This window comes from Photorhabdus sp. RM322S, assembly GCF_042879395.1.
Classification (GTDB): Bacteria; Pseudomonadota; Gammaproteobacteria; order Enterobacterales; family Enterobacteriaceae; genus Photorhabdus; species Photorhabdus khanii.
In genome coordinates, this window is sequence record NZ_JBHFKW010000035.1 from 1 (window position 1) to 52,330 (window position 52,330).

The following is a 52,330-nucleotide window of genomic DNA, read 5'->3' on the forward strand; positions in this document are numbered from 1 at the left end:
AGGGTATGCCAGCCAGATGCGTGAACGTGCGCTGAAGGAACAGGGCTATCGGGTCCATATTCAGAGAAAAGCGTCACGCAACAAGCCCTTATCAGACTGCCAGAAAGGACGAAATAAGAAAATAGCGAAACCCCGGGCACGGGTAGAACATATCTTTGGCTCATTCTCTCAGATGGGTGAAAAATTCATCCGAACGATAGGCCAGCTGCGAGCCAATTTTGCGATGACGCTGAAGGCCACCTGCTATGATTTGCACCGTTTGGTTTATTTTAGAAAATCAGGTATTCATGCTTTTTAATCTCGGCATGTGATGAAAAAGCCATTAAGTTATATTTTCCGCTGAAAAAGCAAGAAAAAGCCACACACAATAAGGTCAATTTTACGGCGAATGAGGGCAAAATTGACCTTATTTTTTGTATTGGGAGTTTTTAGAGGTTCCCTATTGATATGATGTGAACAAGATTAGAAGAATTTGTGAATGATAATCGCTCTAAATTAATGACTAACATATTGTCTAATATGAAAAGAATCCCACGATTAAATCAGCCTCGAATCAGCTAGATGTGATGTGTTTTGAATGCGGATACATCACCATAGAAAGCATTCTATGGTAAATCAATAATCAATAGAGACTGTTTACCATGAAAGAAAAACATTGGTCAAAAGCTCAACTTTTACATGAAGTTGTAACCAATCAAAATATTATCATCAAAGGAACCCATAGCTACTATAGTGATTGCTGGAGTGGTAGTTTTGAAGAATCTGTCGTTCGCTATTTGTATGGCGATAAGGTCAGCCTTCAATGGGAGTCTAAGTGGCCAATTGATAAATTGTATATTGGCGATTATGTTTGCATAGCCGCTGAAACCATCATTCTTATGGGTGGAAATAATACGCATAGAGCAGATTGGTTCTGTTTGTATCCATTTATGGAATATATCGAAGAGGCCTATGTAGGTAAAGGCGACACGAATATTCATGATGGTGTGTGGCTTGGTATGCGTTCAATGATTATGCCAGGTGTCACCATTGGTGAAGGCGCTATAATCGCTGCTAATAGCGTCGTCACTAAAGATGTTGCGCCATACAGTATTGTGGCTGGATCGCCTGCGAAATTAGTTAAATACCGGTTTGAACCGCACATCATAAATGAGCTGCTTGGATTAAAAATATATGATTGGTCAGAAGAGAAATTTAATGCTTTAAAGCCCTATCTCTGTTCTTCAGATATTAAGGCGTTGAAATCTGCTGTAAAATTATATTCAGAAAAATAGTTAATCAGTATTATTAGGTTGTGTCCCGCAATTCATTTGGACTGGCTGAAGGTGAAGAGAAAACGTCAATTCCGTTCATTTTTTGAACCATTAATCTACATTTTTGCTATCAATCACCGAGAAAACTGCATGGTTTTTCACTGTGCAGACAGTTGAGGGACACAGCCTAGTGTATCGACTATCTATCTGTTAGTAAAATCTGCCGTAAACTTTCGCAGTGCAGTCTCTTAGTCAGATCTCCTGATTAAGAGACTGGATAAGGCGATAGTCTTCAACCATGTCCTATCACTTAAACCAACTTGTCTTTTTAATCGGCTAGATTAAACAGCAAGATGATATACCCTATAGATTTCAAGATGCCTCGCGACGGCAAGGGAGCGAATCCCCGGGAGCATAGATAACTATGTGACCGGGGTGAGCGAGTGCAGCCAACAAAGAGGCAACTTGAAAGATAACGGGTATATTTATTTACAGAGAAAGCTTAATACAGTTACGGGCAGAAAAAGATAAAATTATTATATCGTTACAGGATTATGTTACACAAACTATTATTTGTGCCATGGTGAATGGGGCCATTATTCAGTATTAGAACCGGTTGCTATTGAAATTTTAGTTGAAGTTATATTATTGAAATGCTCCGACAAGAACGTTTATTCAAAAAATCGAACTTAATATATCAGGAAATACTCGACATTATATAATATAGCTGTCAATATTTACCGACCTATAAGTGATGGCAATGGGGTGAAAAGCTTTATCATGTGACTTTCAATTTGTTGATCTGAGAGGATGAATCACTTTATGGCAAAGTAATGGTTGTTAAGGGTTAATGATAATAAAATATTATTTAAGGGTTAATGTTGATGATCTCTGATTTAGTTAAATCCAATCGGTTAAAAATTATTTTCAATAGTATTATTGGTGCTTTTAGTGCTTTCTTTAGTATTTGGTTAATCTCCTTGATTACTGATGATGCATTGGTGCAGATTAATACTGACTTGGTATTATGGGCAGTTAAGTTTTTAGCTGGATTAGTTTGTTTATTCATTGTGAGTTCTTTTGCCAACTACCTAATGACAAAATTAAGCGTCAAAATTATTTTTGAAGTTCGCAACACTTTGGTGAGGCGTATTTTGAATACGCCATATGCCATTTTGGATAGAATTGGAGGGCATAGAGTTCAGGCCAGTTTAACATCTGATGTTAATGATATTTCCTGGGCTATTTCTATCATGCCGCAGTTTATTTATCATGTAATTACAGTGGTTGCATGTTTAGGCTTTCTGGCATTTAGATCGATTGAGCTATTTATGGTAATTCTGGTAATTTTTCCATTTGGGATTTTGGTTTCGCGTTACTTCATTAATAAAGCTGAAGCTTATGATAAGATATATCGCGATGATTATGATGATCTTCATAAACAATTCAAAAGTCTGGTAGATGGAGTTAAAGAGCTTAATAACAATAACAAGCGTAAGCGTTCGTTTTTTAATCGTGGTGTTCTGCCAGCATTAAGAAAGATTAATGAATCTGATCTTAAATCAGAAATTTTTTGGAGGTTGAATGAAAACTGGGGGCAAATATTATTATTTCTGGTACTTGGTTCTATTTTATTTTCTCATGCTATGTGGGGAATAGGGGAAAGTAGCGATATTCTTACCTTTATATTTATTATGACTTTTTTACTGGGGCCTGTTGATTTCATTTTGTCCTCACAGGAGATCATAGTAAAAGCTTTCATCTCTCTGCGTAAGGTTGATAGTTTGCAGTTTTCCGAAAATTTATCAATGGAGCCAATTTTAACAAACACAGAAAAACAAGAGGAATGGTCTCAACTTTCACTGAATTCTATAAGTTTTAAATATGTTGGTGAAGAGAGTTGTTTTACGGTTGGTCCGATTAATCTGGATATTCAGCGTGGTGAAATTATCATTATTAAAGGTGGTAATGGCAGTGGTAAATCAACTTTTGCTAAGTTATTGATTGGCCTGTTGAATAAAACTGAAGGTGATATTTTAATAGATGGTAAAGAGATTAATAAAGATAATCTAGAGAATTATCTGAATATGTACAGTGTTATTCACTCGGATTTTTATCTGTTTGATACTGTGATTAATCGCAAAGGTGAATCGGCAGATGATGAGCTGACTCGTCAATATCTGGAAAAATTGAATTTGGCAGAAAAAGTAACGGTTAAAGATGGCAAATTGTCGACCACTAAGCTTTCTCATGGTCAACGTAAACGCCTGGCTCTTGTGATCTCTTATATGGAAGATGCTCCTATTTGTCTGTTTGATGAGTGGGCGGCGGATCAAGATCCTCATTATAGAAATTTTTTCTATCGTGAATTACTGCCCGAGATGAAGCGCAATGGAAAAACGATCATAGTTATTAGTCATGACGATAAATACTTTGATGCTGCCGACAGAATTATCACTATGGATAATGGTTTGGTGGATAATATTGAAGTCAACACATACCCCAATAAAGTAGAAAATGTTGCTTTAGATCCGGCACTTTCTACTATTGAATCATAATAGAAGTTATATTAGGAGGTTATGATGTTTTAAATTTTTTAAAATCAACTAGATAAGATTCGGGAAAAGTATGGTAGTGATTTTTTACAGGGTCTTGTCTTTAGGACGATATAAATTACAGGCTTGATTTTTTTAATTCTGTTTATTAGAAATGTCAGGCCGAAATATAAAATCATTTCGTATTCCTTTACCAATTGTTAGTTAAAAGACGCAATGTAGTTCGTTGTTTTTCCCAATATTGCGTTAATAACTATATTTGGCATTATTTTCAATGTATGAAGTTCTGTTATTGGCACCCAAATTAACGCTCTTCTTATTCCGTGCTCTAAATAAAATGAAATGTCTTTTTCAACATTAGTTTTAAATATGAAATTTATTTCATGAATAGGGATGCCGTTATTTTCATAAAAATTTTCTATTACTTGATGAAATTCAAGCTGTTCTATTTTCATATCGAGCCCAAGCTCTTCTTTTAACTCCCTGGATGCAGCTTCAATACATGACTCACCATCTTCTACTCCGCCACCAGGTAAAATCCAGTAATCATCATCATTTTCACACACAAAAAGAACCTTTTGTTCAGTATCTGTTAAACAAACGGATGCTCTTAAATATCTTTTCATAATATCATTCCAAATGTGTAGTTATTCACAAAATTTAAATTGTTCATACTCTGATGGAGCACCAAAAAATTGTATGTTTCCCGAATCAATTTGATGATAACGAATATGATAGTTTTGTAAAATAGAATTTTCTGAGTGCCACGACAAATAAATTGGGCATGCTGTAGCTGATTTGTTTAGTGATTTCTGTAGTTGGGGTAGGATTAATTTAGTTCTTTTCCTGCCAGAAGAAATTGTGAAACAAACGTAAGCAAGTTAACGTTCTATTTTTCTAGAGGAGTAAAATATGCAGAAACCAATGATTTGGGAAAAACAATCGTATTGGATTTCAACTGATAATCAGTTACTTGATATTACTGCGATTCACCCGCGTTGATTTTATCACAACATGGATTTAACAATCTTGGTATGGTTCTAGTTGCCCCGATAACACAGGGTGGAAACTACTCTCGATATAACGGTTTTACTGTAACTCTATCGGGAACTGGTTCAAAAACTAAAGGAGTAATCTTAATGAATCAAGTCAAAATGGTTGATCTTGAAAGTCGTAATGGCAAATTTATAGAATCTGCAAATCCTATTGTTGTTGAAGATGCACTAGCTAAACTAATGGCTATTATTGAGTAAAAAAGACCATTATTAAGTGATTTTATTCAAATATTATGATAAATAGCGTTTTGATAAAAATGTTGAACTCTCGTTTTACATCACCATTAATTCCCGGCCATTTCCTGTTTCAATCGTCGCCACAACGTAGTACGGCTGATCCCCAGATGTTCCGCAGCCGCATGGCGATTGCCGGAAAATCGTTTCAGGGTTTCATGAGCTGAAGGTGGGGTAACAAATGAAGATTGCAGCGCCAGAGAGGGCCTTGTACTTTTTTCTATCAGCCTGAGTACAGGTTGGCGCTCCGGTGAAAGAGCCAATATTAATTCAGGTGTCAATGTATGCTCAGTATGGGCGCTGAGGTATAACGCGATTCGCTCCATGAGATTACGCAATTCCCGGACATTACCGGGCCAATGATAGGATTGCAATGCCTCCTGACAGGCAGAAAGCTCTTGTACTCTTGACTGCGATACCGGCAAATTCAATGCGGCAAACGCCCGTCGCAGATATTCCAGCGCCAATGTACCAATATCGTTGCCCCTTTCTCGGAGAGCGGGAATATTGATCCGCAATACACTCAGGCGATAGAACAGATCTGTCCGAAAACGTCTTTCTTGAACCCAGGTATCCAAATCGCAATGTGTGGCGCAAATGATCCGAACATCAACGGCAATGGGGCGGTGTCCTCCCACTCTGACGACAGATTTTTCTTCCAGCACTCTCAATAACCGTGTTTGAAGAGGCAGTGGCATTTCACCAATTTCATCCAGAAATAGTGTGCCCCGATGGGCAACTTCAAAAAGACCTGCTCGCCCTCCACGCTGTGAGCCGGTGAAAGCCCCTTCCTCATAACCAAATAATTCAGCTTCCAGCAGGGATTCAGCAATGGCACCACAGTTAACGGCAACAAACGGGCGCTGATGTTTGCCTGCAACCTGACCATACCGGAGGGCATATTCATGGTGAATGGTTTGTGCCACCAGTTCCTTCCCTGTACCGCTTTCCCCTTGTATCAGAACCGTGGCAGGCGAGCGGGCATATAACATGATGGTGTTGCGCACATGCTCAATCACGGCTGAACTTCCCCGGATATCATTGAGGGTGTGGCGGGTGCGCAAGGTCTCCTGTATTGGATAGGCAGAAATTGAAGCCTGGCTAAACTTGGTCATTCTGGCGATATCCAATGCATCATGGAATGCCCGACGAATAGAATCCGCAGAATAGACAAAAACACCGACAAGTTCAGCTTCATAGGCAAGATCGGTAATCAGCCCGGCACCGACAATGACTTTAATGCCGATGGCTTTTAATGCATTAATCTGAGCTCGGGCATTTTCTTCCGTGATGTAGCTACGTTGTTCAATACGTAAGTTGAACCGTTGCTGAAATTCTTCCAGCGCAGGCAATGTATTCTGATAGGCGATAACGCCAATGCGGGAGCTGATTTGCCGTGCACGGGCCAGTGCCTGCATAAAATCAAATCCGCTGGCCTCTGCAATGATAACAGGCACTGACAAACGGCTTTTCAGATAGGCGCCATTAGAGCCGGCACAGATCACTGCATCACAACGTTCGATTGTCAGCCGTTTACGAATATGCTGAACCGCATTTTCAAAACCAAGTTGGATGGGCGTGATATTCGCCTGATGATCGAACTCCGGCGTGATGTCACGGAATAGATCAAAAAGGCGGGAAATGGATACCGTCCAAATGATCGGTTTGTCGCTGTTATCACGCCCTGTTGATGGTGCTTCTGCCATTCCGTTCTCCTAATATTGTGTGCTGTTTTGTTTTTCCCACCAGAACAATTCTATGTTTCAAAAGTGTTTCAATTATGTTTTTTGAAACGAAATTAATCCATTATGAAACAAGGACGCTTTTGTATCAATGATGCTTTCCTACAAGATTAGTCAATGCGTTAGATATTTTTTTATTTTAAAAACAACATATTAATTTCCATTCCATCTTTATTTTTAAGTTTATTAGCCATTGTTTACTTTGTTGGCACACACATTGCTTTATAACAAATATATTTCATCCTAATAACAATGAGGTTATGTATGCCGCTTTCCTCTGCTGGTTTGGCATTTCGTCAGGCTATAGAAGTTGAATCTCCATTACAGATAGTTGGCACCATCAATGCCAACCATGCATTGCTGGCGAAACGGGCGGGCTATAAAGCTATTTATCTTTCTGGTGGCGGTGTATCGGCGGGTTCATTAGGTATGCCTGATCTGGGAATTTCAACGCTGGACGATGTGCTGACAGATATCCGCCGTATCACGGACGTCTGTGATTTGCCATTGCTCGTGGATGCTGATATTGGTTTTGGTTCTTCTGCCTTTAATGTGGCTCGCACCGTGCGCTCAATGATTAAAGCTGGCGCTGCGGGGTTGCATATTGAGGATCAGGTCGGTGCGAAGCGTTGCGGTCATCGCCCGAATAAAGAGATTGTGTCCAAAGAGGAAATGGTTGATCGCATTAAGGCCGCAGTCGATGCCCGTATTGATAAGCATTTCGTCATTATGGCACGTACTGATGCTTTGGCTGTTGAAGGCTTGGCAGCGGCTCTTGACAGGGCTAAAGCCTATATCGAAGCTGGGGCAGACATGCTGTTTCCTGAGGCGATCACGGAATTGCATATGTATAAAACATTTGCGTCAACAACCGGGGTTCCAATACTCGCCAACATCACTGAATTTGGTGCGACGCCACTGTTCACTACCGAAGAGTTAAAAAATGTGGATGTATCCATTGCGCTTTACCCGCTTTCTGCTTTCCGGGCAATGAATAAGGCCGCCGAGCAGGTTTACACCACACTCCGCCGCGAAGGGACACAGAAGAATGTGATCAGCATGATGCAGACTCGCAACGAGTTATACGAAAGCATCAACTACTACGATTTTGAACAAAAACTGGATGCGCTTTTCTCCCAGAAAAAATCTCAATGACGGACAGCTTCATCACTTTATGTGGCATAAAAAACAGTCGAGGTGAGACCAATGAGCGAACAGAACACAATTACTGAGTCAACTACTTTCAAGCCTAAAAAATCTGTTGCCCTTTCGGGAGTCAGTGCGGGTAACACAGCACTCTGTACAGTTGGGAAAACCGGCAACGATCTGCATTACCGTGGCTACGATATTCTTGATCTTGCAACCCAGTGTGAATTTGAAGAAGTTGCGCACCTGTTGATCCACGAAAAATTACCTTCCCGCGCTGAACTGGCCGCCTATAAAACGAAACTAAAAGCACTGCGAGGTTTGCCGGGTAGCGTCAAGGCAGCATTGGAAACATTACCTGCTGCCGCTCATCCCATGGATGTCATGCGTACAGGTGTCTCCGTTCTTGGCTGCACATTGCCTGAAAAAGACGATCACAATCTTGCAGGTGCGCGTGATATTGCTGACAAATTACTGGCCTCTCTTAGCTCCATGTTGCTCTACTGGTATCACTATAGTCACAACGGACGCCGTATTGAGGTAGAAACCGATGATGAGTCGATAGGCGGGCATTTTCTTCACCTCCTGCATGGTAAAAAACCCAGTGAATCATGGGAAGAAACTATGCATATATCCCTGATCCTTTATGCCGAACATGAGTTTAACGCCTCGACATTTACCAGCCGGGTTATCGCAGGAACCGGCACGGATATCTATTCCGCCATCATCGGGGCGATTGGTGCACTGAGAGGGCCAAAACACGGTGGAGCAAACGAAGTCTCTTTTGAAATTCAACAGCGCTATGAAAATCCTGACGAAGCAGAGGCAGATATCCTGGCGCGTCTGGCAAGAAAAGAGGTCATTATCGGCTTTGGTCATCCGGTTTACACCATTTCAGATCCCCGTCACAAAGTGATTAAAAATGTGGCTCTGCAACTTTCCAAAGAGGCAGGAACAACCAAAATGTTTGATATCGCGGATCGGCTGGAATCTGTGATGTGGGCTAACAAAAAGATGTTCCCGAACCTTGATTGGTTCTCTGCGGTTTCCTATCACATGATGGGTGTACCGACGGCGATGTTTACACCGTTGTTTGTGATTGCCCGCACATCGGGATGGGCTGCTCACATCATTGAACAACGTATTGATAACAAAATTATCCGCCCTTCGGCCAATTATACCGGGCCGGAAAATCGGGTATTTACGCCAATTGGTGAGCGTGGATAACGTTATTTTTGGTGTGGTGTTTCCTGTATTCATGTTTTTTTAACAAGGAATTATTATGTCTACCTCTGTTGTAAACAACCGTCCTGAATATGATCAGGTGATTGTGGATATCGTGGATTATGTTATGGAATACCCGATCACATCATCCATTGCCCATGAAACGGCCTATTACTGTTTTCTGGATACGTTAGGCTGTGGGCTAGAGGCGTTGGAATACCCGGCCTGCAAGAAACTGCTGGGGCCTATTGTGCCGGGTACGGTTGTGCCTAATGGTGTGCGTGTGCCGGGAACACAATTCCAGCTCGATCCCGTACAGGCGGCGTTTAACATTGGTACGATAATCCGGTGGCTGGATTTTAATGACACATGGCTGGCGGCTGAATGGGGACATCCGTCCGATAACCTTGGTGGCATACTGGCGGTGGCTGACTGGCTATCAAGAAATGCCGTTGCTTGTGGCAAAAAGCCGCTCACCATCAAAGCCGTTTTAATGGGCATGATCAAAGCACATGAAATTCAGGGATGTCTTGCACTGGAGAATGCGTTCAATAAAGTCGGGTTGGATCACGTCGTTCTGGTAAAAGTGGCTTCGACCGCCGTTGTTGCTGAAATGTTGGGGTTGAACCGGGAAGAGATCCTGAGTGCGGTATCGCTCGCCTGGGTTGATGGGCAGTCGCTGAGAACTTACCGTCATGCTCCTAATACCGGTTCACGTAAATCCTGGGCGGCGGGTGATGCGACATCCCGTGCTGTTCGTCTGGCTTTCATGGCACAAAAGGGTGAGATGGGGTATCCCTCGGTATTAACTGCAAAAACCTGGGGATTTTATGATGTCTTGTTCAATGGACAGCCTTTCAAATTCCAGCGTGCCTATGGTGCTTATGTGATGGAAAACGTATTGTTTAAGATAGCTTTCCCGGCAGAATTTCATGCACAAACTGCGGTGGAAGCGGCAATGAGTCTGCATCAGCAACTGAAAGACACCGGCAAGGCTATCAATGACATCACAAAAATCACTATTCGTACCCATGAGGCCTGTATTCGGATTATCGATAAGCAAGGTCCGTTAAACAACCCGGCGGACAGAGATCATTGTATTCAGTATATGGTTGCGGTTCCTTTGATCTTTGGCCGTCTCACCGCTGCGGATTATGAAGATAGTGTTGCGGCAGATCCCCGTATTGATGCACTGCGGGAAAAAATGGTGTGTGTTGAAGATGTTGATTTTACCTGTGATTACCACGATCCGGGAAAACGCTCTATTGCTAACGCATTAACCGTTACATTTGCAGATGGCAGCCAGCTTGATGAAGTTAAAGTCGAGTTCCCTATCGGCCATGCTCATCGTCGCCGAGAAGGCATTCCATTATTGCTGAAAAAATTCAGAACCAATCTGGCACGTCAGTTTCCTGAAACACAACAGAGGAAAATTCTGTCTGTTTCCCTTGACCGTCAGTTACTGGAAAACATGCCGGTAAACGAATATCTTGATTTGTACGTTATCTAATCTGAAATGCCGTCGGCGGTTGCTCTCCTTGAGTACTGCTCTATCATTTTACGCAGTACCAGGAGAGATTATGTTATTCAAAACTTTTTACCAGCAATCCATTGATGATCCCCACTCTTTCTGGGCTGATCAGGCTAAACGCATTTTCTGGCAACAACCTTTTGAACAGGTTCTGGATCACAACAATCCTCCCTTTGCCCGCTGGTTTTGCGGGGGAAAAACCAACCTATGTTACAACGCACTGGATCGCTGGCTGGAAAGCCAGCCTGACGCCAAAGCGCTCATCATGATTTCAACAGAAACGAATAGTGAAAAAGTATTCACTTTCAGGGAATTACATCGGGAAGTGAACAGAACGGCGGCTATGATGCTTTCTCTGGGCGTTAAAAAAGGCGACAGGGTTTTGGTATATATGCCGATGATTGCCGAAGCGCTGTTTGTTTTGCTCGCTTGTGCCCGTATCGGCGCCGTTCACTCGGTTGTTTTTGGTGGTTTTGCTGCCCAGAGCCTTGCTACACGGTTGGATAATGCCGAGCCTGTGCTGGTGGTGTCTGCGGATGCGGGATCTCGTGGTGGAAAAGTCATTCCTTACAAATCGTTGCTGGATGAAGCTATCGAACTGGCGAACCACAAACCCCGCCATGTGTTGATGGTAAATCGCAGGATGGCTGACATGGTTTGGCTGCCGGAAAGAGATGTTGATTTCGCAACATTGCGGCAAGAATACCTTGATTCTGACGTTCCCGTGACCTGGCTTGAATCAAATGAAACCTCCTGCGTACTTTATACCTCCGGCACGACGGGCACCCCAAAAGGTGTTCAGCGTGATGTCGGAGGTTATGCTGTCGCACTGGCAACATCTATGGATATCATTTTTGGTGGTAAAGCGGGTGAAGTGTTTTTTTGTACGTCAGATATTGGTTGGGTCGTGGGGCATTCGTATATTGCCTATGCGCCTTTGATCGCGGGAATGGCGACGATTATGTATGAAGGGCTGCCGATACGGCCGGATGCTGGAATTTGGTGGCAGATAGTGGAGAAATATCAGGTAACACGCATGTTTTCAGCGCCTACGGCGATGCGTGTACTGAAAAAATATCCGGTTGAATCTATTGCACAATACGATATTTCATCACTTAAATCGTTGTACTTGGCGGGAGAACCGCTTGATGAGCATACAGCCCGCTGGATTGCTGAGGCTATTAACACCCCTGTTATTGATAACTACTGGCAGACGGAGACAGGCTGGCCGATTATGGCCATCGCCCGCGCTCTGGATGACAGGCAGAGCCGATTTGGTAGTACTGGCTTCCCGATGTATGGCTTTCATGTCAAGCTCATCAATGAACTGACTGGCGAGGAGTGTGGCGATAACGAAAAAGGTTTGCTCGTTGTTGAAGGGCCTTTACCCCCAGGTTGCATTCAAACTATCTATGGTGATGATACACGTTTCATCAATACCTATTGGCGTCATTTTGACCAGCCTGTTTATTCCACATTCGATTGGGGTATCCGTGACAGTGATGGCTATTATTTTATTTTGGGACGTTCGGATGATGTGATTAATGTTGCGGGACACCGATTGGGAACGCGGGAGATAGAAGAGTGTATTGCTGGTCATGAAGACGTTGCCGAAGTAGCCGTTATTGGCATCAAGGATGCCATCAAGGGGCAAGCCGTAGTTGCCTTTGCTGTTCTCAAGGATGGAAGGGAAATCCAGAATGCTGAACATTTTTCCTCTCTGGAAAAGGCCTTGATGGGCTTGGTGAACAAACAAATTGGCAGTGTGGGCCGTTCGGCACGGGTGTATTTCGTATCCCAGCTTCCCAAGACCCGTTCAGGAAAAATGTTGCGCCGAACTATGCAGGCAATATGTGAAGGGCGTGAGCCGGGTGATATTTCTCTAATTGAAAACCCTGCTTCGCTGGAGGTTATTTGGGAAGCTGTTTTTCGGTGAATAGTTTTCCATGATACTGGGACGCTTTTATTTTTTCCTTGTTGATTTCTTGGAATAAGGAAGTTGTTGTGGCCCACTCTATTTTCCGATTTGGGAGGTGGTTTTGGAAGTGGAGACAAAGTAACGGGATTCCATTGCCATCTTTGATGTTTTTATGACAGGAGAAGACATTATTTCTGGTTGGATAACTTATGTCGGATCAATACGAACGACGATTATGGCAACGTGTTTAAATTAGCGTCCTGAATTACTTGATCGTTACAATCCGACTTTATTCTCATTTGGATAAAATTACTTATCTAGGATAGCACCTAAGAAAAGATATAATAAAATACATTATACCTGCCTCGTCAGTGGGTAGACGGCTAGCTTTAGTGATTGAGATCCAGAGTCGTATTGAAATGGCGACATCAAATTGTCAGCGTATGGTCGTGAACGCTCCAATGTTGTGTCTACGACCATGATGTAGCATCAAAACTAAGCATATCAAGTCCTTGATATGCTTAACTCGGTTAGTGAAATGGTTATTGCACCAGGTAAAGTGAGTATTTTGTTGGATAGGAATCGTATTCAGCTAACGGTACCATCTTAATAGATGATTTATTATCTCTGATTATCTTTACTCCATTTACTGGCCATTTAGCGGAATCAAGAAGAAACGCGGCTGGTTGTTCAGTTGCACCAATAACAGGAGCGCCGACTTTTAATGAAGCGCCATATGGAATGATATGGAAAATCTCAGGTGTAACTTCAACGAAGTTCTTAGTTAAGAACTGAATTGGCCGAATTGACTCAGCTTGAAAACGCGTTCCAGATACAACAAATGTTAAAGGTAAACCGGCTGCTTTAATTCCATAACCTTCGTAGATGTTCGCGACCTGACTGGGAAGCATACTTTCACAGCTCATTCCAGCACTGATGTCGATACCAATATGTGCCAAGTTTGTAGGCGACATACGAGGGAAATTACGCGCAGTCGCATTGATAACATCGATTGGTAGTATACTGCACTGCCCGGTACTTGAGACAACTGAGTGTTTATCAGGTCTTGATACAATACCGGGGCCTTCTACAGTAGAGGTACTTAATTGGACATCGTTGTAGATTTTCGTAGAGAAGTCTGGAGGATAAAAGCTTAAAGATAGCCTGGAACCATCATTGTGAGCCACGATCCATGCATTGAGTGCATCTGAGAACTGCATATCGACGCTTACCCAGTAGTTTTGACGGTATTCGGTGTGATTCTCTTCCGTTTTTGTGACGAATCCATTGGGGGCAAGTTCTTCAACTTCACTTTGAAAGGTTGGATCGGGAGATCTTAAGACATATTGTCCACCGCCGCCGTAAATTTTATCTAGGGAATTTGCTCCAGTCGTATCGGTGTACATAAGGTAAAACATGCCATTGAGATAGGACACGGATGGTTGCCCTGCTCCATAAGGATTTCCATCTAGTTTCTTGTTAGCGGGTAAGATTATCGGATTACCATTATTTGCTCGTGTCCAGTTAATTCCGTCAGGACTTGTTGCGAGGCCGATTTTTGTTATGCCGCTGGTTTCAGTGCGAATACTGTTCCATCCACCATAATACATATAATATGTACCATTAACTCGTATGACAGAGGGATCGCAGGTATGGACTTTATCGAATGCGTTCGCTTCCTTGTTAGGAGAAAAAACAATCTGGTAGGCATCTTTACCCCTACGGGCGCGGAAAGGGCCATCAAGAGATGAAGATTCGGCATAAAAAATATGATCACCGGGATGAGTGCGATCGGAACCACACCACCACATCCGATATACCCCATCCAATATCACGGAAGGTGCATAGTTGTATACTCCCCCCTTTACTACTGGACCGATAGAAGTTCGAATATCTGATGTTGTTAAAGGTATCTCTGTTTGTGCTAATGATGGCGGGGTTAATAATAATCCGCAGAGAGTAGCTAAGCTTAAGGTGACCAATAAAACATTTCGATAAATCACACGGAAAGGGCGAAATAGCAATCCGCAATAATACAAAGTGCAAACTAAAGCGTCATTTAATGTAGATCCGCGATTATTTACCAGAGCCGACATTTTAAGTGCATAGTTATTGATATTTAATTGCTTAATGATGCCCCGAATTTTGGGGGCTTTTTTGGTACACAAAATCACAATTTTCTCCAGAGTTGTAAGTTTAAGTAACAGAATAAGAAAAGTTCTTAGCAAAGCCTCCCACGAATATTCTCCTAAAAAAGATGCAATGGCTGATAACCAGCATTCTTCGAGTTAAATTCAGTCGGCGATTGGTTATTTAACCTGCTATGCAACCGTGCTTTGCTAGTATGTTGCATAAAATTAGTGTTGGTTTATTCGAACAGCTCTTGTGCTGGTCTTCTGATGTGTTTTTATGGGCATCTCCTTACCAATGTCGCTATAACAAAACGCTGTTTATCAGCGTTGATGTAGTACAGTAATCTACTGTCAACAGAAGTTACTAAAGATAAATTTTTTGTACTTTTATCCTTCTAAAATCAAACTATTGAAGTTAAATAAATCAGTATGAAAAATCTAACGGTCATTTTTTGTTTTTTTGGTGAATATCTGTTCATGACGAAAAATGTTACATAAATCACAAAAAAATATCAATTAGTTTATTTTTGAGACTATTCTTAATTGAACAATCAAAAAATTTCTTCTAGTGAGTGTTTTTGTGGAGGATAAAAAAATGCGGCTGTAATACGAAGGTCTATGAGTTATATGGTAAGCGTCAATGTGGAAACGATATTATGTAGATATGCTGAGTCAGATCTACTTTATTACACGTGGGGCAATGGTTTTTGCTCGGTGTTCATTTGGAATTCACTTAGATTGTAGGCATTGTTGCCATTGATTTAGGGGTTATGTGGCTAATCTTTTACAGTGATTTCCCAAATAGTGAGGGATGAGCAATTAGTTTCGCGATAGGTATCGTTGCCTTTATCGCTGTATTTATCTTGCTAAGAATGTCGTTATTGTGAACGGTGGGATTTTGCGTCGAATTCATGAAAAAAATCCTGCTAATTTTAGAAAAACATCAAATTTTGTCGTCAAAGCGACATTCCTGCATAAAGTGTTTTAACATTTGACTGTTAAATACGTACAATCCCCTCCCTGAATGTGTTCTCTACAGAATAGGCTTGGTTTGTCACTGATCCAGATTTACACATCGCGGAGCCGCTTGTCAGCCTGGCTTGGTATATTAGCGATATTGATGTTGTTCATTGCACCCGTGATCTCCCGGTCACTGGAACATGCGCGCATTGGTGAGTCTCATTCTGACATTGCTTCTGCATCACAGGGCACTAACCATCATGATGGTATGCAGATGGGTATGCATGCGGGTGGTGGCATGTCGATGCTGGATGATATTGCCTGTGGATACTGCGTCTTTCTTATCCATGTACCTATGCTAGATTTGGCGAATACACCGTTATTCTGGTCAACTTCGCTGACTTCACGGCCACCACCGGTTCAACCTGTAACTCTCTTCCTTGCGCATTTCATCTTTTCGGATTCGCTGCCTCGCGCTCCGCCTGAACAGATCTAATCTCATCGGTTTAAACATAATAAAACGCTTTGTCCTGCTAACTTTTTAGCCAGGAAAAGTTTGCTTATACCAAAAACTGTTTGGTTGGATTCTATAACGTATTCCGCTTTTGATAGCAATATCGCTTCGGAGCGCGGATGCACATTAAGGAAAGATGATGTTTGAAAAAAATGTTGCTTATAAAAAAAATACGCTGGCCCGTTGTATTAGCTCGGCAATGCCGCTTTTTTTGCTGGCTGCTTTTAATGGATATGCGGTTGAAATCTCACCAGATTCGCATGATCATGCGAATGACCCAAAAACCAATGACGGCGATGTGATTACCGTCACTGCGCCTTTGTATTCGCCTTTATCAATTGTCACGTCACCAAAAACGCCTCGTCAGCCAGTTCCGGCAAGTGATGGCTCTGACTATCTGAAAACCATACCCGGTTTTTCACAAATCCGTAATGGGGGCACCAATGGTGATCCAGTATTTCGGGGAATGTTTGGTTCAAGGCTTAAGATCCTGACTGATGGCGCAGAAATGCAAGGGGCCTGTCCTGGCAGGATGGATGCGCCTTCATCTTATATTTCACCGGAAAGTTATGATTTGCTGACACTGATTAAAGGGCCTCAAACCGTATTGTGGGGCCCAGGTGCTTCCGCTGGGACCATTAGGTTTGAGCGTGAACACCCTAAATTTAATGAGCCGGGGGTGAAGGTCAATGCCAGTGGGTTGACCGGTTCAAATGGTCGTTGGGATGGCAATGTTGATGCCAGTGTCGGCAATGAATTGGGATATTTACGTTTAATGGGGAATACCTCCCGTTCACATGATTATAAAGATGGTAGTGGGTATCGTGTCCCTTCACGCTGGGATAAGTGGAATAGCGATCTGGCGCTGGGGTGGACGCCGGATAAAGATACACTGCTCGAATTGACCGCCGGGAAAGGTGATGGAGAGGCCCGCTATGCGGGGCGTAATATGGATGGTTCACAATTTAAACGTGAAAGCCTCGGCGTGCGTTTTGAGAAATCTAACATCAGTGAGGTTCTTGATAAGGTTGAAGCCCAAGTTTATTACAACTATACCAACCATATCATGGACAATATAACCTTGCGTTCTCCGAACAGCCCTATGTCTATGGGATCGATGGGGAAGATGGGTATGCCTTCCGCGACCTGCAAGCATATGTGTGGTATGCATATGAATATGAACAGTGGTATGTCCATGCAACTGGATCGTCGGATTGTGGGAGGACGGGCGATGGGCACCTGGCTATGGCAAGATTTCAAGCTGGAAAGTGGTGCGGATACTCAAACTAATACCCATCGTAATAAATCAGGCAGCGTGTGGCAAAAGGATGCCCAATTCCGTAATTATGGCTTGTTTGGTGAGTTGACCTGGTATGCCACAGAGCAGAGCGAGTTGATAACCGGTGCCCGTCTTGATCGCAGTCTGGTGAAAAAATTTGCCGGCAATAGCGAGAAAGAACGAAATGATACTTTGCCAAGTGGTTTTATGCGTTTAGAGCATACTCTCACTGATGTTCCGCTGATGTTTTATGCCGGTATTGGTTATACCGAGCGCTTCCCGGACTACTGGGAGCTATTCTCGCCTAAACTCGGTCCGGCAGGCAGTGCCAGCGCTTTTGATGGCGTGAAAAGTGAAAAAACTACCCAGCTTGATATTGGGGCGCAATATACGGGAGAACGCTTTAATAGCTGGGTGTCAGCCTATGTAGGGCGGGTGAATGATTTTATTTTGTTTAGATATAGCCCAACCAATGCTCGCCTCAGCCAGGCTGATAATGTTAATGCCAATGTTATGGGCGGAGAGATGGGCTTTGGCTATCAACTGACAGATCATTGGAAAACGGATGCCAGCCTGGCTTATTCATGGGGTGAAAATACCACAGATAACAAGCCACTGCCTCAGATCCCACCTCTGGAAGCCCGTTTCGGATTGACTTATGAACGTGGTGACTGGAGCAGTACCGGTTTGTGGCGATTGGTTAGCAGCCAGCATCGGATTGCTATAGATCAGGGAAATGTTGTCGGCAAAGATTTTAAAGACAGCCCGGGTTTCGGCGTGCTTTCTGCAAACGTCGCCTATAAGATCAACAAAAATGTCAAAGTTAGCACAGGTATCGACAACATTCTGAATAAAGAATACAGCGAACACCTCAACCTTGCAGGTAATAGTACCTTTGGTTATTCAGCAAACACCTCAGTAAATGAACCCGGCCGAACAATATGGGCTAAAGTTAATGTAACATTCTAATGATAAAATGGCGTCCAGTGATTGGACGCCAATATTTTTCTTACTTGTTTAATATTCAAGGAGAATGATTATCACTGGCTAACCGTATTTATTTTTCCTACGGTCCTAATTTATTGCAGCGAATAATACAGTGTGGATTATTATTTCTGATTACCGACATACGGATAAACTTTCACATAATCAACGTCGAATGTGGCGGTTGTTTTATTTATCGGGCCGTAACCCTGAGCTGGATAACTGCGCGGTACTTCAGAGCTTAAAATAATGTATTGGTTTGCGATTGAAATAGGGACTTGTTCCAGACCAGACAAATATTGAGGAACATCATCAACATAAAATGTGTAGCCATTTGGTGTCCATGCCACCGCAAATTTATGGAATTTACCATCAGCAAGTTTACTCATAGACAATTTCTTTGACCATTGTTTATGAGCGTTGCCATAACCATTCCAGTGAATCGCATGATCATATTGATCTTGTTTAGCCTCAGCTAAGTGTTCAAATACATCAATTTCGACGCCTGATTTTTCTGGATTGGTTAGATCCTTACCCATGGTTGGTGACTGTACCCAGAATGCGACCTGATTACCTTCGGCGCGATTAAATCTGACAGCAGCTTCCCAATAGCCATATGTCTGTAGGAAACTTTTTTGTGTTGAAATCATGCCGCAATAATTTTGTAGCTTGCCGGAATAACTATCAGAATAGGTTTTTATGGTTAAATATCCATTCCGTACAATAACGGCTGATTGAGTATTAATACAATTATTTCTGACACCTAAACCACGGTAATCCCATTTTTGGCTATTGAGTGTTGTGCCATTAAAATTATCCTCAAATGATGGCGTGGAGCTGAATTCACTTGGGATTTTTGCCGAAGCATACCCACAGAACAATGAGCTTAATAACAAAGTATAGGCTAGCTGAACTTTCATCTGTTTTCCTTGTATTTTTTGACGTGAATAGTCGCCATTTGGACGTTATTACACGTTTTCGTAGGGATAGGGGGAGGCCACTTTATCGAATATTGGCGACAGGGTGACCGATTTAATTTGTTATCCCCTGCTTGTTGTTTTAGTAGGTAAAAATAAGGAAATAAAAGTCAGCGACGTTGATTAAGGGAAAATAATTAAAATAGAGACAGTAAAAGAAGCGGTTATAGCAGATAAATAGAACCCCGTTCACCAGAACGGGGTGTATGGCAGTTCTAAATTATTTCGATGCATCCAGAGCTTGGGCAAGATCGGTAATAATATCATCAATATGTTCAATGCCGATTGACAGGCGGATCATATCGTGTGGTACACCTGCTTTAATTAACTCCTCGTCATTTAATTGGCTATGAGTGGTTGAAGCTGGATGGCAGGCGAGTGATTTTGTATCACCAATATTAACCAGGCGCACAATCAGTTTTAACGCGTCAATAAAGCGGGCGCCGGATTCCTGCCCGCCTTTAATACCAAAGGAGAGAAGGGCTGATGGTTTCCCATTCATATACTGCTGTGCCAGTTCATGTTCTGGGTGGTCTGGCAATCCTGCATATTTCACCCAACTAACTTGAGGATGATTTTGCAGGTAATGGGCCACTTTCAGGGCATTTTCAGTGTGACGCTCCATTCTTAATGCCAGCGTTTCCAACCCTTGCAAAATAAGGAAAGCATTAAAAGGCGATAGCGCGGCACCCATGTTACGTAACGGTACGACACGGCAATGCCCGATAAACGCGGCTTTACCGAACTGTTCGGTATAGATGACGTTGTGATAAGAGGGATCCGGGTTATTCAGAATGGCGAATCTTTGCTTATGTTTTTCCCAAGGGAAGTTACCGGAATCAACAATGATGCCGCCAATAGTAGAACCGTGTCCTCCCATGTATTTGGTCAGAGAGTGAATAATAATATCGGCGCCGTGCTCAAAGGGCCGGCAAAGCGCAGGCGTGGCGACGGTATTGTCAACGATTAAAGGAACGCCATGACGGTGAGCCATTTCTGCGAACTTTTTCAGATCAACAATATTACCCGCTGGGTTACCAATGGATTCACAGAATACCGCTTTGGTCCGGTCATCAATCAGTGATTCCAATGCTGCAATATCATCATGGTCAGCAAAGCGTGTTTCAATACCGAACCGGGGCAATGTGTGAGTCAGCAGGTTATGGGTGCCGCCATATAACTTGGCAACAGATATAATGTTATCCCCGGCTCCGGCAATGGATTGAATAGCGCAGGTGATAGCAGCCATACCGGATGCGACCGACAATGCGGCTATTCCGCCTTCAAGTAAAGCAACCCGCTTTTCCAGTACATCATTAGTCGGGTTCATAATGCGGGAATAGATATTTCCCTCGACCTTTAAATTAAACAGATCGGCACCGTGTTGGGTACTATCAAATGCATAGGATGTTGTTTGATAAATAGGGACAGCAACGGCTTTGGTGGTTGGATCGGGAGAATATCCGCCGTGGATCGCAAGAGTTTCTGGTTTCATTTTCGGTCTCTTCTCTATATCGGTAAGATTACATGTATCTTTGATGAATAGATGTAAGCGGCTTTTATCAAAACTACAGCTCCACTTACTGCCGTTCACAAGGAATTTAACGTGTACATTTGTTTGATTGATGAACCGTCGGAGTAGGTATCTATCAGCTTAAGGGAATTTCCGGTGATAGAAAATGTGATTTTTTCGTCATTTTCATCAATTCTCCAACGACCAATGTTATCGACGTTATTGGAAGCCCATTCGACACGATCGCCCTTTAAACGACATTTAATTTTCCATAGGGAATTATCACTGGGTCGAATGTAGTGCATATACGTCACATCATCGTTATTTTGACAAAATAGGATAGATGCGGTTGCCTGACAAATTTGACTAAGATGAGGATGAATTTGTACAGTCGTTTTGACAGGTTGAGAAGTCGTTTTATCGGTTGAAATTGTGTAAAGCCCCGTCGCCAGTATCGCTAAAACAATAAAGATTTTATTATTAGACATTATATTTCCGCTAATTCTTTATTAATCAAATAAATAATTTAAAAATGTTACTAATTCAGTGATATATCGGGTGTCGCTATTTTTTAATTATGTGGACATTATCACAAAAAGCAGAAGCTACTTAAGTCGAGTAACATTAACTATTAAAATGGAAAATGAGAACAAAAGACTTAAATAAATATCTAATCTTCTAGAAAGATCACAGAATTTCTTGTGAAGTAGTTCGTTTTCGTTAGGTTGCCTGATTTATTTCTTTCTATTTCCTGAACAAAAATAGAGGATATGCCCATAATTTTAAATTTTTAAAAATTTTTCCGCATGATTTTAGTGATAATTTATTGTTAGTATGATCAACATTGGAGCTAATCAATAAATTAACGGTATTTTTATGGCTAAATTTTCAAACTGGCAGGAATTAAGACAACTGTTCTTACTTTCTTTTCCCATCATTATTGCGCAGATAGCACGTACCGCAATGGGGGTTGTTGATATAGTGATGTCTGGTCACTATGCTACTGCTGATTTAGCGGCAGTAACGTTAGGAAGTAGTATTTGGTTCCCTATATTTGTGTTGGGATACGGGACTATTATCATGCTTGCGGCAGATGTCGCAAAGCACAAAGCGCAAGGTAATGAAGAAGGGGTCAAAGAGAGCCTTAGGAATTATTTGTTTCTATCGATGATACTTTCGATACCAATAATTTTATTGTTAATGTTAATTAGCAAACTTTTTTCATTTATAGGCTTAGATGATAATATCTTAGATATTACACGGGGCTATGTTATTGCTATGGCATTTAGTGTTCCCGGGGTGATGATATTTAATGTTTTTCGTTCATTTCTGCAAGGCTTAGAAGACACGAAAGTTGCTATGTACCTATCTTCTGGTGCCTTATTACTGAATATACCGTTAAATTACATGCTTATTTACGGGAAATTTGGTTTACCGGAAATGGGCGGCGTTGGTGCGGGTATTACAACGGCAATTATTAATAATCTCAGTGCTGTATGTTTAGTTGTTTATTTTTTGCTGAAAAATGAGTATCGGCGATATCGATTTCGTTTAAAATTCCCAAAATATCAAGATTTACTGAGGACTTTTTATATTAGCATTCCTAGTGGATTGGCTTTTTTTGTTGAAATGGTTTTTCTCGATGTGGTTGCTGTATCCGTTGCGCCTTTAGGCACTCAGACTGTTGCCGCACATAATATTATGCTTAATATCGTCACTATCATTTATACCGTCATTACAGGATTTGCGACTGCGACGACGGTAAGAGTGGGCTCCTATATTGGGCAGAGAGATAGAACATCATTAATGGGTGTTATAAGAGTTTCGATTTCTTTGGTATTATCTATCTCCGTAATTTTTGGTTTTCTAATATATTTCTTCGCGGCGCCATTGATTTCACTCTATACTAACGATGACTCAGTGATAATAATCGCACTTAGCCTGGCTTTTTTATTCTGTTTCTTCCAGTTCTTCGACTCCTTTCAGGGAACTTTAGCGGGTATTTTGCGTGGTTTTCATGATACCCGATCGGTATTTTACGCGCCTTTATTTGGTTATTGGTTAGTTGGTTTACCACTAGGGTTTATTTTGGCTTTGACAGACTGGGTAACCGATAGCATGGGAATTGTAGGGTTTTGGTATGGTTTGGTTTTAGGTCTTTTTGTGAACTCTGTTTTATTGTCTATCATATTGAAGATTAGGGCGAGAATGGTCGTTTCTCAATTAACTTCTTAATTTAGTGACAAAGTATCACATCCACATCAATTCCCTGCCAAAAGGTAGGGAATTGATGAACTTATGTAAATAACTTATTCAATTCTTTCATATAAGATAAAAGTAGTATCAATATTTTTATTTGAAAATTTACTTCATAAAAAATTTTCATTGTGAATGAAAGTTTACTTTTTAAATGTGTGGTTATTAAGTCCATTTAAGAGGGAGATAATGTTGTAATTGTATTTTAATTCGTTTTGGTAATATGTCTATTTTAGTGTTTTTAGTAAATAATATATTAGTGAAAGTTTTCTGAATAATTATATATAAATTCTTTATAATAATTTATCCCTGCTTAAATAAGATAAATTATAGGCTCATCTTTATTGATTTTAGTTTTAAATTGTCAAATATTTTTTGATTAATTTAGAATCAATAATTATCATCTTATTAGTTACCATGAAAATAGTAACATATAAATTAATTACATTATTAAATAATAACTTGGCAATATATTCATGTGTATTGATTTTTTTACACTTATTGTTAGCTTTATCCACCCAAGATTATTTCCATAATTTTACTATGGTTATGGTAAATATTGATTTAATAATTAAATAGTTAGGTGTATTTATTGTCATTTTATACAAGTTCACATAATCATTTCATGATAATGATTATCATTTCATTTTTTATTAAAAGTACGTTAATATGCGCGTCAGTCTTCGGACAGTACTAAAACTATGTAATAAGCAATCTCTAACATTTAATTAGTTAACATAAGGAATATGCTATGAACAAAGTTAAAGTGTTAATTGCAGTATTAGGTACATGTGGATTAGTAACACAAGCAATAGCTACCCCTGGTTTTGGGCAAACTCAAAATTTTGATCAGAATAAACCCAGCATTAGGGTAAATGTGACTGAAAAGGGGGGGACTGGTCATGCAAGCTCTGGGGGAGAACCGGGGATTGGGGTGCAGTCTATAGCCGGAGGTAAAATTGTCAGCTTCTCGGGCCTTACCCGTTATGCCGCAGCGGATGCCAATGGTATTCATAAAATTTCTATGCCTGGATCAGGTAGCCATGGTGGTATGGGGGTCTTTAACTTTAGTAAAGTCGCTAATGCTGATGTCTACTTTGGTGAATGGTCACAAACCGGTCAGATAAACGATAAGACTCATACTGCCTATTATTCCGGTAAAGACATAACGACTAATTTACCTACTGGTGGCATAGCAACCTATACGGTTAAAGGAATTAACCAATATAGTGGCAGCAATGCTCTGCAAGGGACATTCACTGCTGATTTCGGCCAGAAAAGGCTTTCTGGTTCAATAGCAAATAGTGCATTGACTGTTGGTATTGATTCTAGAATTAGAGCAGATGGCTCGTTTGTTGGGACGGCGACAGCAGGAAATGTTGTCGGTACAAACAACGGCCACTTCTTTGGTGATAATGCGTCGAGTTTAGCTGGTGTGGCTAAATTTAATTCGGATCACAGTAAAGATACCGCCTTTGGTGGGACTAAAAATCCATAATATGAATTTGTGTTAACTGAATAAGGCAAAGTTCATATGGGCTTTGTCTTATTTTGTTTATTTATTGGTCCGACTATTAAGCAGTGATATTCCGATGTTAAATGCCCCCATTATCCGTTTTACCATACTGCTCAACTGTTTGTTTTTTTACCCTTCTTTGGCTCTGGCAGATGAAGATACCGGCAGAAGATTGTGGCATAACGTACAGCGAAATTTGCAGGAACAAGAAAAAGAGATCATCACTGATGAAACTGTGAATGAGAATACTGATCATTTATCGATAGTCCTTAATGGTCAGACTTTCAGTGTTGAGAATAATGTGAATGAGGTTGGTCAGGCGCTGTATTTATCTATTAATCATCAACAAGTTAAGGACGTAGAGCGCTTTTTATTGATGTATCAGAAGTTACCTGGGCATGATATGCAATTGGTACATTTTGCTCAGGCGAATCTTGCACGTTCGCAGGGTAATTTAGTGGCGGCAGAACAGCATTATCAGGCTATTTTGCACCAGCAACCTGATTTTACCCGGGCTAAATTGGAGTTAGCCCGGGTCTATTATGAGAACCAGAAAAATAAAGAGGCAGGTTTACTGTTTAATGAGATTTCTGCGGCGAATCACGATAACGAAAATAAATTACCACCAGCAGTCATTAAGAATATAACCAGCTATCAGGATGCGATTGAATTGCGTAATGCCTGGCGTGGGTCTTTTGCCGTAGGATATATTTTTAACGACAATACTAATATGTCACCAAATAAGCCTCCTGTTTGCCAGAAATATGCTGAAAATGGCAGTTGTATAGCTGAACGTGAGTTGCCTTTGGCAAAGAAGGCAAATGGTATCAGTTATGATGCTACGTTACGTAAGATATACCAGCTAAGTGGTCACCACGGTATATCCTTGCGTTCAATGACTTATGGTGAAAGTTATCGTCATCATAGTGAGGAAAATGAAAATACCACTTCCGCTTATTTGGGATATAATTATAAGGCACAGAAAAATGATTTTCTGATAGGTCCAATTATTGAGTTTAATCATGTTGGTAACCATTCCCGTTATCGCACCACAGGAGTGAAAACTGAATGGATGAATATTCTATCAAAAAATCTGGCATTGAATCTTGAAGGTGAATATAAACAGTTTCGTTATCATAAACTTTATAATCATAATGACGGTAATATGACTTCTGTTTATGCCACCTTATCTTATTATTTAACTGATCAGACAATTACCTTTACTGGTGGTGATTGGGTTAATAAAACCAGTGTTGAGAAAGCGGATGATTATCAACAGAAAGGCATACGAGCGGGTATTTCTACCCAGTTGTATCCGGGAATTAATGCTGTGGTATTTACCGCATTACGACAGAGGCAGTTTGGAGATTACAGTATGCCATTAAGTGCACGCCGTAAAGACAATGAACAACTCTATTCGGCAATTCTCAGTATGCCTAAATTTGATGTTTTTGGCTTAACGCCGGTCATCACTTATCGGTATAGAAAAAACAATAGTAATGTCGATTGGCTATACTCATATAGCAAAAACGAAGTGTTAATTAAGTTTGAAAAATATTTTTGATATTGATTGAAGTAATAGGTTATTTAAATCCGTACTATGGCAGATAATCACTATGCATAAATTAAATAATAAATACAGTAAAATAACATTGGTGGTGGTATTAACTTACAGCCTGATACCTTACCGTGTTGATGCAGATACACCAATACCCCCTGTTCAATCAGTGAAACAGCCTGCTGGAGATAAGGCCGACTTAGGCAAAATTAACGTTTCAGCAACCAGTGAAAAAGATCAGGCAGGCTATGACGCGGTGTATGATAAAGATATTACCAATATTTACCTGGGTAAGGATTTGGTAGAACGCTATAAGGGTGCTTCACCTGCGGATGTTTTAAAAAGTGCAGTTGGCGTATTCAGTGGTGATTCCAGAAATAGTGGCGCATTAGATCCTAATATCCGCGGCATTCAGGGACAGGGGCGGGTTCCTGTTACCATTGATGGTACTGAACAGGCCATTACGACCTGGCGTGGTTATAACGGTGCTAATAACCGTAATTATATTGATCCTAATCTGATCAGCAGCATTGAAATAGAAAAAGGTCCGTCACTAACTCGGGGGGTAAAAGGTTCCATCGGTGGGGCCGTAATGATTAAAACCTTGGGCATAGATGATGTGGTACCGGCAGATGAGAGTTTCGGAATTAATCTGAAATTGGAGACCAGCAGCAATGCGGTGAAGGAACGTGTACCGAGTCTGCAATGGGGGCAAGATTATCGTGATATTCCTGGTTTTACTAAGGGATTTAACTATGTTGATCCTGCGTTAGAAATTACCCCAAAAAATTCAAAAGATAATAAATTATTTGGTCTGAAAGATAATGCAATACGTCTGGCGATAGGTACTCGGCAGGAATACTTTGATCTCATGGCAGCCTATAGCTATCGTAGTAAGGGAAATTATTTTGCTGGTAAGGGGGGAGCCCATCGCTATGACGCTCCGATCAGTGATAAGGATAAAGTTATACTTGATGGTGGTACCCGGCCGTATGATCCTTATTTACCTTTCGCGGCACGTATATATCGCCCCGGCAATGAAGTGCCGAATACTTCCAGTGAAATGGAATCTTGGTTACTTAAAAATACTTGGCATCTGGCTAATCAACAGACTATCGAGTTTGGTATCCGCGATACCAAGACGACTTACGGTGAAATTATGCCTTCGCGCATTAGTTGGGTTCGAGCTGAGGAGAATATTGTATCGCAATGGCCTTTGGCTAATGTACATCAGCAGGCATTTAATGTGGACTATAAATGGAAGCCTGATGGGAACAAGTGGGTTGATTTTGATATGAAGTTCTGGGTTACCCGTACTATTAGTAATACTAATACAGCTGGGGGGTATCCTCGTGAGCCGCGGGAAAGGGATGAGGTCTGGGATGTGAATGGTAAGGAAAGAGATCCGAATAAAGATGGTAGCTTGGTAGAGACTGCTTCCACTAATGCGCATAATAACCGCTGGGGTGTTGATCTTTCTAATGCTTTCGCGCTGACTGCGGATTTGGATTTAACATTGTCGGCTAATCTGCAACGGGAACGTTTGGGCTCGCATGATGATTATGAAGCAAAGAGTTTCTCCAATTTTCGTGCATTACCAAGAAAAGGGCGTCGTCAGGAAAATAATATTGCCTTTAATTTCGACTGGCGCCCTACTTCATGGCTGGCATTAAGCGCTGGGGCTAAACGGGTGAGCTATTGGTCTAAGGATGATTTTTTAAATGAGCGTTTAGCGGCGCGTGATCATCGTTATAGTAAGGACAAAAAACTGGTTGGTCGGGGGCTGCAATATAAGAGAACACTTACTGAACGTGAAGCTGAATTATTTAAAAAATTTAATGATTGCTCATGGTGTTTGACTGATGATGAATTTGATAAATATTTTGAAAAGAATTTCTCGGAATCAGAAGAGAGAGATTCAATTCTTCGCCCTATGGTACCGGTAGATGTGCTTTGGCAATATCGTGACGATGGTAAGTTATATAAACAAGATAACCCCTATTTCAATGGCGAGCTTGATATGAATGAGCGTGTTATTGATCCTGTCACTAACAAAGAAGTATATAAATATGAATACAGTGATACCCAAGATAATAGCCGTTATAGTGATAGTTCAGGAGAAATATTGAGTAATAGTGATGGAGGTTTAGTTTATAAAGAAAAAAGTGAACAGGAGCGTTGGGCTAAACAACCTAAACGTAAAGATTATGCTTGGGCACCGGTATTTTCCGCAACAGCTTATGTGAGTGATAATGCACGTATCTATGCACGTTATGCCGAAGCGGTACGTATGCCGAGTATTTTTGAAGATACCGTCGGCTTTTCCTCTGGTTTGACTGATAAACCGGCCCGCTCTTTTAAACCTGAACGTAGCAAAACAGTTGAAGTGGGTTATGTTCATGATTTAAGTCAGTTGTTGGGGGCGGAGCATAATGCGGATATTAAATTCGCTTATTACAATACGGTCATAGAGAATGTTTTTGACCGTGATAGTAACTTTAAATTTACTCAATTAGATAAACAGAAATTATCGGGTTTAGAAGTACAAGGGCGTTATGACAACGGGGGATTCTTTACCCAATTTGGTTTGTCTTACAATCTTAAAAATAAAGTTTGTGATAAAACCTCCGCGGGTATACTAGATCCGACTAATCGATTTGGTGTTCCAGAATGTATTGATGGCGGTTTTCCCGGTGGTTTTTTAAGAACGACTATTCCTCCCCGTTATTCTCTTAATCTGAATATTGGTGGCCGGTTATTAGATGAAGATTTAGAAATAGGGAGCCGGGTGTTGTATCACAGCAGTGTGGAGAATAAGGATGAAAAATGGTTGATGAAAAAAATGCCGGGCACTTATAAAGGGATAAATAATAACCCGATGCGCTGGAATCCGGTAATGACCGTAGATGCTTATATTAATTATAAGGTTACGCCAAATGTTGTTGTTGAATTATCCGGCACTAACTTAACCGATCGCTATTATCTGGACCCGTTAACCCGCTCCATGATGCCGGCGCCCGGACGGACGTTTAAGCTTAGTGTCACCAGTCAGTTCTGACTCTTGACGGGAGATTAACCTGCCTGTAAGAAGGTTAATCTCCGCAGATAACGAGCGGAAAGGTGGCTTGAATTATGATGAAAAATCGTCTTTATATTGGCTTGTTTGCTTCTTTGCTGCTACATGCAAGTGTCATTGTGATTATGGCATCTCATTTATTACGTGATGACAGCGCAAATAATCAATCAGTGAATTCGCCAATAATCAGTATCTCAATAGAAATGGTTGCTTCAGCGGCACCTGCTGGGCAGGAGCAGCCTACGAAGCAGGAACCTCTCCCGCCTCCGTTACCCCCCGAAGTGGTGGTCGCGGAATCACCGCTTGAGGCGAAAATAGCGCTTAATAAGCCAGCGGACAGGCCACGGAAACGAGAGCCGCGGAAACCGCCGGAAGAACATGCCGATGCCAAACCGAGGAACAAACCACAGAAAGAGCCAGTAGAAGATCCCCGGCCAAAACTGGCAGAGCGTGGGCGTAAACCGGAAACGGAGCAAGCAGCGGACAGTTCCCAGGTGGCAGGGAGAGATGTTGTGGATTCACAGGCCGGCGCACGTCAGGCGATGACCAGTCAACCGATGACGGGTTTGGGTTCCGATGATTTACAAGGTTATCAGTCTGCTTTACGTCGTGAAATTGAAAAACACAAACGCTATCCACGTCGGGCGAAAAAGATGAAACAACAGGGTATTGTACAGGTAAGCTTTAGTTTACTGGACAGTGGTGAGCTGACAAATCCTCAATTAGTACGGAGTTCTGGCGCTGATGAATTGGATCGGGCTGCACTTGCGGCTATCCAACAAGCCCGGTCCGTGGGGGTAAAACCAGCTGGTTTGCCGAGGGATCATACCTTAGCGATAGAGTTTAATTTGCATTGAGGAGGTGACTCCTCATGCTTGTTTTCTCATGTGTAATAACGGAAAAGGATTACCCTGGCCGTCAACTTCTGAACGGTTGAAAACGTTAAATCCCTGATGCAGATAGAAATCAACTGCTTGAATATTTTGTTCATTCACATCCAGTTCATTAATACCTAATTCGGTAATACCAAAATTCAGGAGTGTTTTGCCGATACCTTTACCACGGGAATCAGGGGAGATAAACAGCATCTCAATCCGATGCTGAGCAACACCCATAAAACCCTCAATTTCGTTTTTGTCATCTGTTGCTTTATAAACAGTAAGCATTGGCAGATAGGTATGCAGAATCAGTGGGCGCAATTCATTAATATTTTCGTCAGATAAAAAATCATGGGTTGCCCGTATAGAGGCTTCCCAAATTTCGATCAGATTATTGAAATCTGCTTTTATTGCTCGTTGGATTCTCATATTTATTCTGTTTAATTTCTTATTTTAACCAGTCTCTTAAATTGATGATGAATTGACTCTATCACATTTTTTGTGATGGATCGCTTCAGATGCTCATCGGACTCAACCGTTATCCTAACCAGAATCTTCGATTGTTAAAATTGTTGCTATTTTGTGATCTATTTCATGAATCGGAGGAGAGAGTTGAGTCTATTTGGTCTAATATTATTTTTTATAGTTAATTGAATTTTAAACAAATTGGTTAGTTGAACTGTCTGGCGACACTAAATTAAAAATGTAAAAAACAATGCAGTATATCTTCACTTACTAACTATAATGAGGTATTGGTTAATCAGGGCAAGAATAGCGTCATATTTCATCAACGCAGGTTCTATTTGGATTGATCATTTCAATTGAACGGATAGTTCAATGATAAATATAAAATTATTTTTTGAGGACAATGTTAATGAAACGGTCATTTATATTTGCACCAGGTATATTAGCACTTGCGATAAGTGCAATTTCGAACGCACACACTTATGACAACCTATATGTTTTTGGCGATAGCTTAAGCGATGGCGGAAATAATGGTCGATTTACGACGGATGGTGAGACAAGTAAATTGTATAACGATTTTATCGCTAAACAATTAGGGATTGAGCTGACCAACTCTAAGAACGGAGGCAACAATTACGCTGCCGGTGGTGCGACTGCTGTTGCCAGTTTAAATAATAAAGACAACACACAGGATCAAGTAACTCGTTATCTGGCAAGTCACGGTGGACATGCTGACCCTAATGGTATGTATGTTCATTGGATTGGTGGCAATGATGTTGACGCTGCATTACGAAATCCAGCTAAAGCGGAAGAAATTATTACTAAGAGTGCGGTGGCGGCTTCATCACAGGTACATACACTTCTCAATGCAGGAGCTGGGTTGGTGATAGTGCCTACGGTTCCTGATGTGGGTATGACGCCGAAGATTATGGAGTTTGTTCTCTCTAAGGTGGGAGCTACTCCTAAAGATCTGGCTAAAGTTCATGCAGCAGTCAACGGGTATCCCACCATTGATAAAGACACCCGTCTTCAAGTTATCCATGGTGTTTTCAAACAGATTGGAGCCAATGTTTCAGGAGGTGACGCCCAAAAAGCTGAGGAGGCCACGAAGAAATTGATTGATGGTTATAAAGAATTAAGTAGTAACGCTTCAAAATTGGTTGATAACTATAATCAATTAGAAGATATGGCTCTTAGCCAAGAAAATGGCAATATTGTTCGCGTTGATGTTAATGCCCTCTTGCATGAAGTTATCGCTAATCCTCTACGCTATGGTTTTCTCAACACCATCGGTTACGCTTGCGCCCAGGGTGCTAAGGCGGATTCCTGTAGTTATAAAGATGTCGGTTTTGATGCCAGCAAGCCCTTTTTATTCGCTGATGATTTTCACCCAACGCCAGCCGCACAGCATATGGTTGGTGAATACACTGTTTCAGTCATCAATGCTCCGTATCGGGTTATGTTACTGACGAACGCCAACAATGTGCCGGTGAAAGGGGCACTTGCTTCCCTCGACGGCCGTTTACAGCAATTGCGTAATGTGGGTAACGAGCAGGGTAAACTAGGTGTATTCGGTGGCTATAGTGGTAATCACAACCACACGCTGACATTGGGTAGCGACTATCAGATTACGGACAATATTCTGTTGGGTGGCATGATCTCGCGTTATCAGGATAATTCTTCTCCAGCCGATAATTTCCGCTATGATGGCCGCGGCAATGTGCTCACCGCTTACGGCTTATGGCGTTACTACGATAAAGGTTGGATCAGCGGCGATCTCCACTATTTAGATATGAAATATGAGGATATTACTCGTGGTATCGTGCTCAATGAGTGGTTACGCAAAGAAAGCGCCTCGACTTCCGGCCATCAATGGGGCGGACGTATTACCGCCGGTTGGGATATTCCGCTGGCATCTGCCGTCACGACTAGCCCAGTCATTCAATACGCTTGGGATAAGAGTTATGTTAAAGGTTATCGTGAATCGGGTAATAACAGCACTGCCATGCATTTTGGTGATCAGCGCTACGACTCTCAAGTTGGCACACTGGGCTGGCGTCTTGACACGAATTTTGGTCATTTTAACCCCTATGCTGAAGTTCGGTTCAACCACCAGTTTGGTGATAAACGTTATCAGATTCGTAGTGCCATCAATTCAACCCAGACCTCTTTTGTTAGAGAAAGCCAAAAACAGGATACCCATTGGCGTGAATACACGATTGGTATGAATGCTGCTATTACAAAGGATTGGGGCGCTTTTGCGTCAGTATCGCGCAATGATGGTGATGTTCAGAATCATACCTACGCTTTTAGTTTGGGTGTTAGCGCCAGCTTCTAATCGTGCGTTGGTTAAATAATTAAGTGATAATGCCCGATTAAATAATCGGGCATTTCCTGACAATTCGTCATTATCAATAAATTAACATTAAAGCCTTACATTTTGGGGCGTTTATAAATATTTGTCCTATTTTTATCTGTACTAATGATATCTATGTTTTTCCCAACAATGCAATTTTTCTATTTTTTTCTCCTATGAGATAAAATAATATTAATTGATTATTACGTTTCTGTACTTGAATTTCCTGTAGAGATTCTTGTAATGAAAAATAGGAATATAGAAAATGTAATATATAGGGGCTTATGCTATTTTTATAAATTTCGATTAATGATAGGCCCTGCTGTGCAGAGCAGGCACCTATTTTTTCAGATTCTTTTGAAAGATAAGTCGTTAGATGGATTTAATTTTATCTTCCGATATATACCATCGAAGAGAATTCTTAACGGGAGACGGAGTTACCATAACTAATCCTTTGTCAGCCAGTTTCAATAGCAGATAACGAGCCTTGTAGATAGTGAAATTGCATTGCTCTGCGACATCACGTGTGCTGGGCCATGATTCTGGTGGTGGAGCCATTTGCATTTCCCGAACGGTGCATAATTTGGATATGACATTAAGTACTTGATCCGTCTGGGAAGGTTGAGTCGAATCTTTCCGGTTTTCCATATTAACTCCAGGCTTTATTGAATCCAGTTGAATACCTTGAGTTACTTGGGGTAATCCAACGGTTAATTTCAACATATGCGAACAATCTAAATGTCCGTTCATAAAGAATTGCTGGGCATTCCTGTTTTTCAAGGTTGGTTTTTGTACTAAGTAGATTGATTATATCGAAAAATTAAAATTTTAGATCTTTTAATTTGATAAATAAATACAATAAAGAATTTTATTCTTATATAGATGTAATTTGCGACACTATAGATCGCAAATTATAGTATTGAAATGTTATCTAAGTATTTTGTTGTGAAGTTATTTGAATTTGTATTTTTTGTTTTTATTCGTTGAATTATTCTGTAATACTTTGGGCGTCAATAAGGATATTGCTTACGTATAAATGTTTATAGATGAACCGTGTTTTCATTAACTTATTTCTAATTATGATAAATCCAGTGGAGAGCCATCAATGACGTTGTTTTTATTTCTCTGTGTTCAATGGATTTTTTATATGTCGTGAATTGTCTGTGGTTTTTTTAACAGCCATATCTATGTCAATGTATTTTGGCATCTCAACTATTTTAGTTAATGGATTCCATTCATAAAAAACAAAAGATACTAATAATCACAATATCATTTATTTAGAAATTTAATCTGAAATTAAGATTGATTTTTATTATGTGATTTTGTGTTTTATTTTTATCAATATATTAAGGGTTAGAAATGAAACTAAATAAAATTATGATGACACCCATATTAATATTTTTCATTACCATTGTCAGCGGCTCTATGATTGATGTGCCGTCAAACATGTTCGATCAAACTGTGAATCTAGGGAAGAATTCCAACTTATCGTTGAAAGGTGAAGGTAGCCAAATCCCTAAAAATACCGAAATTCGTTTGGAAAATTGCAGTTTGGAACCGGTGGTTCAGCGGTTATTGTCTCGGGTAACTTTAAAAGTGTTGCTGGCTCTACCCCGGATCATTAATAGGCCAGATAAACCGCCAAAGCCATGTCGGCGGGAGAAACTTCGTATGTTCAGATTAATGGTAAGTTTTATTCTTGAGTCGTTATCTTTTGATCAGGGACTCTGATTATAAGATAGAGAAAATCGGTCATTTTTAAGAGTAGCTTGGCGTTTAAATTATCCTTCCTATAGATATTCCATATTCCATTTTTAGTGATTGTCATATCAGTATTATAACATTTACAGATTAATGTAAATCCAATAAAAATATTATATTTCCTTTTTAAAATAGATTGTTAGTTTTTCATGAAATAATTTATTATTGAATGAATAATAAATTAAGGATGATACGTGCAATGTATAAATAGCTTTATGAGTCTATTATATTAGGCAGAAAAACATTAGTGGATATTAATTGAGAAGGATTTTCATTGTTAGATTATTTGTAAATAAAATTAAACATTAATAACGTGACTTTATTGTTGAATAATGTTATTAAATACGAAGTTAAAATTTATATTTTAATATTAATTTTTTCTTACTGATTGTTATCTAGGGTCCTGATGGGATAGGTAGCAAGAAGGAATAATGGCGTTAACCGTTTAATAGCGTTACAAATATCGGCTTACCTTTAGCATTGATTGCTATTCGTTCTGTTAGAGTAGTGATTTGGTTTGTATTTTCTAACGAAAAAAGTATGAAAAACAATAAGAACGTGAAAGAACATGGCAAAACATCGTTTTTCGGACAATATTTTTCTAAGCTGTATATGGGTCATGTGGAGCATTGCTCTGGGGTTCTATCTGGCGGGTAATCTGTTTAGCTGTACAGTGACAGCGATTCTATCTTTTCTGGCTTTAATATTTTGCTTTATTAACATGAGATCGAGATCAAAAACTATGTTTGGAAAAAAAACAGAAACCGTGGCTGTAGAACCAGTGTCTCAGGCTGGTGATGATAAAAAGAATGCCGGCGCAGAGGCCCGCCGTTGCACTATTGTTGCTAAAAGCTCAGTCTTTAAGGGCGATATTGATGTAGAAGGTGATATACAGATCTGGGGTAAAGTGATTGGGAATATCCGGGTGAAAGAGGGAGCAATCCGCATTATGCATGCCGGGCGGGTTGAAGGTGAGCTTAATGCTCCAGAAATCATAATTGACGGTAATGTTGAAGGGACTTGTTGTGCAGCAACATTGGATATTCTTGAACATGGTGAACTGCGTGGTATCAGTCGCTGTGGCAGTATGTCTATCAAGCGTGGTGGTTTATTCTTTGGGCAATCAGAACAGATTGAAAATAATGTAAAATTAACATCTGAACGTGTTGTACCAATAAAAGATACCAATAATGATAAATCTAAAGATAAGGCTACGGTAAAAACAAGTGCCTGATAAACCAGGCCCGTGTGATGTGTGATTCCGATGATTTCCGGCACGGGCCACTTCCCTGTTGATTTTTAAATTACGTTGTTTTATTCCTCTTTAGCTTTATTCACTATAGCAATTTATCTGTTTAATTGTTTTAATTCTCCTGATTGAAGTATGTGTTTTTCGCACATATAGGCATTTTTTTTAGCTATTGATATAGCTGATATTAAGGAGAATATGATGGTAACACTGGAAACAGAGAGACTAATAATGCGCGCCTGGAAAGAGGAAGATAGGGCACCGTTTTTTCATTTGAATAGTAACGCAGAAGTTATGGAATACTTTCCTGCCACGTTGACGGTTGAACAAAGTAATACAATGGTGGATAGAATTATCCAGAGATTTGAACAGCAGAATGGTTGGGGATTATGGGCCGTAGAGCTGAAAGAGACGGGGGATTTTATTGGTTTTGTCGGTTTGAATATCCCTGTAGCAGAATTGCCATTTTCACCTTGTACTGAAATTGGATGGCGTCTTGATAAGCCATTTTGGGGTAAAGGTTATGCCAGTGAAGCGGCATGTAAGGCACTGGATTTTGCTTTCACTGAATTAAAACTTGAGGAGGTAGTTGCATTTACGACAGTTTCCAATTTCCGATCTCAAAAAGTTATGGAGAGGCTTGGAATGGTGAAAGATGAGAATACTTTCTTGCACCCTTTATTACCGGATGGGCACCCGCTTCATGAGCATGTGCTTTACAGAATTCGCCAGTAATAACTCTATATTCTCTTTTCTGGTTTTAGCGACCTTGGTGTTTTATACTACTGTTGCATATATAAGTATTTTGGGAATTCAAATGAAATATGAATTAGCTGTTATGGCGGCTCTGACTAAATTAGAACATCCCAACACGCGTTCGATTGTGGAAGCGACTGGGATATCTGAGCGTAAAGTGCAACAGGTTTTGCAAATACTGCAACAAGACTTAGAGGTAAAAATTAATTGTATAAGAAACGGCAAAGCCAGCTATTTCGAAGTTATTTCTTGGGGAATATTTGAAAGTGGTCAGGCGATTAACTGTAAACTGACCGATTTAGATCTGGTTAAGTTTAAATATTCCCGTCAGCAAGAGAAAGATATCAGAAATCAAAAAAATAAAAAAACAATAATGACAACTTATAATGAAAAGAAACATTATTTTGACCGTGTAAAACTAAAGAACTATAGAGACAGTATGCGCCTTGAAGGAATAACTGTTGTTATGAACAGCTTGCCTGAAACCCAAAAAGGGCAAGAAAATCTGAGAGATCAATTAATCAGAAAATATAGTGTATAGTGGGGGGGATTATGGTGGATAAATATGGAGCGGGGCAAGATCCTTACACATATCTAGATACAGACACTCTTATTAACAAACTGGGTATTCGTGATTCAGTTGTTCTTGAACAGGCAGAAAGAGAACTTACTGAGCTTGCTATATTGAATATTTCATTCCAGGAACCACCTTACGATTTAGCCTTTTGGTGCTACCTCCATAAACAGATATTTTCTGATTTGTATGATTGGTCTGGTCAGTTGAGAACAATTGATATATCAAAAGGTAATACTCGCTTCTGTCATGCTAAACGTATTGAAACAGAAGGCAGTAAGATATTTAATATGTTAGACTGTGAAAATTTTCTCATAGGATTAAATCATCATAAACTCATTAAAAAGCTTGCTGAGTATTATGCGGAATTAAATGCGATTCATCCTTTCAGAGAGGGTAATGGAAGAACACAGCGCTTGTTATTTGAATATATTGTTATAAACTGTGGATATAATATCTCCTTTGCGTCTGTGGATGCTAAACAATGGATTGAGGCGAATATTTCTGCCTATCAATGTAATTATCAGCCATTAATGAAAATTTTCGGAAATTGTGTTTCTTAAATTATATAGGATGGAGATGATATAATGGTTAATAATTCTCCGGCATTCTGTCATTTAAGATTTTTAGCTACTTCAACTATTATTTATAGGCAGGAAAGTAGTTTTAATTGTGAACTTATTATTAAACATCATATAATAGATATTATAAATGGATTTTTTCATCTGAGATAACTCGTTGTGGGTTATTTATTTTTTCTGTTATTAATATAATTTAGCCCGACAAGTTTGGCGATTAATTTTCTCACTTAAGTTGAATTAATTTTATTTAGAGTGAGAGGCTAATTAAACTAACTAAATCCATCTGTATTTTCTCTGGCATTTTTTGATAATATTTTCTGTTATTTCTGGTCAGATTGACATATATTTTTCTGTGTTACAGTAAAGTGACAAGAAAAAAATTATCCTTATCACTTTGTTTATTAAATATCTTATTGTTAACTGAATTAAAGACAAATTGTTGCTAGAAAAGGACTAAGGAGAATTACCGGTGCACATATTTTAGCACATTTACCTAGAGAATGTTCGGTTTGAAAACATATATTTGCAGACGCAAAGTTAGGTGTGAAAGAAGTAATACTCAATACTAAAAGACAGGCTGATAACTTTTTCATGGTTTGTACCTTATCAGGTGTTGATTGGAGCTATATAGTTTATCTGAGTTACTAATTATCGTTCAATAATTAACATTGAGTTAATTTTACGCTATTATTTTTGCTGTCTTGTTGAAAATCTGTTGAAGTTATCAAGCTTTCAATTTATTTTTTAATTAAATCAAATATATATTGTTTAGCCAGAGATATCTCTATTAACTCAAATTATTGGTCTATACAATCTACAGATCCAAATTATTTGAGTGAGTAAAAGGATAATTCACATTAAGAAATCAATCTGACATCTTTATTCATTTATAGGTATGGTTGTTAAGAATTAAGAATTAAGAATTAAGAATTAAGAATTAAGAATTAAGAATTAAGAATAAGTACAGATTGGCTACTATAACATTGTATTTAATAACATCATGTTTTATATGGTTTTGATTGTATAATGATATATTGATCTTCACTTATAACCACTAAAATAATAATAAAAATTTGTCATTTACATCATTACATTCATAAAAAAGATATTACTCTAATGAACTCAAGATAGGAGATAAAAATGAAAAAAAGCTTACCCTATATTGCCTTAATGGCTGGATTGATCGCCACGTCAGTTATAGCAGAGAAGCTTCCTGAGAAAGGTGGGATTGCTGCATTACAGTCTAACTCATGTGCACAAGGTTACATTGCCCAAATCTATGTAACAGGTGCAACAGGAAGTTGGGGTATTCAAGTGACTCCAGAAACTTATCCAAGTAAGACGACACATTTTGTATCTGATGATTTAGTCACTGTAGATAAAGACGCAGGAAAAGCTTTGTTTTCTCTTGCATTAACTGCATTTGAAACACAAAAACGGATTAATATTATTAACCTCAATGATGTAATTAAAGACTGCACTCTACCGAATTCAGAATTCAATCATATTGTTGTATTTAGGTAAAATCGAATGATTCTTTTAAGGAGATTGGTTACTAAAAACAATCGAATAAGTCGTGAATAAGCCGGAATCAATTCCGGCTTAATTTTGACAGTTAGATATTAAAATTTATCATTGATGTAAAAAGAATAAGATAAACGTAAAGAAAATAAATAGAACCTTTATTCAACAAAAGTCTTCGGTATTTTTTAGGTGATTTTTCATGTGTGGAATTGTTTGTATATGAAAACATTACTGATTGGAATTACCGAGAAAATGAATGTAATCGTTTTATTAAGATGAAAAGTGCGATTGTCATCAAATTTGGCTAATAATATAAGTGTTATTGATCATTCTCCAATCAATTAAGGAGAATATCTATGTGTAATTGCTCTGGATGTGATGAACCTCTGGGAAGAGCTAGGTGGAGAGATGGCCGTAAATCATGTCCTAGTTGTTCATTAAGTAGAGGATATCATGTTTTTTATGAGGATGATGCTTTCGGGATGAGAAATATGGGGGATGGTCGGAGGATACTCCAATCATATTGTCATTATTGTCGAGGAAGAGGACGCATTTATCATCCTGCATTTACCTGTAACGCTGATACCGATACTGACTAGTGTATCCTATAATTAGGCTATACAAAAAACGGTGTAGCTTTTTTACGCTGCTGGGTTAGTCTGGCCGGTATCCCATTTGTGGAAGAATGTGCTTTGTGTGCTCCCGCTTGCTCTGGTCGCGAACCTTCGTCTGGCAGGCAAAAAACGGTTCAAAGCCTTCAAGTTGCAGACTTTCAAGGATGGTGATGGTCGGGATGAAGGTATAACGGTCTGAACGAGACTCATGCTTGTCACTTCCGAATACGCTGGGTACATGGCTCATCAGCTCTTCATGGGTCAGAGGCCGATCACGGCGTATCTGGTTAATACGGCCAAAGCGGCTGGCTAATCTCATAGTTAACTCCTTATGCGGTCGATAAAAATACAAAAAGCCACACTTCCCGAAGGAGGTGTGGCCTGACTCTGTTTATAACGGTGATGCGCTGGTGGTGGCTGTTATGGGGGAAGACTACGGATTCCATAACAGACGATATAGCGGTTCAGCCAGTAACCAGCATTTGGCTCAAAGTTCCAGGCTCTCCAGACAATGTAGTCTTCATGGCGAATAACCAGACGAAAATGTGTACCCTAGTCGTCTTCAATAGCAACATTGATATAATGCGCCGCCACAGCTTCAGCTTGCTGGCGGGTAAACGGTCCATCAGGCAGTACGGTGAGTTCAGACATACAGCTTCCTTAAAAACAAAAAGCCCCTGTGGCATAAGCGACAGGGGCTGGATTAAACGGGCAACGACGCTCTAAGATGCCTTCCCTCCGGCAACCGTGACTTGCGACGGTCGGTAATACTGCGGGGCGAAAGTCGACAGAGGCAGGTCAATCTGGTAGCCGTTACGCTCTTCTGTTGCCTTCATGATTTCGACGGAACTGACGTTTTCAACGCATTCATTCTCCAGCGAGGCTTCCTGAGAGCGAGTCGCATCGCTGTCACCAAATGTGGCCACAGCCATATTCCCCATCGCCAGCGTATTACCGCCTTTATCTTTCAGGCGCAGGGAAAGTGTCAGAGGCTCGAATCCCTCGCCGCTGCCGCCGTTATCGAGGCGAAACTGCCAGACGCAGACATTGCCAGGCACCCAGACCATGTCGGTGTTGCGGATACTGATATAACGCTGTTCTTCGGCCTGAGCCGGTGACAGCAGATAAAGGCTCAGAGCGAAAACTGAGATGATGCTTTTCAGCTTCTTCATGGGTTTTTCTCCTGATTCTCCGGCAGATAGAGTTTCCCCATTTCCTTGCCATCGTGAGAATACACCACCGATTTTTCACCCGTGTAGCTGTCGGCTTCAATCCGGAAGCTCAGGGTGATATTGTCCGCAAGACACAGGGCTGCAATCAGCGGTTGTACCGTCTTTTGCTGCATATCAGCAATGTAGTAATAATTACCTGACTCACAGCCTTCCGGTGACTGGCGGGTTTTCATCACAGTGTACTGCGGTGTACCAAAGGCATCCTTTTTCACCCACTCCTGAGCGATATCGGATTGATGCGACACAACTTTACTGAACTGTGGAGGAGTCAGGTCCTTAAACCGGGCTATCGCTTTCACGCCTGCATCTTCCTTACTGTCTCAGCCAGAGACACTCATGGCACCGATAATAGCCAGAACGGCGAACATGCGCGGGTAAAGTTTCTTCATGGTGCTGATTCCTTATTAATAGTCCGTTCCGCTGCTTCAGCAGTTTCCGGTGCGTCGGCACAGCTCTGCCAGACTCTGCTGAGCCACCCATTGCTGCGGTTTCTGCTCTGATGCCGATTGCTTTGCCGCCAGTGCGGCCTGCTGCTGTTTGTTGACACAGTTTTCCGGGAATGCAGCAAGCACCTGATTGCTGTGAGGCTCATCAGCCAGTTCCAGCTGATACTGGGTGTCGATGATGGTGAAGTAACACCCTTTCCCCTGGTCTTCGCCCTGATAGACCGACGTCAGGTCGGAGTAATAACCGCTGGCAGGTTTCAGATTCAGCTTGCGCACGGTATGCGTTTTCTTGTCGGCGAGAAAATAGGCACCGCCACCACGCTGACGCAGCAGAAATTGTTTGGTCCAGGGATAATTGCCAATGACACTGGCCTGGTAGAGCGTATTGTTCAGCGTGTCGTTATCCATACCATCGGCAGATTTCCAGCCATCCGCCTGCATGTACTGCCAGAATTTGACAGTACCCTCGACAGTTTCGGCAGCAGCCGGAAAGGCTGCGCTAGCGCAGAGACTGACGACCAGCGCCGTTGTGGTCAGTAATTTCTTCATCATGATTCCTTTTGAGGTAAAAGACCGTCGCCGGTTCTGGCGAGCAGTGAGTGGAAAACGTGAAAATGGGGCAGAGCCCTGAGGAAATCAGGGTCAGCGAGAACGCTGCGAATCTGGATCTCCGGCACGAACAGTTCCGGGTGGAAAGTAACAGCATGGATATTGTTTAGCGGAAACACCGCCACGCGATGATGATGCTCACCAGTCAGATACCAGTGCCCGCTACAGAGCACGAGGCGGTAAGGCGCAAGCCCTGAGCAACGACAGACTTCAGCCAGCAGCGTCACACGGCGATGCTCGGATATGGCCCTGACAAGCCGTGTAAATATGCCAGGTCTTGGTGGCGACAATGGCTCCGACTCTGCCCATATGAGGCACGGAGACTCACCTGGTCCACTCAACAGAGAGCTGACCATGTGGTTATCCATATCAGGAAACAAGGCCTCCACTCCTGACTGACGAGCAAAAGTCAGTACCGCCAGTTCGCGCTGATGACTACCCGAGAGCAGACAACAAGTACCATCGCGGTATTCCAGGTACATCAGTCGCTCACGAAAGTCCCGGCGGAGGGTGCGGATCGACACGCCAAACTCTGCGGTAAGAAGACCCATATCCAGTGTTTCGCCAGCAACTAGGCGGCTGATAATGAGGGACAGCCGGACCGCCAGCCGCTCATGGCGACGCTCAGTCTGGGACATTAGATTTTCTCCCTCCTGTTAACAGGCTGAAAATTAAGTGATTAGTGTAACGAAGGGGGCGGACAGGATATGGACATGGGAAGGCGTATTTTTTCGGTGCAGCGATCACTGTTGTGATGCACCCTTGAACGTTATCAGAGGGTTAGTTGCTTGTTAATTGAGCGCAGACAGGACAGGGAGTGTCCGCCATTAGCGGTTCATCAGAAGAAAATCCAGTCCCAGACAGCACGGGCGACCGACACCACCACGTCCCGCACTGTGCGAACAACGGCACGAACGGGGGCAGGCAGGAAAGATGATGATTCAGTTGCGTCGAACACGTCACACACAGCCCCCCCAAAGCACTCGCGTGCCTGCTTTTTTACTGGCTCTGTGCAGAGCCTGCCATGCAACTGTGTCACCAGTGGGCTGGTGGCCCGGTCAGGCAGGTTGCTCATCATGCACTCTACCATCGCTTCCATCCCCCAACCGGTTCGAGCCGACACTACACAGACCGGATGGTGTGGCAGAAACAGCTGCTGTACTGCGCTACGCTTAGCCTCAATTGTCGACTGCTGGTCCGGTGATGGTATGTTGAAGGTGGTGTTCCACTGATGGCAGGGTTCGGCCTTGTCAGCCTGATTCACCATAAACAATACCCTGTGTTGGTAGGCCAGCATCACCTTTCGATAAAAATGCTCATCCATTGATAGCGCACGATCGTCAGCTTTGATGACCCACAACAGCAAATCCAGTTCGGGTAAGATCCTACGGTAAAGCGTTGTGTACTCCTCGTCACGTTGCGCGCTTTCACCGACGCCTGGCAAATCAATCATCATCAAACTGTAGGAGCCATTGCTGAGCCTGAAACGCAGAACGTCACGTGTGCAGGACTCAACATTACTGACAGGCGTTACTTCTCCCTGGAATAGGGCGTTGCACAGACTGCTCTTACCCGCACCGGTTTTGCCCATAATGCCTATCACCGGCTCGTACTGCGTAAGGCTGCGGAGACGTTCAAGAATGTAGTTGCGGATAGTTTGAGGCAGAGAAGATAGCGGCTTCTCAATGGCCTGGAGGCCTTCAGATTTTTTCATAAAGAGATCTCAGCGTGAAAACAAAAATCCCCGCAATCCGGTAAGGATGCGGGGGGTTCACGAAGATAATATCTGTCTGAAATTATTTGGATTGATAGTTGGAAGCTAGTGGCTTCGCTCGTAACGAACTTAGATTATCGAGGCAGACAGGCTGCTCTGTGTTAGAAGCATACTTATCACAGTAACCGTCTGGTCTGGATTGATCGAGTCCCGATAGACATGAGAGGGAAATCAGCCTCTAACATTCCAATAATAGTAACCAGAAATCTAAATCCACACGCAAAAGGAAAATTTTAATGGAGAAAGCGCGTGCACGCGAAAAAATACTGATGTAAAATCGTGTTCATCAGTGACAGTGATAGGAAATGGTCGTGAAAAAATCCAAAGTGGCAGATCTCATCGTTTAACATGTTCCAAAACAACTCATCATGGCCCTTTCCGACGCGATTTACGCGGCGTCAAAGCGTTCTTTCGATTCTGCAAAAATGAAAAGCCAAGGTCACAGAGCAACTGCGCTCGGCCTTGAACGTTATCTAAATTTGAATGAAACCATTCATGAAGTGTTCGAAGCGAATGGTTGTAACCCCGGCAAGTTGTGTGGCAACCGTATTGTTGAAGGCCGTAGCGGTATCTTCACCATTGCTCGCGAAAGCTACAATGACAATCAGTGGAAGAAGCTTTTTCGCAGCAAACGTAAGCAAACGCTCATCTCTGAGAACGTTTTTGTGGAAAAGGTGGTGCAACCGGATTTATTCTCCGACGGTTCTGATGTGCCAAAAGCTACACTGTTCGTAGTATGTCGTTTTTCCGGTTCGCTACAGACTCAGCCCGAAGCCCCGATGTCTATAGAGCTTGTTGTTCCAAGTTCTGACGGGAAGAGCTGGGTTTTCCATGAACCACTTGAACTTTTTTTAACCCGATATGATGTTGTTCCGTCCCAAGAAGATAATGCATTCCCAGGACTCAAAAAGGGCATTATCAAAAAAGATGGAACAGAGGATGATGATGTATGAGCCGAGGCATCGCTGAATTTCAACCGGATAGGCTAGTGCAAGTACTAGCCGCCCGGCGGCTAACCCAAACTCAATTAGCTACGATGGTGGGCGTATCACCAGCAACCATTAGCAAATGGCGTTCTGGCCAGCAGGCTCCAGAGTCTGAGGCTTTAGAACGTTTAGCGACAGTCGTAAATGTCACTCCTGAATGGTTTACTCGTCCCCTGTTGCCGGGTATGTCAAAGCCCTTATTCAGAAGTAACGCTTCGGCTCATGTAGCGGCACGAGCAATGTTAGAAACTCGTATCCATTGGGCTAATGAGTTAGTTACTAAGCTGACTGAGTTTGTAGATCTGCCGGAGCTAAAATTATCGCTCCGTAGTTTTACAAACATCGATGAAATTGGTGATGCAGATATCGAAGATGCAGCTAATGAGTGCCGTGCCCTCTGGAATCTTGGCACAAAAGAAATACCAGACCTTGCATTAGCCGCAGAGAGTAACGGCATTATTGTTGTCCGAGAGGAAACGGGGATAGCTCAGATCGAAGGGCTTTCTGCCTGGAGTGAGACTTTAGGTGTTCCTTTTGTCCTCCTCTCCTCGGATAAAGGTAATGCTTTTCGCAGCAGATTTGACCTTGCTCACGAAATTGGACATCTGATCCTTCACCGCTACGTTGGTAATGAACTCGAAGCTGAACGTTATAAGTTGAAGGAAAGTCAAGCTCACAAATTTGCGGGGGCATTACTACTGCCCGCAAAGGCATTTGCTGAAGAAATCAGAACACCGGTCACGTTGGATAGCCTGCTTTTAACTAAGCAGCGATATGGTATTTCGGTCGCGGCAAGCATTATGCGGTTATATGCGTTAAATATTATAACCGAGGAAGAGAAACAGAATCTCTACAAACGCCTTTCTGCACGTTGGGGTGTAAAGTCGGAGCCAGGCGATGATTATCGTGAGCCTGAAAAACCACGTTTGTTGAAACGTACGATAGAATTATTAGCTTCTTCAGGTATTATTTCTGTTGAACGACTTGCCGCTTTTGCGGGGTTGTCTGCTATCGATGTCGAAATGATGGTTGGTTTACCCGAGGGTTATCTGACTGGCAAGAAAGCTGCCGTTGTACACTTGGCAAAATTGAAATCTATGCTGGCCGAGCGACGTGAAGAGCAGGCAAATGAGCCAAAAGGAACTTTGGTACAGTTTACGAGATCACCTAAGCATTCTAATTCTTAATATTCACAGCCATGCATTCAGTATGCATGGCTTATTCTTATACGAATAAAAAATAGATTAATTCATAACGTAACTGCCAATTTTTTGTAGTAGTTGCCTTGCTCAAGTTAGGATATAGTTTTATATATTCCAATATAACTAAGGTCGAACCCATAAATCCCCCTTTTAGCTCCAGCATGTTTTCTTTTTTTAACCCTAACTAAGCTCAACGCTGCTCAATGAAGATAGAACCGCTCTAAAAGTGAATGAGCCGTTTTGCAGGGATACTTGCATTTACAGTTGGAGTGGTAAATTCAGTCATGACGCCATAGAAGTACAGTTCGCACAAGCAGACACAAAAAATATGTACGCTAGTCATGTAACTACACAACTTATCTTGATGAAAGAAAGGAAATGATGCAAGAATGAGTCGATAGGCTTGATGAATGGCCTGCGATTAATAACTTGACATTTAAATGCAAGAAAACTGTGAGTGACCAAGGTCAATTAGGATAAAATCTAAGCATGGATGTAAACAAAAAAATGCTATTTGAGTATGCCTTTCACAAAGAAACAAATAAGATAGTTCATGTCGATGCGGTACCCAACGGCAAGCGCTGTGACTGTGTGTGTAAGAATTGTGGGGATAACCTAATAGCAAAAAACAACGGTAAGATTATCCAGCATCACTTCTCCCACACCACTAAAGAAGAAAGCCGGGACTGTCAGATGACGCAGCTACATATAGCAATGCAGCTGCATTTCTCATCTTTATCAGAGATCACACTTCCCGAAAATGAGATAAAAATTGATGAAGAATTACTCATCGCTTCCGAGCTAACTACTTCAGTTACTGAGTCAGCTCTTGAATATAGAGTTGGCCCTTATTTGGCCGATGTATACCTAACTACCGACGCTGGCGAAGTAGCGATTGAAATCTGTGTAACTCACAAATGTGAAGAGGAAAAAAGGCAATATTATATCGAGCATCAAATTGATTCTATTGAGTACAATTTCCCTCTCGGCGAAGGTAAAAGTATTGCCGAGTGGACTTCATTGGTTAGAGACAATTTTATAGAGTACGAATGGATCTATCACTCAGCTCTTGAAAAAAAGAAACTTAGATATCAGAAAGATCTTGAGGCAAAGAAAAGAAATAAAAAAATTGATAGAAAAAACAGATCGTTGCAATCAGTCAAAAAGTCTCTTTCTTCAAAAAAAGTTCACTTGCCTAGTATTCATAAAGAGATGGAATACATTTATACAGGTATTCCTTACAGAGAGAGTCGTCTCATCTATCCTAAACGAGATGTAACCTGCGATAACGTTTATCTATCACTAAATACTGATGATTATGCCGTAGTGGAAGGATTCATCGGAGATCGTGTGATATCTGTCATATATTCATTTTCAGACGATATCCCTGAACTGGTATATCAAGATGACAGAAGCATAGTATGTCGTCATTACACGGATGAATCGAATAAACCAACTTGGTCATGGGTAAAACATCCCTCCATCACTAAGAAGTTCGATATGATATATATGCAATTTAAAGCCGATTGTCACAGTCTTTATCGCAAACGTCAAAGTCTTATATATATAAAAAACAAAGCGCATGAACTCGCGTCTAACTACGTAAATAACCGACAGTTTTATTTTGAACGTGACTATCACGGATGGAAGAGATGGATGATTAAATATAAATTATTTACTCCAACGTTGGATAAAAGGGCTCCTTCTTTACCTGAAATACTGAAGCGGAAAAGAGAGTACCCTATGCTTTGGCCATTTCAAAAATGGGATATAATGGTATTGAGTACTTTGGCAGAAATCATTGACATCCACCCGGTTGGCCAAAAAATCTATTACCTAGATATATTTTGCGTTCTAGAAGAAAGATTTGGTGTATCACATGAGTATGTGAATATTCTAAAAGAATTTAAAGAATTGAATCAAACAACTACATTTGATAGCCTAATAAACCAGAACAGTATTATCCAAGATGCCTTGTCACCATATGCAATGATGAGCCTTATATCTATTCGAGAGGACCATCTAATTAGAAAGGGGGACCTCATGTTATCTCTAAGTATATAGCCGCTCTTGAAATTAATCCTGACCATTTTGTTTGTAAAGGAAATTGCAAATAAATTTATATTAAATACCATCCGTCATTCCGCACCTCATTCCTGATTTAAAAATAGTGTGATCTTACGCACGCTTTATATCTTTGTAGCGCCAATAAGATTGACGGCGATCGCGCATTTTGATCTATTACTTTTATTTGCCGGAAAGTCACTATGTCCATACCTGAGCCTGTCATTAAACGTCTTGATCACCTGGGGCTTATCGCCGCTTTCTGCCATGAAGCCGGATTACCCCGTATGATTGATGCCATTATCCCAAAATACGCAGAGCATACTGTTTCTCACGGCGAGGCGTTTCTTGCGATGATCCTCAACGGGCTGGGATTTCACAGCCGGACACTCCATATGTTTTCCGGGTTTTTCAGGCATAAGCCTATTGAACGCTTGATTGGTCCCGGCATTGACGCAGAGCACCTCAATGACGATGTCCTCGGCCGTACACTGGATGCTTTATATGAGGCTGGCGTATCGGAGGTTTATCAGGTGCTTGCTGAGCAGGTTATTGATAAATTAGGAATAAAATCGGATTCTGTGCATCTTGATATCACCAGTTTCCACGTGGATGGGGAGTACAAGTCATCGCCCGATGAGGATACTCAGCGCATTGAACTGGCGCGGGGTTACAGTCGTGACCACCGCCCCGACCTCAATCAGGTTATCCTTGAGCTGATTTGTGAAAATCAGGCGGGGATACCGGTTTACATGCAGGCGATGAGTGGGAATACCAACGATGCCAAAGCGTTCGCAGAAGTCACAAAACACCCTATTAGTTGTCTGAAAGCGGCGCAAAACAGTCGCTATTTTGTCGCGGATGCCGCGCTGTATAGTGAAGCGGCAATATCTTCTCTTCATCAACAAAAACAACACTTTATTACCCGCGTGCCGTTAACGGTTAAGGAAGCTAAACAGCAGCTGCGGAACGTGAATACCCGCCAATTACAGCCTTTTACCGAAGGTTACGCGGGATGCTGGATTGAATCCCATTATGGCGGGGTCCCGCAACGCGGGTTACTGCTCAGCAGTACGGCTGCCGCGCAACGTGAAGCACAGGCTTTCGCGAAAAACACCCTGAAATTAACGGAAAAAGAGCTGAAATCATTTGAAAAATTGTGCAAAAAAGCGTTTGCCTGCAAGGCAGATGCGTTACATGCCCTGCGTGATTTTGAATCCGTCTGCCAGTTTCTCGCTGTTGACGCTCCGGAGGCGAAGGAAATCGTGACTTATCAGGGGCGTGGACGTCCGGCGAAAGATCAACGCGCTCAGATTCATTATCAGCTATCGGGCCGGGCTTACAGCCAGCTGGATAAAGCTGCCGATGCCAGACTCCAGGTGGGGATGTTTATTCTCGCCACCAACGACATGGACGAGGAAGCCCTTGATATGGAAACTTTGCTGGCCAATGACAAAGCCCAGCAAAAGGTTGAGCGGGGCTTCCGGTTTCTGAAAAGCCCGGAGTTCCTGACCGCTTCCCTGTATCTGAAAAAACCGGAACGCATCGAAGCTTTATTGATGGTGATGACATGCAGTTTAATGGTTTATGCTGCGCTGGAGCATAAAATTCGCAGCGGATTGAAACAAAATGCGGCATTTTACCCGGATATGAAAAACCGGCAGACACAATCGCCCACCGCCCGTTGGGTATTTTTAACCTTTGAAGGGATTAATACCTTCGAATTTCAAGAGGATCGGAGGGTAACGGGTATACAACCGTACCAAAGTGACCTGTTGAAAATATTGGGTCAATGGTATGAGTCTTTTTATTCCTGAATTGGGTGCGGAATGTCGGTTACATAGGTAGCTAATTGTCATTTACTGCGTGGTTGTAAGGTTAAGAATAGTGGTTTAATATGGTACATAGTGACACATTATGACTGTTTGTGACTCACTATAACAAACTATTTGATAAGGCAGAACGTCATGAATCTATCACTAAGGAGTTGTTTAACCGTAGTTTTATTTGGAGGAGTGCTGTCGGTTCCTCCATTTGCTGCTGGTTATGTGGATTCGAGGGACGGTTGTAGTATGCTTAGTTTTAAAGTAGGTGAAACTATCTGTAGTCTGGATGATTTGAAAGCTCAATATCAAGAAAGAAGAGAGATTGTTGATTCATTAGCTAATGAAATTAGCCAATATTATTTAAATCTCCTAAGCTTTGATGAAAGTCAAATTCGTGGTATTATGCTTCAAAACGACATAGAAATTAATAAGGCTTGCGAAACCACAATAAGAGGATTTGAGCAAGGACTCAAAGCTATGTTGAAGCAAGATCGACCTGATGAAGAAAAGCAAGAAATGAGGATATATCTAAGATCTATAGCAAAGGCCAGATTTGAGATAACTCGTCTTAATGATTTTTCTCGTCAATTATTTACTTTGCCTAATATTTATAAAAGCGATATAAATAAAGCTGCTCTATCAGAGTTGGCTGCCTATACAACCAAAAAGATTGAGTCTGGGAATTTTTCATTTACTGGGTGATAAATGGAACAAGTGGACGTATCAATAAATGAGTACACGAGGAAAGATTTTTTTGATGACGTCTTTCTAAAGCATCCAGATCTTGAACAGGCTATTCTGCAAGATTTCAAACACTATAAAGAAACTGGAGAAGTCCCTGATTATTTTGGTAGGGATGTTGCTTACACTCAACCAGAAGCAGCATATAAATCATGTATGATGCATATTCATCTTTGTTTTCCGCCTGATTCATTTCCTAAAAACAGGGTTCAGTATTATAGAACGTGTAAATCAAATAGCCCAGAAAACGATGCTTGTCTGGTATATGTTCAAGGTCTCTTGGAAGAAAACAAATATTCCTTATTGGCGATAATGCATCCTGATGCTCATGGGAAAGCCAGGAATCCCAATATAATGAGTTATCTAGCAAGAATAGCTCAGGATTTCAGAGATAATAACTAAACCCGTCCAGTACGGGTTTTTTCATATTTGGCCGCTTAATTGCGGTTTTTTTATTTCTATAAGGATCGAAAATGCAAACTCGCTCATTTCTTCTTGATATCAAATCATGGGATTTAACGTTAGATGATTCTGGAAATATCGCTATTACTGATAACCCTTATGCTGTGGCTCAGGATGTCGCTTGTGCCTGTAGTACATATCTGGGTGAGTGTTGGTACGACACAACATTGGGTATTCCTTATTACCAGAGAATTTTGGGACATTGGCCGGGAACTCAACTAATCAACAGCAAAATGCAACAAGAAGCAGTGAAGCTACCTTATGTTCAATCTGCCATTTGTAAAGTTATAAACGGGAACGAAAGAACTATTGCGGGCACGATGATAATAACGGACATGAATAATCAATCAACGGTGGTAAATTTCTGATGACTAACTCTGTAGTACTGACAACAAGTGTTCCAAGTGTAACCTTTACAAAGACGGGTCTAACTGTACCCGACGAAGTTGATATTTTAAATGGGCGGCTAAATGATTTGGCTACAGCAATGGGCGGTGCAATGAGTACCAGTTTAACAACACCGCAGGGTCAAATGGCAATGAGTGATGCGGCTATCATTGCTGACAAGAACGATCAGTTACTTGCTATCGTCAATCAAATTAACCCGGATTATGCAACTGGACGTTTCCAAGATGCCATTGGGCGGATTTATTTTTTAGACCGAATTCCAGCATCGGGAACAACGGTAACAGCAACATGTACTGGGTTAGTTAATACAGTTATTCCAATTGGTAGTATTGCTCAAGATAAAAAAGGGTATCTTTATCATTTAATAACAGAGGCTAAGATCCCCAGGGCAAGATCTCA

At 41.3% G+C, this 52,330-nt stretch carries 42 protein-coding genes and 3 pseudogenes; 30 read left to right on the plus strand and 15 right to left on the minus strand.

Annotation, left to right across the window (positions count from 1 at the left end; genetic code table 11):
- From ACGF63_RS17880 to ACGF63_RS17890, 3 genes are all read left to right on the plus strand, one after another.
- Positions 1-298: transposase (locus ACGF63_RS17880; RefSeq protein ID WP_387632469.1), on the plus strand; the 298-nt coding region annotated here is incomplete at its 5' end.
- Positions 299-641: 343 nt separating this feature from the next.
- Positions 642-1,274, plus strand: a complete 633-nt coding sequence (locus ACGF63_RS17885) for a CatB-related O-acetyltransferase (protein ID WP_387632472.1) — start codon at positions 642-644, stop codon at positions 1,272-1,274.
- An 863-nt stretch (positions 1,275-2,137) separates the two neighbouring features.
- A complete protein-coding gene (locus tag ACGF63_RS17890) occupies positions 2,138-3,811 on the plus strand; it encodes a cyclic peptide export ABC transporter (RefSeq protein ID WP_152962408.1) in 1,674 nt (557 codons plus the stop codon).
- Positions 3,812-4,008: 197 nt separating this feature from the next.
- On the opposite strand, the gene ACGF63_RS17895 is transcribed toward ACGF63_RS17890, so the two are convergent.
- The gene (locus ACGF63_RS17895; protein WP_152962407.1) at positions 4,009-4,434 is read right to left on the minus strand and encodes an NUDIX domain-containing protein; all 426 of its coding nucleotides are present in this window, start codon (positions 4,432-4,434) and stop codon (positions 4,009-4,011) included.
- A gap of 408 nt (positions 4,435-4,842) precedes the next feature.
- On the opposite strand from ACGF63_RS17895, the gene ACGF63_RS17900 reads away from it, so the two are divergent.
- Positions 4,843-5,061 carry a type II toxin-antitoxin system PemK/MazF family toxin gene (locus ACGF63_RS17900; RefSeq protein WP_152962708.1) on the plus strand — a complete coding sequence of 73 codons (219 nt, stop codon included), beginning with the start codon at positions 4,843-4,845 and terminating at the stop codon, positions 5,059-5,061.
- 86 nt (positions 5,062-5,147) lie between these two features.
- Here ACGF63_RS17900 and prpR read toward each other — a convergent pair whose 3' ends face one another.
- A complete protein-coding gene (gene prpR, locus ACGF63_RS17905; protein ID WP_387632476.1) occupies positions 5,148-6,803 on the minus strand; it encodes a propionate catabolism operon regulatory protein PrpR in 1,656 nt (551 codons plus the stop codon).
- Positions 6,804-7,103: 300 nt separating this feature from the next.
- On the opposite strand from prpR, the gene prpB reads away from it, so the two are divergent.
- The 4 genes from prpB to ACGF63_RS17925 all read left to right on the plus strand — a co-directional run bounded on the left by prpB (position 7,104) and on the right by ACGF63_RS17925 (position 12,676).
- Positions 7,104-7,994 (plus strand): methylisocitrate lyase, encoded by an 891-nt coding sequence (gene prpB, locus ACGF63_RS17910; RefSeq protein ID WP_036842925.1) that lies wholly within the window; start codon positions 7,104-7,106, stop codon positions 7,992-7,994.
- Positions 7,995-8,045: 51 nt separating this feature from the next.
- Complete coding sequence (gene prpC, locus ACGF63_RS17915; protein ID WP_036842927.1) at positions 8,046-9,212, plus strand: 2-methylcitrate synthase; 1,167 nt, start codon at positions 8,046-8,048, stop codon at positions 9,210-9,212.
- A gap of 55 nt (positions 9,213-9,267) precedes the next feature.
- Complete coding sequence (locus tag ACGF63_RS17920) at positions 9,268-10,719, plus strand: bifunctional 2-methylcitrate dehydratase/aconitate hydratase (RefSeq protein ID WP_387632481.1); 1,452 nt, start codon at positions 9,268-9,270, stop codon at positions 10,717-10,719.
- Positions 10,720-10,789: 70 nt separating this feature from the next.
- Positions 10,790-12,676, plus strand: a complete 1,887-nt coding sequence (locus ACGF63_RS17925) for a propionate--CoA ligase (RefSeq protein WP_387632484.1) — start codon at positions 10,790-10,792, stop codon at positions 12,674-12,676.
- A 524-nt stretch (positions 12,677-13,200) separates the two neighbouring features.
- Here the strand turns inward: ACGF63_RS17925 and ACGF63_RS17930 are convergent.
- The gene (locus ACGF63_RS17930) at positions 13,201-14,832 is read right to left on the minus strand and encodes a hypothetical protein (RefSeq protein ID WP_387632487.1); all 1,632 of its coding nucleotides are present in this window, start codon (positions 14,830-14,832) and stop codon (positions 13,201-13,203) included.
- 1,045 nt (positions 14,833-15,877) lie between these two features.
- Here ACGF63_RS17930 and ACGF63_RS17935 point away from each other — a divergent pair.
- Entirely contained in the window at positions 15,878-16,246 is a 369-nt protein-coding gene (locus ACGF63_RS17935; protein ID WP_241826104.1) for a DUF2946 domain-containing protein, read from the plus strand.
- 154 nt (positions 16,247-16,400) lie between these two features.
- Positions 16,401-18,512 carry a TonB-dependent copper receptor gene (locus ACGF63_RS17940; protein ID WP_387632489.1) on the plus strand — a complete coding sequence of 704 codons (2,112 nt, stop codon included), beginning with the start codon at positions 16,401-16,403 and terminating at the stop codon, positions 18,510-18,512.
- A 140-nt stretch (positions 18,513-18,652) separates the two neighbouring features.
- Here ACGF63_RS17940 and ACGF63_RS17945 read toward each other — a convergent pair whose 3' ends face one another.
- The 3 genes from ACGF63_RS17945 to ACGF63_RS17955 form a co-directional block, all read right to left on the minus strand.
- Positions 18,653-19,447, minus strand: coding sequence for a family 16 glycosylhydrolase (locus ACGF63_RS17945; RefSeq protein WP_152962400.1), 795 nt, complete (start codon positions 19,445-19,447; stop codon positions 18,653-18,655).
- A 277-nt stretch (positions 19,448-19,724) separates the two neighbouring features.
- The gene (locus tag ACGF63_RS17950; protein ID WP_152962399.1) at positions 19,725-20,999 is read right to left on the minus strand and encodes a bifunctional O-acetylhomoserine aminocarboxypropyltransferase/cysteine synthase; all 1,275 of its coding nucleotides are present in this window, start codon (positions 20,997-20,999) and stop codon (positions 19,725-19,727) included.
- A 95-nt stretch (positions 21,000-21,094) separates the two neighbouring features.
- Complete coding sequence (locus ACGF63_RS17955) at positions 21,095-21,505, minus strand: hypothetical protein (RefSeq protein ID WP_036842948.1); 411 nt, start codon at positions 21,503-21,505, stop codon at positions 21,095-21,097.
- A gap of 388 nt (positions 21,506-21,893) precedes the next feature.
- On the opposite strand from ACGF63_RS17955, the gene ACGF63_RS17960 reads away from it, so the two are divergent.
- The 5 genes from ACGF63_RS17960 (at position 21,894) to ACGF63_RS17980 (ending at position 30,280) form a co-directional block, all read left to right on the plus strand.
- A complete protein-coding gene (locus tag ACGF63_RS17960; RefSeq protein WP_152962398.1) occupies positions 21,894-23,252 on the plus strand; it encodes an MATE family efflux transporter in 1,359 nt (452 codons plus the stop codon).
- Between the two features lie 772 nt (positions 23,253-24,024).
- Complete coding sequence (locus tag ACGF63_RS17965) at positions 24,025-24,771, plus strand: Slam-dependent surface lipoprotein (RefSeq protein WP_036842953.1); 747 nt, start codon at positions 24,025-24,027, stop codon at positions 24,769-24,771.
- A 94-nt stretch (positions 24,772-24,865) separates the two neighbouring features.
- A complete protein-coding gene (locus ACGF63_RS17970; protein ID WP_152962397.1) occupies positions 24,866-26,353 on the plus strand; it encodes a porin family protein in 1,488 nt (495 codons plus the stop codon).
- A 52-nt stretch (positions 26,354-26,405) separates the two neighbouring features.
- The gene (locus ACGF63_RS17975) at positions 26,406-29,405 is read left to right on the plus strand and encodes a TonB-dependent receptor domain-containing protein (protein WP_152962396.1); all 3,000 of its coding nucleotides are present in this window, start codon (positions 26,406-26,408) and stop codon (positions 29,403-29,405) included.
- Positions 29,406-29,479: 74 nt separating this feature from the next.
- Positions 29,480-30,280 (plus strand): energy transducer TonB, encoded by an 801-nt coding sequence (locus tag ACGF63_RS17980; RefSeq protein WP_036842961.1) that lies wholly within the window; start codon positions 29,480-29,482, stop codon positions 30,278-30,280.
- Between the two features lie 12 nt (positions 30,281-30,292).
- On the opposite strand, the gene ACGF63_RS17985 is transcribed toward ACGF63_RS17980, so the two are convergent.
- Positions 30,293-30,730, minus strand: a complete 438-nt coding sequence (locus tag ACGF63_RS17985; RefSeq protein WP_036842964.1) for a GNAT family N-acetyltransferase — start codon at positions 30,728-30,730, stop codon at positions 30,293-30,295.
- Positions 30,731-31,175: 445 nt separating this feature from the next.
- Here ACGF63_RS17985 and ACGF63_RS17990 point away from each other — a divergent pair, with 445 nt between their 5' ends.
- Entirely contained in the window at positions 31,176-33,104 is a 1,929-nt protein-coding gene (locus ACGF63_RS17990; RefSeq protein ID WP_387632497.1) for an autotransporter outer membrane beta-barrel domain-containing protein, read from the plus strand.
- A gap of 390 nt (positions 33,105-33,494) precedes the next feature.
- Here ACGF63_RS17990 and ACGF63_RS17995 read toward each other — a convergent pair whose 3' ends face one another.
- The gene (locus ACGF63_RS17995) at positions 33,495-33,770 is read right to left on the minus strand and encodes a FaeA/PapI family transcriptional regulator (RefSeq protein ID WP_132353232.1); all 276 of its coding nucleotides are present in this window, start codon (positions 33,768-33,770) and stop codon (positions 33,495-33,497) included.
- A gap of 711 nt (positions 33,771-34,481) precedes the next feature.
- Between ACGF63_RS17995 and ACGF63_RS18000 the strand changes: the two genes are divergently transcribed.
- From ACGF63_RS18000 to ACGF63_RS18025, 6 genes are all read left to right on the plus strand, one after another.
- Positions 34,482-34,853 (plus strand): hypothetical protein, encoded by a 372-nt coding sequence (locus ACGF63_RS18000; RefSeq protein WP_387632500.1) that lies wholly within the window; start codon positions 34,482-34,484, stop codon positions 34,851-34,853.
- A 772-nt stretch (positions 34,854-35,625) separates the two neighbouring features.
- The gene (locus tag ACGF63_RS18005; protein WP_387632503.1) at positions 35,626-36,117 is read left to right on the plus strand and encodes a polymer-forming cytoskeletal protein; all 492 of its coding nucleotides are present in this window, start codon (positions 35,626-35,628) and stop codon (positions 36,115-36,117) included.
- A gap of 216 nt (positions 36,118-36,333) precedes the next feature.
- A complete protein-coding gene (locus ACGF63_RS18010; RefSeq protein ID WP_036842971.1) occupies positions 36,334-36,867 on the plus strand; it encodes a GNAT family N-acetyltransferase in 534 nt (177 codons plus the stop codon).
- Positions 36,868-36,949: 82 nt separating this feature from the next.
- Positions 36,950-37,429: a YhfG family protein gene (locus tag ACGF63_RS18015; RefSeq protein WP_036843497.1), complete on the plus strand. Its 480-nt coding sequence runs from the start codon at positions 36,950-36,952 to the stop codon at positions 37,427-37,429.
- A gap of 11 nt (positions 37,430-37,440) precedes the next feature.
- Positions 37,441-38,025 (plus strand): putative adenosine monophosphate-protein transferase Fic, encoded by a 585-nt coding sequence (locus ACGF63_RS18020; RefSeq protein ID WP_387632506.1) that lies wholly within the window; start codon positions 37,441-37,443, stop codon positions 38,023-38,025.
- Positions 38,026-39,183: 1,158 nt separating this feature from the next.
- Complete coding sequence (locus tag ACGF63_RS18025; protein ID WP_387632508.1) at positions 39,184-39,567, plus strand: hypothetical protein; 384 nt, start codon at positions 39,184-39,186, stop codon at positions 39,565-39,567.
- A 681-nt stretch (positions 39,568-40,248) separates the two neighbouring features.
- On the opposite strand, the pseudogene ACGF63_RS18030 reads toward ACGF63_RS18025, so the two are convergent.
- From ACGF63_RS18030 to ACGF63_RS18060, 7 genes and pseudogenes are all read right to left on the minus strand, one after another.
- Positions 40,249-40,500: pseudogene (locus ACGF63_RS18030) on the minus strand (DUF932 domain-containing protein); the annotation flags it as partial.
- 101 nt (positions 40,501-40,601) lie between these two features.
- Positions 40,602-40,832: pseudogene (locus ACGF63_RS18035) on the minus strand (DUF905 domain-containing protein).
- 71 nt (positions 40,833-40,903) lie between these two features.
- Positions 40,904-41,353: an IrmA family protein gene (locus ACGF63_RS18040; RefSeq protein ID WP_387632511.1), complete on the minus strand. Its 450-nt coding sequence runs from the start codon at positions 41,351-41,353 to the stop codon at positions 40,904-40,906.
- Positions 41,350-41,712, minus strand: a complete 363-nt coding sequence (locus tag ACGF63_RS18045) for a YfjS/YafY family lipoprotein (protein WP_387632514.1) — start codon at positions 41,710-41,712, stop codon at positions 41,350-41,352. The genes ACGF63_RS18040 and ACGF63_RS18045 overlap by 4 nt, the downstream gene beginning before the upstream one ends.
- Positions 41,713-41,838: 126 nt before the next feature.
- On the minus strand, positions 41,839-42,408 hold the full coding sequence (locus ACGF63_RS18050; RefSeq protein WP_387632539.1) for a hypothetical protein: 570 nt from the start codon (positions 42,406-42,408) through the stop codon (positions 41,839-41,841).
- A complete protein-coding gene (locus ACGF63_RS18055; RefSeq protein WP_387632517.1) occupies positions 42,408-43,106 on the minus strand; it encodes a WYL domain-containing protein in 699 nt (232 codons plus the stop codon). Before ACGF63_RS18055 ends, ACGF63_RS18050 begins: the two co-directional genes overlap by 1 nt.
- 200 nt (positions 43,107-43,306) lie before the next feature.
- Positions 43,307-44,182 carry a GTPase family protein gene (locus ACGF63_RS18060; RefSeq protein WP_387632520.1) on the minus strand — a complete coding sequence of 292 codons (876 nt, stop codon included), beginning with the start codon at positions 44,180-44,182 and terminating at the stop codon, positions 43,307-43,309.
- Positions 44,183-44,610: 428 nt separating this feature from the next.
- Here ACGF63_RS18060 and ACGF63_RS18065 point away from each other — a divergent pair, with 428 nt between their 5' ends.
- The 8 genes and pseudogenes from ACGF63_RS18065 to ACGF63_RS18100 all read left to right on the plus strand — a co-directional run.
- Positions 44,611-45,195 carry a hypothetical protein gene (locus ACGF63_RS18065; RefSeq protein WP_387632522.1) on the plus strand — a complete coding sequence of 195 codons (585 nt, stop codon included), beginning with the start codon at positions 44,611-44,613 and terminating at the stop codon, positions 45,193-45,195.
- Positions 45,192-46,415, plus strand: a complete 1,224-nt coding sequence (locus ACGF63_RS18070) for a helix-turn-helix domain-containing protein (protein ID WP_387632525.1) — start codon at positions 45,192-45,194, stop codon at positions 46,413-46,415. Before ACGF63_RS18065 ends, ACGF63_RS18070 begins: the two co-directional genes overlap by 4 nt.
- Positions 46,416-46,919: 504 nt before the next feature.
- Positions 46,920-48,494: a hypothetical protein gene (locus ACGF63_RS18075; RefSeq protein WP_387632527.1), complete on the plus strand. Its 1,575-nt coding sequence runs from the start codon at positions 46,920-46,922 to the stop codon at positions 48,492-48,494.
- 203 nt (positions 48,495-48,697) lie between these two features.
- Complete coding sequence (locus tag ACGF63_RS18080) at positions 48,698-50,311, plus strand: IS1634 family transposase (protein WP_387632530.1); 1,614 nt, start codon at positions 48,698-48,700, stop codon at positions 50,309-50,311.
- A 255-nt stretch (positions 50,312-50,566) separates the two neighbouring features.
- Positions 50,567-51,022, plus strand: a complete 456-nt coding sequence (locus ACGF63_RS18085; protein ID WP_387632532.1) for a hypothetical protein — start codon at positions 50,567-50,569, stop codon at positions 51,020-51,022.
- 3 nt (positions 51,023-51,025) lie between these two features.
- On the plus strand, positions 51,026-51,463 hold the full coding sequence (locus ACGF63_RS18090) for a type II toxin-antitoxin system YafO family toxin (RefSeq protein ID WP_132345479.1): 438 nt from the start codon (positions 51,026-51,028) through the stop codon (positions 51,461-51,463).
- 71 nt (positions 51,464-51,534) lie between these two features.
- The gene (locus ACGF63_RS18095; protein ID WP_387632535.1) at positions 51,535-51,891 is read left to right on the plus strand and encodes a hypothetical protein; all 357 of its coding nucleotides are present in this window, start codon (positions 51,535-51,537) and stop codon (positions 51,889-51,891) included.
- Positions 51,891-52,330, plus strand: a pseudogene (locus ACGF63_RS18100) (hypothetical protein); the annotation flags it as partial. The gene ACGF63_RS18095 and the pseudogene ACGF63_RS18100, both read left to right, overlap by 1 nt.

What these genes read in the sequence shown, in the direction of transcription:
- ACGF63_RS17885 (WP_387632472.1), top strand. Translation starts at nt 642, where the DNA reads ATGAAAGAAAAACATTGGTCAAAAGCTCAACTTTTACATGAAGTTGTA.
- ACGF63_RS17890 (WP_152962408.1), top strand. Translation starts at nt 2,138, where the DNA reads ATGATCTCTGATTTAGTTAAATCCAATCGGTTAAAAATTATTTTCAAT.
- ACGF63_RS17895 (WP_152962407.1), bottom strand. Translation starts at nt 4,434, where the DNA reads ATGAAAAGATATTTAAGAGCATCCGTTTGTTTAACAGATACTGAACAA.
- ACGF63_RS17900 (WP_152962708.1), top strand. Translation starts at nt 4,843, where the DNA reads ATGGTTCTAGTTGCCCCGATAACACAGGGTGGAAACTACTCTCGATAT.
- prpR (WP_387632476.1), bottom strand. Translation starts at nt 6,803, where the DNA reads ATGGCAGAAGCACCATCAACAGGGCGTGATAACAGCGACAAACCGATC.
- prpB (WP_036842925.1), top strand. Translation starts at nt 7,104, where the DNA reads ATGCCGCTTTCCTCTGCTGGTTTGGCATTTCGTCAGGCTATAGAAGTT.
- prpC (WP_036842927.1), top strand. Translation starts at nt 8,046, where the DNA reads ATGAGCGAACAGAACACAATTACTGAGTCAACTACTTTCAAGCCTAAA.
- ACGF63_RS17920 (WP_387632481.1), top strand. Translation starts at nt 9,268, where the DNA reads ATGTCTACCTCTGTTGTAAACAACCGTCCTGAATATGATCAGGTGATT.
- ACGF63_RS17925 (WP_387632484.1), top strand. Translation starts at nt 10,790, where the DNA reads ATGTTATTCAAAACTTTTTACCAGCAATCCATTGATGATCCCCACTCT.
- ACGF63_RS17940 (WP_387632489.1), top strand. Translation starts at nt 16,401, where the DNA reads ATGATGTTTGAAAAAAATGTTGCTTATAAAAAAAATACGCTGGCCCGT.
- ACGF63_RS17945 (WP_152962400.1), bottom strand. Translation starts at nt 19,447, where the DNA reads ATGAAAGTTCAGCTAGCCTATACTTTGTTATTAAGCTCATTGTTCTGT.
- ACGF63_RS17950 (WP_152962399.1), bottom strand. Translation starts at nt 20,999, where the DNA reads ATGAAACCAGAAACTCTTGCGATCCACGGCGGATATTCTCCCGATCCA.
- ACGF63_RS17955 (WP_036842948.1), bottom strand. Translation starts at nt 21,505, where the DNA reads ATGTCTAATAATAAAATCTTTATTGTTTTAGCGATACTGGCGACGGGG.
- ACGF63_RS17960 (WP_152962398.1), top strand. Translation starts at nt 21,894, where the DNA reads ATGGCTAAATTTTCAAACTGGCAGGAATTAAGACAACTGTTCTTACTT.
- ACGF63_RS17965 (WP_036842953.1), top strand. Translation starts at nt 24,025, where the DNA reads ATGAACAAAGTTAAAGTGTTAATTGCAGTATTAGGTACATGTGGATTA.
- ACGF63_RS17970 (WP_152962397.1), top strand. Translation starts at nt 24,866, where the DNA reads ATGTTAAATGCCCCCATTATCCGTTTTACCATACTGCTCAACTGTTTG.
- ACGF63_RS17975 (WP_152962396.1), top strand. Translation starts at nt 26,406, where the DNA reads ATGCATAAATTAAATAATAAATACAGTAAAATAACATTGGTGGTGGTA.
- ACGF63_RS17980 (WP_036842961.1), top strand. Translation starts at nt 29,480, where the DNA reads ATGATGAAAAATCGTCTTTATATTGGCTTGTTTGCTTCTTTGCTGCTA.
- ACGF63_RS17985 (WP_036842964.1), bottom strand. Translation starts at nt 30,730, where the DNA reads ATGAGAATCCAACGAGCAATAAAAGCAGATTTCAATAATCTGATCGAA.
- ACGF63_RS17990 (WP_387632497.1), top strand. Translation starts at nt 31,176, where the DNA reads ATGAAACGGTCATTTATATTTGCACCAGGTATATTAGCACTTGCGATA.
- ACGF63_RS17995 (WP_132353232.1), bottom strand. Translation starts at nt 33,770, where the DNA reads ATGGAAAACCGGAAAGATTCGACTCAACCTTCCCAGACGGATCAAGTA.
- ACGF63_RS18000 (WP_387632500.1), top strand. Translation starts at nt 34,482, where the DNA reads ATGAAACTAAATAAAATTATGATGACACCCATATTAATATTTTTCATT.
- ACGF63_RS18005 (WP_387632503.1), top strand. Translation starts at nt 35,626, where the DNA reads ATGTTTGGAAAAAAAACAGAAACCGTGGCTGTAGAACCAGTGTCTCAG.
- ACGF63_RS18010 (WP_036842971.1), top strand. Translation starts at nt 36,334, where the DNA reads ATGGTAACACTGGAAACAGAGAGACTAATAATGCGCGCCTGGAAAGAG.
- ACGF63_RS18015 (WP_036843497.1), top strand. Translation starts at nt 36,950, where the DNA reads ATGAAATATGAATTAGCTGTTATGGCGGCTCTGACTAAATTAGAACAT.
- ACGF63_RS18020 (WP_387632506.1), top strand. Translation starts at nt 37,441, where the DNA reads ATGGTGGATAAATATGGAGCGGGGCAAGATCCTTACACATATCTAGAT.
- ACGF63_RS18025 (WP_387632508.1), top strand. Translation starts at nt 39,184, where the DNA reads ATGAAAAAAAGCTTACCCTATATTGCCTTAATGGCTGGATTGATCGCC.
- ACGF63_RS18040 (WP_387632511.1), bottom strand. Translation starts at nt 41,353, where the DNA reads ATGAAGAAGCTGAAAAGCATCATCTCAGTTTTCGCTCTGAGCCTTTAT.
- ACGF63_RS18050 (WP_387632539.1), bottom strand. Translation starts at nt 42,408, where the DNA reads ATGAAGAAATTACTGACCACAACGGCGCTGGTCGTCAGTCTCTGCGCT.
- ACGF63_RS18055 (WP_387632517.1), bottom strand. Translation starts at nt 43,106, where the DNA reads ATGTCCCAGACTGAGCGTCGCCATGAGCGGCTGGCGGTCCGGCTGTCC.
- ACGF63_RS18060 (WP_387632520.1), bottom strand. Translation starts at nt 44,182, where the DNA reads ATGAAAAAATCTGAAGGCCTCCAGGCCATTGAGAAGCCGCTATCTTCT.
- ACGF63_RS18065 (WP_387632522.1), top strand. Translation starts at nt 44,611, where the DNA reads ATGGCCCTTTCCGACGCGATTTACGCGGCGTCAAAGCGTTCTTTCGAT.
- ACGF63_RS18070 (WP_387632525.1), top strand. Translation starts at nt 45,192, where the DNA reads ATGAGCCGAGGCATCGCTGAATTTCAACCGGATAGGCTAGTGCAAGTA.
- ACGF63_RS18075 (WP_387632527.1), top strand. Translation starts at nt 46,920, where the DNA reads ATGGATGTAAACAAAAAAATGCTATTTGAGTATGCCTTTCACAAAGAA.
- ACGF63_RS18080 (WP_387632530.1), top strand. Translation starts at nt 48,698, where the DNA reads ATGTCCATACCTGAGCCTGTCATTAAACGTCTTGATCACCTGGGGCTT.
- ACGF63_RS18085 (WP_387632532.1), top strand. Translation starts at nt 50,567, where the DNA reads ATGCTTAGTTTTAAAGTAGGTGAAACTATCTGTAGTCTGGATGATTTG.
- ACGF63_RS18090 (WP_132345479.1), top strand. Translation starts at nt 51,026, where the DNA reads ATGGAACAAGTGGACGTATCAATAAATGAGTACACGAGGAAAGATTTT.
- ACGF63_RS18095 (WP_387632535.1), top strand. Translation starts at nt 51,535, where the DNA reads ATGCAAACTCGCTCATTTCTTCTTGATATCAAATCATGGGATTTAACG.